The organism is Nocardioides sp. TF02-7 (assembly GCF_022437945.1).
In the GTDB taxonomy this organism is placed as follows: Bacteria; Actinomycetota; Actinomycetes; order Propionibacteriales; family Nocardioidaceae; genus Nocardioides.
In genome coordinates this window covers 1-56910 of the sequence record NZ_CP092535.1, presented here as the reverse complement: position 1 = coordinate 56910, position 56910 = coordinate 1, and the positions used below count along the sequence as shown (strand labels likewise).

The 56910-nt window shown below is 69.8% G+C and carries 55 protein-coding genes, 2 tRNA genes, 3 rRNA genes and 2 pseudogenes (1 of these 62 only partly in view); 40 read left to right on the top strand and 22 right to left on the bottom strand.

Annotated elements, in window-relative coordinates:
• Positions 1-2455, top strand: partial view of a hypothetical protein gene (locus tag MF408_RS00295; protein WP_240249807.1) — the 3' portion only. The gene continues 254 nt to the left of window position 1, outside the view; 2455 of the gene's 2709 nt are visible here — the last part of the coding sequence; its start codon lies beyond the left edge, outside the window; it ends in the stop codon at positions 2453-2455.
• A gap of 68 nt (positions 2456-2523) precedes the next feature.
• Here MF408_RS00295 and MF408_RS00290 read toward each other — a convergent pair whose 3' ends face one another.
• A complete protein-coding gene (locus tag MF408_RS00290; RefSeq protein ID WP_240251562.1) occupies positions 2524-3768 on the bottom strand; it encodes a deoxyguanosinetriphosphate triphosphohydrolase in 1245 nt (414 codons plus the stop codon).
• A gap of 384 nt (positions 3769-4152) precedes the next feature.
• Here MF408_RS00290 and MF408_RS00285 point away from each other — a divergent pair, with 384 nt between their 5' ends.
• The 8 genes and pseudogenes from MF408_RS00285 (at position 4153) to MF408_RS00255 (ending at position 9132) form a co-directional block, all read left to right on the top strand.
• Complete coding sequence (locus tag MF408_RS00285; protein ID WP_345893817.1) at positions 4153-4707, top strand: NAD(P)-dependent oxidoreductase; 555 nt, start codon at positions 4153-4155, stop codon at positions 4705-4707.
• A gap of 114 nt (positions 4708-4821) precedes the next feature.
• A pseudogene (locus tag MF408_RS26410) lies at positions 4822-5064 on the top strand (CHC2 zinc finger domain-containing protein); the annotation flags it as partial.
• Between the two features lie 124 nt (positions 5065-5188).
• Positions 5189-6700: a toprim domain-containing protein gene (locus MF408_RS00280; protein ID WP_345893816.1), complete on the top strand. Its 1512-nt coding sequence runs from the start codon at positions 5189-5191 to the stop codon at positions 6698-6700.
• Between the two features lie 4 nt (positions 6701-6704).
• Positions 6705-7211, top strand: coding sequence for a hypothetical protein (locus MF408_RS00275; protein ID WP_240249806.1), 507 nt, complete (start codon positions 6705-6707; stop codon positions 7209-7211).
• Positions 7212-7336: 125 nt separating this feature from the next.
• Positions 7337-7412, top strand: a tRNA-Asn gene (locus tag MF408_RS00270).
• A 256-nt stretch (positions 7413-7668) separates the two neighbouring features.
• Complete coding sequence (locus tag MF408_RS00265; protein WP_240249805.1) at positions 7669-8190, top strand: helix-turn-helix transcriptional regulator; 522 nt, start codon at positions 7669-7671, stop codon at positions 8188-8190.
• Positions 8190-8531, top strand: coding sequence for a nucleotidyl transferase AbiEii/AbiGii toxin family protein (locus MF408_RS00260; RefSeq protein WP_275693302.1), 342 nt, complete (start codon positions 8190-8192; stop codon positions 8529-8531). Before MF408_RS00265 ends, MF408_RS00260 begins: the two co-directional genes overlap by 1 nt.
• 424 nt (positions 8532-8955) lie before the next feature.
• Positions 8956-9132, top strand: coding sequence for a hypothetical protein (locus MF408_RS00255; RefSeq protein ID WP_240249803.1), 177 nt, complete (start codon positions 8956-8958; stop codon positions 9130-9132).
• A 76-nt stretch (positions 9133-9208) separates the two neighbouring features.
• On the opposite strand, the gene MF408_RS00250 is transcribed toward MF408_RS00255, so the two are convergent.
• The 4 genes from MF408_RS00250 to MF408_RS00235 form a co-directional block, all read right to left on the bottom strand.
• Positions 9209-9436, bottom strand: coding sequence for a hypothetical protein (locus MF408_RS00250; protein WP_240249802.1), 228 nt, complete (start codon positions 9434-9436; stop codon positions 9209-9211).
• Positions 9437-9904: 468 nt separating this feature from the next.
• The gene (locus tag MF408_RS00245; protein ID WP_240249801.1) at positions 9905-10342 is read right to left on the bottom strand and encodes a DUF6326 family protein; all 438 of its coding nucleotides are present in this window, start codon (positions 10340-10342) and stop codon (positions 9905-9907) included.
• A 473-nt stretch (positions 10343-10815) separates the two neighbouring features.
• Positions 10816-12111 (bottom strand): DUF222 domain-containing protein, encoded by a 1296-nt coding sequence (locus tag MF408_RS00240; protein WP_240249800.1) that lies wholly within the window; start codon positions 12109-12111, stop codon positions 10816-10818.
• Positions 12112-12884: 773 nt separating this feature from the next.
• Positions 12885-13427: an AAA family ATPase gene (locus MF408_RS00235; protein ID WP_240249799.1), complete on the bottom strand. Its 543-nt coding sequence runs from the start codon at positions 13425-13427 to the stop codon at positions 12885-12887.
• Positions 13428-13670: 243 nt separating this feature from the next.
• On the opposite strand from MF408_RS00235, the gene MF408_RS00230 reads away from it, so the two are divergent.
• Positions 13671-14126: a hypothetical protein gene (locus MF408_RS00230; RefSeq protein WP_240249798.1), complete on the top strand. Its 456-nt coding sequence runs from the start codon at positions 13671-13673 to the stop codon at positions 14124-14126.
• A gap of 140 nt (positions 14127-14266) precedes the next feature.
• Here the strand turns inward: MF408_RS00230 and MF408_RS00225 are convergent, their stop codons facing one another.
• A complete protein-coding gene (locus MF408_RS00225; RefSeq protein WP_240249797.1) occupies positions 14267-15076 on the bottom strand; it encodes a LysR family transcriptional regulator in 810 nt (269 codons plus the stop codon).
• Between the two features lie 90 nt (positions 15077-15166).
• On the opposite strand from MF408_RS00225, the gene MF408_RS00220 reads away from it, so the two are divergent.
• On the top strand, positions 15167-15883 hold the full coding sequence (locus MF408_RS00220; RefSeq protein WP_240249796.1) for an SDR family oxidoreductase: 717 nt from the start codon (positions 15167-15169) through the stop codon (positions 15881-15883).
• 7 nt (positions 15884-15890) lie between these two features.
• Here MF408_RS00220 and MF408_RS00215 read toward each other — a convergent pair whose 3' ends face one another.
• The 6 genes and pseudogenes from MF408_RS00215 to MF408_RS26405 all read right to left on the bottom strand — a co-directional run.
• Complete coding sequence (locus MF408_RS00215; protein WP_240249795.1) at positions 15891-16715, bottom strand: phytanoyl-CoA dioxygenase family protein; 825 nt, start codon at positions 16713-16715, stop codon at positions 15891-15893.
• 46 nt (positions 16716-16761) lie between these two features.
• On the bottom strand, positions 16762-18126 hold the full coding sequence (locus MF408_RS00210; protein ID WP_240249794.1) for a hypothetical protein: 1365 nt from the start codon (positions 18124-18126) through the stop codon (positions 16762-16764).
• Entirely contained in the window at positions 18123-18947 is an 825-nt protein-coding gene (locus MF408_RS00205) for a carbohydrate ABC transporter permease (protein ID WP_240249793.1), read from the bottom strand. Before MF408_RS00205 ends, MF408_RS00210 begins: the two co-directional genes overlap by 4 nt.
• The gene (locus MF408_RS00200) at positions 18944-19789 is read right to left on the bottom strand and encodes a sugar ABC transporter permease (protein WP_240249792.1); all 846 of its coding nucleotides are present in this window, start codon (positions 19787-19789) and stop codon (positions 18944-18946) included. The genes MF408_RS00205 and MF408_RS00200 overlap by 4 nt, the downstream gene beginning before the upstream one ends.
• Positions 19790-19851: 62 nt before the next feature.
• Positions 19852-21183 (bottom strand): ABC transporter substrate-binding protein, encoded by a 1332-nt coding sequence (locus MF408_RS00195; protein WP_240249791.1) that lies wholly within the window; start codon positions 21181-21183, stop codon positions 19852-19854.
• A gap of 133 nt (positions 21184-21316) precedes the next feature.
• Positions 21317-22081 (bottom strand): annotated as a pseudogene (locus tag MF408_RS26405) (alpha-L-arabinofuranosidase C-terminal domain-containing protein); the annotation flags it as partial.
• A gap of 724 nt (positions 22082-22805) precedes the next feature.
• Here MF408_RS26405 and MF408_RS00185 point away from each other — a divergent pair.
• Positions 22806-23897, top strand: a complete 1092-nt coding sequence (locus tag MF408_RS00185) for a LacI family DNA-binding transcriptional regulator (RefSeq protein ID WP_240249790.1) — start codon at positions 22806-22808, stop codon at positions 23895-23897.
• On the opposite strand, the gene MF408_RS00180 is transcribed toward MF408_RS00185, so the two are convergent.
• Positions 23851-24648: a DUF1349 domain-containing protein gene (locus MF408_RS00180; protein ID WP_240249789.1), complete on the bottom strand. Its 798-nt coding sequence runs from the start codon at positions 24646-24648 to the stop codon at positions 23851-23853. The two genes, MF408_RS00185 and MF408_RS00180, sit on opposite strands and share 47 nt — an antisense overlap.
• Positions 24590-25567, bottom strand: coding sequence for a family 43 glycosylhydrolase (locus tag MF408_RS00175; RefSeq protein ID WP_240249788.1), 978 nt, complete (start codon positions 25565-25567; stop codon positions 24590-24592). Before MF408_RS00175 ends, MF408_RS00180 begins: the two co-directional genes overlap by 59 nt.
• Positions 25568-25889: 322 nt before the next feature.
• Between MF408_RS00175 and MF408_RS00170 the strand changes: the two genes are divergently transcribed.
• A complete protein-coding gene (locus MF408_RS00170) occupies positions 25890-26978 on the top strand; it encodes a hypothetical protein (protein WP_240249787.1) in 1089 nt (362 codons plus the stop codon).
• A 454-nt stretch (positions 26979-27432) separates the two neighbouring features.
• On the opposite strand, the gene MF408_RS00165 is transcribed toward MF408_RS00170, so the two are convergent.
• Positions 27433-27744: a hypothetical protein gene (locus MF408_RS00165; protein ID WP_240249786.1), complete on the bottom strand. Its 312-nt coding sequence runs from the start codon at positions 27742-27744 to the stop codon at positions 27433-27435.
• 125 nt (positions 27745-27869) lie between these two features.
• Between MF408_RS00165 and MF408_RS00160 the strand changes: the two genes are divergently transcribed.
• Positions 27870-28586: an LCP family protein gene (locus tag MF408_RS00160; RefSeq protein WP_240249785.1), complete on the top strand. Its 717-nt coding sequence runs from the start codon at positions 27870-27872 to the stop codon at positions 28584-28586.
• A gap of 22 nt (positions 28587-28608) precedes the next feature.
• On the opposite strand, the gene MF408_RS00155 is transcribed toward MF408_RS00160, so the two are convergent.
• On the bottom strand, positions 28609-28962 hold the full coding sequence (locus MF408_RS00155; RefSeq protein ID WP_240249784.1) for a hypothetical protein: 354 nt from the start codon (positions 28960-28962) through the stop codon (positions 28609-28611).
• 628 nt (positions 28963-29590) lie between these two features.
• Here MF408_RS00155 and MF408_RS00150 point away from each other — a divergent pair.
• The 20 genes from MF408_RS00150 to MF408_RS00065 all read left to right on the top strand — a co-directional run bounded on the left by MF408_RS00150 (position 29591) and on the right by MF408_RS00065 (position 41326).
• Entirely contained in the window at positions 29591-29794 is a 204-nt protein-coding gene (locus tag MF408_RS00150) for a hypothetical protein (protein WP_240249783.1), read from the top strand.
• 273 nt (positions 29795-30067) lie between these two features.
• Entirely contained in the window at positions 30068-30346 is a 279-nt protein-coding gene (locus MF408_RS00145; RefSeq protein ID WP_240249782.1) for a hypothetical protein, read from the top strand.
• A 195-nt stretch (positions 30347-30541) separates the two neighbouring features.
• Positions 30542-30673: a hypothetical protein gene (locus MF408_RS24650; protein WP_275693301.1), complete on the top strand. Its 132-nt coding sequence runs from the start codon at positions 30542-30544 to the stop codon at positions 30671-30673.
• A gap of 110 nt (positions 30674-30783) precedes the next feature.
• The gene (locus tag MF408_RS00140; protein WP_240249781.1) at positions 30784-31005 is read left to right on the top strand and encodes a hypothetical protein; all 222 of its coding nucleotides are present in this window, start codon (positions 30784-30786) and stop codon (positions 31003-31005) included.
• Positions 31002-31475: a hypothetical protein gene (locus MF408_RS00135; RefSeq protein WP_240249780.1), complete on the top strand. Its 474-nt coding sequence runs from the start codon at positions 31002-31004 to the stop codon at positions 31473-31475. Before MF408_RS00140 ends, MF408_RS00135 begins: the two co-directional genes overlap by 4 nt.
• 208 nt (positions 31476-31683) lie before the next feature.
• Positions 31684-31971, top strand: coding sequence for a hypothetical protein (locus MF408_RS00130; protein WP_240249779.1), 288 nt, complete (start codon positions 31684-31686; stop codon positions 31969-31971).
• 360 nt (positions 31972-32331) lie between these two features.
• A complete protein-coding gene (locus tag MF408_RS00125) occupies positions 32332-32601 on the top strand; it encodes a hypothetical protein (protein WP_240249778.1) in 270 nt (89 codons plus the stop codon).
• Complete coding sequence (locus MF408_RS00120) at positions 32598-33863, top strand: AAA family ATPase (protein WP_240249777.1); 1266 nt, start codon at positions 32598-32600, stop codon at positions 33861-33863. Before MF408_RS00125 ends, MF408_RS00120 begins: the two co-directional genes overlap by 4 nt.
• Before the next feature lie 169 nt (positions 33864-34032).
• The gene (locus MF408_RS00115) at positions 34033-34674 is read left to right on the top strand and encodes a hypothetical protein (RefSeq protein ID WP_240249776.1); all 642 of its coding nucleotides are present in this window, start codon (positions 34033-34035) and stop codon (positions 34672-34674) included.
• A gap of 40 nt (positions 34675-34714) precedes the next feature.
• Positions 34715-34909 (top strand): hypothetical protein, encoded by a 195-nt coding sequence (locus tag MF408_RS00110; protein WP_240249775.1) that lies wholly within the window; start codon positions 34715-34717, stop codon positions 34907-34909.
• A gap of 206 nt (positions 34910-35115) precedes the next feature.
• A complete protein-coding gene (locus tag MF408_RS00105; protein WP_240249774.1) occupies positions 35116-35418 on the top strand; it encodes a hypothetical protein in 303 nt (100 codons plus the stop codon).
• 8 nt (positions 35419-35426) lie between these two features.
• Positions 35427-36068: a recombinase family protein gene (locus MF408_RS00100; protein ID WP_240249773.1), complete on the top strand. Its 642-nt coding sequence runs from the start codon at positions 35427-35429 to the stop codon at positions 36066-36068.
• Entirely contained in the window at positions 36065-36556 is a 492-nt protein-coding gene (locus tag MF408_RS00095; protein ID WP_240249772.1) for a hypothetical protein, read from the top strand. Before MF408_RS00100 ends, MF408_RS00095 begins: the two co-directional genes overlap by 4 nt.
• Positions 36553-37857 (top strand): tyrosine-type recombinase/integrase, encoded by a 1305-nt coding sequence (locus tag MF408_RS00090; protein WP_240249771.1) that lies wholly within the window; start codon positions 36553-36555, stop codon positions 37855-37857. Before MF408_RS00095 ends, MF408_RS00090 begins: the two co-directional genes overlap by 4 nt.
• 281 nt (positions 37858-38138) lie before the next feature.
• On the top strand, positions 38139-38324 hold the full coding sequence (locus tag MF408_RS24645) for a DUF1508 domain-containing protein (RefSeq protein ID WP_275693300.1): 186 nt from the start codon (positions 38139-38141) through the stop codon (positions 38322-38324).
• Between the two features lie 2 nt (positions 38325-38326).
• The gene (locus MF408_RS24640; protein WP_275693299.1) at positions 38327-38449 is read left to right on the top strand and encodes a hypothetical protein; all 123 of its coding nucleotides are present in this window, start codon (positions 38327-38329) and stop codon (positions 38447-38449) included.
• Between the two features lie 170 nt (positions 38450-38619).
• Positions 38620-38694 (top strand) — tRNA-Ile (locus MF408_RS00080).
• A gap of 40 nt (positions 38695-38734) precedes the next feature.
• On the top strand, positions 38735-39160 hold the full coding sequence (locus MF408_RS00075; protein ID WP_240249769.1) for a hypothetical protein: 426 nt from the start codon (positions 38735-38737) through the stop codon (positions 39158-39160).
• An 85-nt stretch (positions 39161-39245) separates the two neighbouring features.
• Positions 39246-39938, top strand: a complete 693-nt coding sequence (locus MF408_RS00070; protein WP_240249768.1) for a hypothetical protein — start codon at positions 39246-39248, stop codon at positions 39936-39938.
• 791 nt (positions 39939-40729) lie between these two features.
• Positions 40730-41326, top strand: a complete 597-nt coding sequence (locus MF408_RS00065) for a hypothetical protein (RefSeq protein ID WP_240249767.1) — start codon at positions 40730-40732, stop codon at positions 41324-41326.
• Here the strand turns inward: MF408_RS00065 and MF408_RS00060 are convergent.
• The 4 genes from MF408_RS00060 to MF408_RS00045 all read right to left on the bottom strand — a co-directional run bounded on the left by MF408_RS00060 (position 41316) and on the right by MF408_RS00045 (position 45416).
• Positions 41316-42605 (bottom strand): spore photoproduct lyase family protein, encoded by a 1290-nt coding sequence (locus tag MF408_RS00060; protein ID WP_240249766.1) that lies wholly within the window; start codon positions 42603-42605, stop codon positions 41316-41318. The two genes, MF408_RS00065 and MF408_RS00060, sit on opposite strands and share 11 nt — an antisense overlap.
• A gap of 392 nt (positions 42606-42997) precedes the next feature.
• Positions 42998-43564, bottom strand: a complete 567-nt coding sequence (locus tag MF408_RS00055; protein ID WP_240249765.1) for a PIG-L family deacetylase — start codon at positions 43562-43564, stop codon at positions 42998-43000.
• A 40-nt stretch (positions 43565-43604) separates the two neighbouring features.
• A complete protein-coding gene (locus tag MF408_RS00050) occupies positions 43605-45035 on the bottom strand; it encodes an FAD-linked oxidase C-terminal domain-containing protein (protein WP_240249764.1) in 1431 nt (476 codons plus the stop codon).
• A 39-nt stretch (positions 45036-45074) separates the two neighbouring features.
• Positions 45075-45416 carry a helix-turn-helix transcriptional regulator gene (locus MF408_RS00045; protein ID WP_240249763.1) on the bottom strand — a complete coding sequence of 114 codons (342 nt, stop codon included), beginning with the start codon at positions 45414-45416 and terminating at the stop codon, positions 45075-45077.
• A gap of 149 nt (positions 45417-45565) precedes the next feature.
• Here MF408_RS00045 and MF408_RS00040 point away from each other — a divergent pair, with 149 nt between their 5' ends.
• On the top strand, positions 45566-46540 hold the full coding sequence (locus MF408_RS00040; RefSeq protein ID WP_240249762.1) for an NAD-dependent epimerase/dehydratase family protein: 975 nt from the start codon (positions 45566-45568) through the stop codon (positions 46538-46540).
• A 31-nt stretch (positions 46541-46571) separates the two neighbouring features.
• Here MF408_RS00040 and MF408_RS00035 read toward each other — a convergent pair whose 3' ends face one another.
• Entirely contained in the window at positions 46572-47000 is a 429-nt protein-coding gene (locus MF408_RS00035) for a hypothetical protein (RefSeq protein WP_240249761.1), read from the bottom strand.
• 69 nt (positions 47001-47069) lie between these two features.
• Here MF408_RS00035 and MF408_RS00030 point away from each other — a divergent pair, with 69 nt between their 5' ends.
• Entirely contained in the window at positions 47070-48155 is a 1086-nt protein-coding gene (locus MF408_RS00030) for a DNA adenine methylase (protein ID WP_240249760.1), read from the top strand.
• Between the two features lie 38 nt (positions 48156-48193).
• Here the strand turns inward: MF408_RS00030 and MF408_RS00025 are convergent, their stop codons facing one another.
• Positions 48194-49630, bottom strand: coding sequence for a serine/threonine-protein kinase (locus MF408_RS00025; RefSeq protein ID WP_275693416.1), 1437 nt, complete (start codon positions 49628-49630; stop codon positions 48194-48196).
• Positions 49631-49808: 178 nt separating this feature from the next.
• Here MF408_RS00025 and tyrS point away from each other — a divergent pair, with 178 nt between their 5' ends.
• The 4 genes from tyrS (at position 49809) to rrf (ending at position 56910) form a co-directional block, all read left to right on the top strand.
• Entirely contained in the window at positions 49809-51080 is a 1272-nt protein-coding gene (gene tyrS, locus MF408_RS00020; RefSeq protein ID WP_240249758.1) for a tyrosine--tRNA ligase, read from the top strand.
• A gap of 484 nt (positions 51081-51564) precedes the next feature.
• A 16S ribosomal RNA gene (locus MF408_RS00015) occupies positions 51565-53088 on the top strand.
• A 383-nt stretch (positions 53089-53471) separates the two neighbouring features.
• Positions 53472-56628: ribosomal RNA gene (locus MF408_RS00010) — 23S ribosomal RNA — on the top strand.
• 165 nt (positions 56629-56793) lie between these two features.
• Positions 56794-56910: ribosomal RNA gene (gene rrf, locus MF408_RS00005) — 5S ribosomal RNA — on the top strand.
• Together the 16S, 23S and 5S rRNA genes form the textbook arrangement of a ribosomal RNA operon.

Here is a 56910-nt window from a genome sequence, read left to right as displayed (position 1 = left end):
GCGTTGGCTGGTCGACCGCGCCGAGCGCGGCCAACGGGGGTTGCCGCTGACGTTGCGCCTCGACGCCGACGGTGGCGACCTGCGCGACCGGGCGGCGGGCCTGCCGGGCGTGACGGTCCGGGACGTGCATCCGAACGCCGGCACGGTCGACGTCGAGGTCACCCCGCGCCGTGCGGCCGAGTTCTGGGCGGCCATCGCGTCCCGGCTGCGGGTCGGTGACGGCGCGGCCCACCTCTTCGACGGTCGGCGACCGCCGCTCGCGGGCGGCGTCCGGCAGGTCTGGCCCACCGGCCACCGGACACCGGTCCGACCCCTGGTCGACACCGAGGAGCCGACCAGAAGGGTGACCATGACGATCACCAAGGAGATCGGTGACCCGTTCTACTGCATCGGCGCGGGTGCTCGGATCTGGGTGCTCTGCACCGGAGGCCCGGACCTGGTCCGCCTCGACGGCCGGACCCCCGGCACCGTGCACACCGCCGTCGAGGGTCGCTGCCTCGAGGAGGAGACCTGCAGCGAGATGGAGTTCGTCTTCGAGGTGCCGGACGGCAAGTACGTCTCGTACGGGCTGGGGTTGTTCAAGCTCGACGGTCGCACCCAGTTCCTGGACCTGGTCGTTCCCGAGCTCGTTGTCGACGGCGACACCGCCGTTCGTCTCGACGGCGACCGGGCGACCCGCGCGACCCTGGGCGGCCCGGACCCGCTGGAGCAGTACGACGGCGTGTGGACGTCGTACCGCACGTACGCCGACGGCAGCGGCGGGAGCATGAACCTGCACACCGCCTGGGGCGAGTCGAACTACTGGGCCGTGCCGAGCTCGCGGGTGACGGTGGGAGCCTTCCACCTGGCCCAGGTCTGGATGGCCGGCAAGCCGATGGTGACGATGAGCGTGACCGAGCCGACGCGGTTGCGTCTGCACCCGATGTTGCCGGGGTACGAGGCCGGGGATCCCGAGAAGAAGATCGTCAGGTTCACCGGACGCCGCGAGGTCGAGCTCGTCGACGGCGGGCTGGGGCGCGCCCAGGACCTCGCGGACCTCGACGTCCGCGGAAAGCTGGTCCTGATGCAGATCGACGTGGGCGCCGGCGACGGCTCGGTGTGCCAGATGCGCGAAGCGCCGCTGCTCCGGGCGAAGGAGGCGGGTGCCGTCGGTGTGCTCGTCGACCCGTTCTCGACCCACGGCCCGTTCCCCGACCAGGTGTGCGAGCTGCCGATCCTGCCGGCGGCGTGGGGGCCCGTGCCGAGGGAGGTCGCCGATCTGCCCTACGCGGCGGTCTCCCGCCAGGAGGCGCTCCGGCTCCGCGACCTGCTCCGGGACGAGGAGGTCCGGATCGACCTGAGCGGCTACGCCGGGCCCAGTCCCTACGCCTACCTGCTGAGCAACTACCAGCAGGGGCGCGTTCCGACCTCCCTGCACACCCGGCTCCGGGCACGTGACCTCCAGGTGGAGCGGTCCCGCTACCACGGGGCGAGCCGCTCCGCGGCGGAGCTGATGTTCGCCGCCTGGAACCCGGTCGAGACCGTCGTCGGCGGCCTGATCTACGACGGACTCCACGAACCCTCTCGGTTCACGGTGAAGCGGGGGCCGGTCGCGCCCGACGTCGTCTGGCGGCAGTGGCACTCCAGCGGCTCGCACGCGTCGTCGACCCTCGACGTGGTCGACCGGGTCGGACCGATCGACCTGCGCTGGAACGCCGCGCCGGCCGCCCCCGGTGCGGTGCGCCTCCCGGGCCGGGTCTTCGCCGCGCAGCCCGGCAAGTGGGAGGACGGCTGGGCGGTCGAGCTGTGCACCTTCTGCCGCGAGGGCGACGTCCTCTACCCGACGTTCCTGATGGTGAGCGGCGCCGCACCCGGCACCTCGAGCCCGCTCTACTCGTTCGCGCCCACGAGGCTGCGTCTCCTCGCGGACGGGGAGGAGCTGCCGCAGGAGGAGCACTTCTTCTACGGCCCGACCTACCAGGTGCCCCGACGGGCGACGACCTACCGGCTCACCGGCGCCACCGAGACCACCCGCACCACCTGGACGTTCCGCTCCAAGCGGCGCAGCCAGGACCGGTCTCCCCGGGGTCGCCTCTGCCCCGGGTGGTTCGAGGACCGGGAGCGTCCTTGTCAGACCGAGCCGCTGCTCTTCCTCCGGCACCGGATCGGGACCGACCTCCGCGACGCGGTGCGCGCCGGCAGCCTCCGGACGCTGGTCGTGAGCGCGTACGGCCCGATGGGCCGGGCTCGGGAGGTGACCCGGATGCGGGTCGAGATGAGCGTGGACGGCGGCCGGTCGTGGAAGCGCCTGGCCACCCGCTCGCTGGGCCGCGGCGAGCGCGCGGCCCGGTTCAGGGTCCCCGCGGTGCGGCGTACCGACGGGGCGCTGGCGTTCCGCGTGGTGGCCCGCGCGCCCGACGGCAGCACGGTCCGGCAGGTGGTCCGGGAGGCGGTGCGGGTCAAGCGGGCCCGGTGAAGGCCGCGGACGTCATACGTCTCGTGGGCGATCGCCCTCGGGACGTATGACGTCCCGCATGGCGCTCCTCAGCAGAGCCGGCGGTGCCAGGCGACCGCGGAGGCGTCGGTGAGCGAGGCGACCTGGTCGACGACGACGCGCAGCCGGGCGGCGTCGTCGTCGGCGGCGTGCCAGTCGGCGACGTACGCCTCGTCGAGCTCGTCGGGCGCGCGGTCGAGGAGCACCTCGGCCAGCTCGACGAGCAGCTGGCGCTGGCGCTCCTGCAGCGCGACCCGCTCGTCGTCCTGCAGCACGTAGTGGGCGGCGACACCCTTGAGCACCGTGATCTCCGCCCAGGTGTCCGCGGGGACGACGAGGTCGGCGCGGTAGCGCACGAACGGCCCGTCGCCCGCGGCGAACGTCGCCTGCTGCACGGCCCCGCAGAACCGGCCGATCAGGTCGCTGGTGAGGTTCTTCAGCGCGGCCAGGCTGCGCCGAGAGCCGTCGTACGGCGACCGCGGCCAGCTCCCGACGCGGCGCAGCCGGGCGAGCACGTCGTCCAGCTCGTCGTCGGTCGCGTCCGGGGCGTACCAGTCGCGGACGGTGCCCCAGACAGCAGCGGTGTCGAGCCGGGTGAGGTCGAGCCGGCCGGCGACGATGGCGTCCTCGACGTCGTGCACGGAGTAGGCCACGTCGTCGGCGAGGTCCATCACCTGCGCCTCCACGCAGCGGCGGCGGCCGGGTGCGCCGGTGCGGAGCCAGTCGAACGCGGGGCGGTCGTCGTCGTAGACGCCGAACTTGGCGCCGGTGCGGCTGGTGCCGTCGGCGTGCACGCCCCCGGGCACCGGGGCGCCGGCCAGCGGCCACGGGTACTTGGTGCAGGCGTCCAGGGTCGCCCGGGTGAGGTTGAGGCCGGCCGACTCGGTCTTGGCCTCGAGGCGGGTCAGCAACCGCAGCGTCTGCGCGTTGCCCTCGAACCCGCCGCACGCCGCCGCCACCTCGTCGAGCGCGCGCTCGCCGTTGTGGCCGAACGGCGGGTGGCCCAGGTCGTGCGCGAGCGCCGCGGTCTCCGCGATGTCGGGGTGGGTGCCGAGCGCCCGGGAGAGGTCGCGGGCGATCTGCGCGACCTCCAGGCTGTGGGTCAGCCGGTTGCGGACGAAGTCGTCGCTCTGCGGACCGACCACCTGGGTCTTGGCGGCGAGGCGCCGGAAGGAGGCGGCGTGCACGACGCGCGCGCGGTCGCGCTCGAACGGCCTGCGCTCCGGGGCGTCGACCCGCTTCGGCGGCTCCGGCACGAGCCGCTCGCGGTCGGCGGCGCCGTAGAGCTCCTCCACCCGGTCCACCGGCCGGAGACTACCGCCCGGCCGTAGACTCACGGGTCATGGTCGCGCGGGCGGGGGAGCTGGTCTGGCTGCCGTTCGAGCCGGACCTGCTCGGCGACCCGCCCGACGCCCTGCGCTACGAGGTCGTCGACCCGACCCGCGACGTCCTCGGGTCCGTCGGCGACGTCGCCTTCTACGTGCCGCCCTACCAGGTGGGGCCGGCCGTCGCCGAGGTCATGGACCGGATGAGCAGCCTGCAGGTGGTGCAGACGCTCACCGCCGGCGTCGACAACATCCGCGACCGGGTGCCGGCCGGCGTGACGCTGTGCAACGGCCGCGGCATCCACGACACCTCCACCGCCGAGCTGGCGCTCACGCTGGTCCTGGCGTCGCTGCGTGGCATACCGGGTTTCGTCCGCGCGCAGGACCGGCGCGAGTGGGCGCCGGGGTGGCGCCCGGCGCTCGCGGACCGGCGGGTGCTGCTGGTCGGCCACGGTGCCGTCGGCGCGGCGATCGAGGCGCGGTTGGCCCCTGTTCGAGGTCGAGGTGGTGCGCGTCGCCCGCACCGCCCGCGACGGGGTGCACGGCATCGACGAGCTGCCCGACCTGCTGCCGCACGCCGACGTGGTGATCCTCGTGGTGCCCCTGACCTCCGAGACCCGCGGTCTGGTCGACGCCGCCTTCCTCGCCCGGATGAAGGACGGCGCGCTGCTCGCCAACCTCGCCCGCGGACCGGTCGTCGTCACCGACGACCTGGTCGCGGCGCTGGCCACCGGCCGGATCTCCGCCGCCCTCGACGTGGTCGACCCGGAGCCGCTCCCCGCCCGACAGTCCGCTCTGGGACGCGCCGAACCTGCTGGTGTCGCCGCACGTCGGCGGCGCCAGCAGCGCGATGTGGCCGCGCGCCCACCGGCTCGTGCGCGACCAGCTGCACCGGTTCGCGACCGGTGAGCCGCTCGCGAACGTGATGGCGGGGGAGTACTGAACCGTCCGGCCCGGCCGGCATCGCTGCGGGGATGTGGAGCGGCCGCCCCGCCCGTCGGCCGCTGCTCGTAGGATCGCCGCATGGCCGGCCGGATCCGCGAGGACGACATCGCCGCGGTCCGCGAGAAGGCGCGGATCGACGAGGTCGTGTCGGCCTACGTCACGCTCAAGAACGCCGGCGGCGGCTCCCTCAAGGGCCTCTGTCCGTTCCACGACGAGAAGACCCCGTCGTTCCACGTCACCCCGAGCCGCAACTTCTTCCACTGCTTCGGCTGCCAGGAGGGCGGCGACGTCATCGCCTTCCTCATGAAGATCGACGGCCTCGCCTTCGTCGAGGCCGTCGAGCGACTCGCCGACAAGTACGGCGTGCAGCTGCGGCGCGAGGACGGCGGCGAGGACGACCGCCCCCAAGGGGCCCCAGCGCCGGCGACTGGTCGAGGCGCACGCCGTGGCGCAGGAGTTCTACGCCGAGCAGCTCACGACGCCCGACGCGCTCAAGGCCCGGCAGTTCCTCGCCGACCGCGGGTTCGACCAGGCAGCCGCGGCCCACTTCGGTGTCGGGTTAGCGCCGCGCGAGGGCGAGGCCCTCGCGCGGCACCTGCGTGGGCGCGGGTTCTCCGTCGACGAGGTGGTCGCGGCGGGTCTCGTGGCGGTCGGCCGGTCGCCGTACGACCGCTTCCGCGGGCGGCTGCTCTGGCCGATCCGCGAGACCAACGGCGACACGATCGGCTTCGGAGCGCGCCGGATCTTCGACGACGACAAGATCGAGGCCAAGTACCTCAACACCCCCGAGACGCCGATCTACAAGAAGAGCCACGTGCTCTACGGCGTCGACCTCGCCCGTCGCGACATGGCCCGCACCTCGCAGGCGGTCGTGGTCGAGGGCTACACCGACGTGATGGCCTGCCACCTGGCCGGGGTGACGACCGCGGTCGCCACCTGCGGCACGGCGTTCGGCGACGACCACGCGAGGGTACTGCGGCGGCTGCTGGCCGACCACGAGGAGTTCCGCGGCGAGGTGATCTTCACCTTCGACGGCGACACGGCGGGTCAGCAGGCCGCCCTCAAGGTGTTCCGCAGCGACCAGCAGTACGTCGCCCAGACCTACGTCGCCGTCGCCCCCGGCGGGATGGACCCGTGCGACCTGCGGGTCAAGGAGGGGGACGCGGCGGTCCGCGAGCTGGTCGCCACCCGGCAGCCGCTCTACCGGTTCGTGCTGACCAACGTGGTGGCGCGCTACGACCTCGACCGGGCCGACAGCCGGGTCGACGCCCTGCGCGACGCCGCGCGGCTGGTCGCCTCGGTGCGCGACCGCTCGAAGGTCGACGCGTTCGCCCGTGAGCTCGCCGGCCTGGTCGGCGTCGAGGTGGAGGAGGCGCGGGCCGAGGTGCGCCGCGCGGCCGCCCGCGGCGCCCGTCCCGACGGGCGGTCGCCGGCGCGCGACGAACCGGTCGAGCAGCGGCCGCCCCGGCCCGCGGTGCCCGACCTGCGCGACCCGCGGTTCGGCATCGAGCGCGAGACGCTCAAGCTGGTGCTGCAGCACCCGGTCGCGATCGGTCGCACCACCGCCGACATCGGCACCAACGACTTCACCCACCCCACCTACCGCGGCGTGTGGGAGCTGGTCGAGAAGGCCGGCGGGCCGGCCGCCGGCGACGGCGACCCCGGCTGGGTGAGCCGGATCCGGGAGGCGGCCACCGATCCCGAGGTCGCGTCGGCGGTGAGCGCGCTCGCGGTCGAGCCGATCCCCGCGGCGAAGGAGCCGGACGCGTCGTACGTCGCCCACCACGTTTTCCGCCTGCTGGAGCTGACGACGCTGCGCCGGATCGCGGAGGTCAAGTCGCGCCTGCAGCGCACCAACCCGGTCGAGCAGGCCGCCGACTACAACCGGATGTTCGGTGAGCTGGCCGCCCTCGAGCAGCACCGGCGCACGCTGCGTGACCGGATCGTGGGACCGTGAGGCGATGAGGTTCGGCCCGATCCCCTCCCGTTCCCGCCGCCCCGACCTGCCGGTGGCGCGGGGCGAGCGGCTGCTCGCGTGGGCGACCGCGCCCGACGGCTCGACGGTCGGCGCCACCCGGGAGGCGCTCTACGTCCCCGACCGGCAGCCGCCACGGCTGCCGTGGGAGGAGGTCGCCACCGCGGAGTGGGACTCCGACGAGGAGCTGCTGAAGGTCGTCGAGGTCGGCCGGTTCGGCGAGCCGCAGCCCGAGCACCGGCTCGCCCTCACCCAGCCCGACCGGCTGCTCGCCACGGTCCGCGAGCGGGTCACGGCCAGCATCGTCCTCCAGCGCCACGTCGCCGTCCGCGGCCGCCACGGCGTGCGCGTGATCGGGCGCCGCGCCCCCGGCACCCACGGCCCGATCGGGTGGTTCGTCGAGTACGACGTCGGCCTCGACCCCGACGACCCCGCCGTGCGGGCCGTCGTCGACGACGCACTGGCCACCGCCCGCGCCGACGTGGGGGAGTAGCGCGCTGACAGCGCCGCGCGTCGCATCGGCGTCTCTCGGTGGGCTCGTGACGGCGTTCCCTCCCGATTTCTGGTCGCTCGGCGGCGCTTGCTAGTCTGTGCGCTGCTCGGCCACGGCCGGGCCGATCCCCTGTAGCTCAACTGGCAGAGCATTCGGCTGTTAACCGGAGGGTTGTTGGTTCGAGTCCAACCGGGGGAGCCAACGAAGGGCCTCTGACCTGCGGGAACGTAGGTCAGAGGCCCTTCGAGATTTGAAGGCTGGTGGCCTGCAGTTGTCGCCTTCGAATCAGAAACCCGACCGCCAAGGGCGCTGCTGACCTGCGCAAACAGCGCAGTTGTTGCGTCGAAGCGCTCAGAAGACACTGCCGCGAGGTGTCCAGAAACAGGCCGTAAACGCATCCTGCGTCGGCTGCGGAGACCGACTTTCCGGCACGTATCCGTTCGGATACTATAGATCCGTGAGTGCCGGCAGTCTCCTCGAGCAGGCCCGTCGTGCCGCGGGCCTGTCGCAGGCTGCCTTGGCCGAGCGTGCCGGCACCTCGCGGCCGACGTTGTCGGCGTATGAGCACGAGCGGAAGTCGCCGACTCTCGAGACCGCTGGGCGGATCGTGGGGGAGGCAGGCTTCGAGCTGGTCATCAGTCCGCGGATCGAGTTCCGCGAGGTTGCCGTGGAGCGTGGACGACCGATCCAGGTCCCGAACGCCTTGCCTAGGCTTCCCCTTGACCGTGCGTTCGCGACCGTTCGACTTCCCCTCCACCTGAACTGGTCCGATCGCGGCCGGCTCTTCGACCTGCGCGACCGCCGCCAACGTGCTCGGGTCTACGAGCTGGTCCTGCGGGAGGGAGGACCCCAAGACGTGGTCGCCTACCTGGACGGCGCGCTGCTTGTGGACTTGTGGGAGACCCTCGTCCTCCCGGCCAGGATCCGGGCCGCCTGGGCGCCCGTGGTCACCGGGCAGCATGACGAGGACGCTAGGTAGTGCTCCAGCCCCACTCCCTGACCCCGCTCCAGGTCGAAGTCGCCCGGACCTTCTTCGACCTCGACGCGTCCCACGGGTTCGTGGTCGCCGGCGGTGCGGGGCTTCTTGCCAGCGAGCTGATCCACCGCCCGACCGAGGACCTCGATCTGTTCGCCTCACGCCCGACAACCACGGTGACCGAGGCGAAGGAGGCGCTCGTCGAAGCGCTGCAGCAACGCGATCACGCGATGTCGCTGATCCAGGACAGCCCGACGTTCTGCCGCATGGTCGTCGGGAAGGAGGGGGAGGAGGTCCTCGTCGATCTCGCCATCGGTTCTCGGTCCGACCCTGGCGCCGATTGAGCTAGCGGGCCGCAAGCTCCTCGCGCTGTTCGGCAGAGCCGAGGCCCGTGACTTCGCCGATGTCTACCTGCTCGCCCAACGCTTCGGCAAGGACGCCGTCCTGCGCGAGGCCGAGTCACTGGACGCGGGCTTCGACCGCACCGTCCTCGCACAGATGATCGGCACCCTCGAGCGTTTCGCGGACGAGGAGATCCCACTACCGGTCGACGAACTCTCCGCCGCCAAACGCTTCTTCCGCCAATGGATTGTCGAACTCGTGTGATCACTCGGGTCCGCACCACACGTGCGCCGATCCACGGCCTACCGGCGCGGCGGTCCGCGCGATCATGCCGATGAGCGGACGGTCCGGTGGCAAGATGACCGCGTGCCGTCCGACCGAGCAGACCTGGCGAGAGTGCTCCTAGTGCACTGGGACGTGCTCGCAGTGGCCGAGCAGGACGTGGCTCCCCAGACCGAGTATCTGCACGAGGCGGGCGGGGTTCTCGACCTGCTCCTCGCGGGGCGAGGCGCGGAAGAGATTGCGGCCTATCTCGGGGACGCGGCTACCGGACTCGGTGCGACACCGGACGAGCGGCGGGACCGGCTTGCTGCTGGGCAGTGATGGCCGCGCACGGAGGCTACCGCTAGCGCACGCTTATGCCGCACTGAGTGCGGGGGTACCTATGAGCGTTCCGCTCCTACAGGAGGTCTCGGTCCGCGTCGAACCCATCGAGTCCCAGGTCTTCGAGACGCACGTCGAACGCCTGTGCCTGCTGTTGCAACAAACTGACCGCCTCGTACAGACCCATGGCTCGACCCTGAGCGAAAGGGTCCGCGCTAGCCGCATCGGCTTTCGCCCGCGCAGCCAGGTCTACGAGAAGAGGTCCTAGGTCGCGCAGGAAGTTGACGCTGGCGCTGTTGCTCACCGGGTCACCGTAAGTGACTGGGTGCCCGCTCATGCCGCGCTGAGGGCATAGCGTGCAAGCCCGCTCATGCCGCTGTCGGGGCGAAGCGCCCGACCTTGCGCGATCCTCGGGGTCGTGCCGAGGAGCGGTCGGGTCAGCGCTCCCCCTCGTAATCGACGAACCGGCGGTAAACGGAGATCACGTTGATGCGGAGTTGTGCCCAGGAGCCTTCCCATTCAGGGCGTCGCTTGAGTGGATCTGCTTCACACTCGGCTGTGAACGCCCCCGAACTGGACCGGGCCTCCGTCCGGCTCCCGGGGGGTCAATGCCCTCGACGCACCACGCAGTCATGGGCTCGACGATGCCGTCCGGAGGCGTGTCGTTTGCGGTGGTCAGGCGGAGATCATGCCGCACGCTGCGATGTCGCAACGCCCGCTGATGCCGCTGGCCGCGCCGCTCTTCGATCGAGGAGGGGTGGTTCGAGGTCGGTCATCGACGTGAGGTCGTGCGGGGCCACGTCCACGCGGAGCGCAGGATGAAGGCCAGCAGCAGCACCTCGAGCCCGATGGAAAGGCCGTAGAAGTAAGCCCAGGACTCGCCGGCCGCGTTGAACACTGAGACCGGGATATACACCGATGCCACGACGAGATTGATGGTGCGGGTCGGACGGGCCGGCAGCGCCATCGAGAGCACGATCATCAGGGCTGGGATCGACACGAGCACGAGGAACACAGTCAGCAACGTCTGGTCTATCCCGAACTCCCAGACGACGCCAGCTTGGATGTCGTCGACGACGCCGGGCTTGTACAGGGCGAAGTAGTCGACGTAGATGTAGAGGAACATGAAGCTGGTCCAGGCGGCCGCGAGCTTCGCCCTGACCGGCACCGGCGGATCGTGGAAGACTGCCGTGGTCTCGCTCGTGGTCACGGTCTCTCCGCTCTCATCGGATTGTCGACGTGAGTCTCAGGCTCGTCGGAGTGGCACCGCTACGCCATCCGGGAAGTCCCCGATCCGTCCCCCGGAACCGCCCGCTCATGCCGCGTTCCGCGCGGTCGTGGGCTCCGAGGAGGGATCGGGCGTTGGGATGCGCTGGGCCGGCACCTGGTGCCGGTGGAGCGCACGCTAAGCACCTGGTCAGCTGGGGTCGCTGTCGTCGGGGGGCGTCGGGTCGTCGTGGGTCGCGGCGGGGACGAACGGCCAGGCGTGGGCGCTCGCCGCGGTGGTCGAGGCACCTGGTTGCGGCCCGCGGGTCGCTGCCGGGTGGCTTCGGGTCGACCCTTGTGGTCGCGGTCCAGGAGAAGAAGGTGATTCCTAGTCTCCGGCGCCCCGGCGCCCCGCGGGCTGGGGGTCAGGTTCGTCGTTTGGTGATGAAGAGGTCGCCGTCGGGCAGGCGTCGGTGCTCATAAGCGGGGTTCTCGATGAGGCGGTGGTGGTAGGCGCACAGGCAGATGCCGTTGTCGGGGGTCGTCTGGCCGCCGCTGCGCCAGGGGTGGAGGTGGTGGATCTCGCACCACTGCGGTTTCACTCGACAGCCTTTGGCGCGACATCGTTTGTCGCGGACTCGGATGAGCTTCCGCTGGGCTGGGGTGAAGAGGCGGCGGGTGCGGCCGAGGTCGAGGACCTCGCTGTCGGTGCCGAGGACGGCGGGGATGATGGCGGCGTTGCAGGCCAGGCGGCGGGCTTCGGCGGCGGTCAGGTTGGGTCCGTGCTCGAGGTCGGGTTCGACGAGGCCGGCGACGCCGAGCTCGGAGCGCAGGTCCTCGAGGGTCACGGTGACGAGGACGGTGGTGGCGTCCCCCGCCGTGCTCGGGGAGCCGGTGGGGGTCGAGCCGCTCCAGGAGGGTGCCGAACGCCATCGCGAGCTTGCGGGGGTAGGGGATCCGGTCGCCTTCGTCGTGGCAGCCGATGATCTCGGTCCCGTCGGGCAGCTCGGTGGTGGTCGGCTCCAACGGTTCCTCGGGGTCCGGCGCGTCCTGCTCGTCTGCGGGGTCGCGGTGGCGCGGGCTGGTGAGGGCGTCGAGGTAGGTGTCCAACCGCTTCGCCGCGGGGGTGGGGATGATGCCGGAGATCCGCGAGGTCCCGTCGCCGAGGTCGCGGATCGAGAGCCGGGACCGTTCTTCGGCGGTGGCTTCTTCCTCGGCCAGCTTTTTCGCGTCCTCTTCGTCGGCGATCTCGGGTGCGACCACGTGCAGGATGTGTCGGCCGAGGATGCGGAGCTGGGTGGGGGCGAACTGGGCGGCGCAGTCGACGAGGGTTTCCTCGGCGTCGGCTTTGACCTGGGTTCCGACGCGTTTGGGGAGGGCGTCGACGGCGCGGACGATCACCCACGCCTGCTCCTCACTCACCCGGCCGTCGGCGAACGCCGCCGCCACGACGGGGAACCGGTCGTCCAACGCCTTCGCCAGGCGTTGGTCGGCGCGGGCGTCACGCAGGTCAGCCCGGACTTCGTGCGCCAACCAGGTGCCGACATCCGGTGCCGCGTTCTCGGCCGCCACATCACTGGAGGCGGCCATGACCTTCAGCCGCAGCGCCTTGAGCCGCTGCTCGGCCCGGTGAAGCTCGCCGATCGCCGCCGCCTTCGCGGCCGTGGGCATGAACGTCGCCTCCACTCCGGCCACCTCGTCCAGCGCCGCAGCCACCCGCCTCGCGCAGGCCAGCACCGGGTGGGTGCCGGTGCTGGTGGGGGAGTGCGACATCGGGGACCTTCTCCAAGGCAGGGCAGACGAGTGTGTTTCCACAGTCATCCTGCCGGAGGCACTCACAGGCGCAATGACACATCCACCCGCCGTGGGAAGCAGGTGGCGACAGTTGGTCCGATTCGCAGAACTCGGTCGCTTTCCTCCTCCCCCCAGAAGGGGCTCCGGTCCGCGACCTGCACCCATTCTAGATCGAACAAACATTCGAATACAAGAGAGGGAAGGTAAAGGTTCCGCCCGTTCCGCCCGTCCCCGGCGCAGCGTGCCTGGTCGTATCTGGAGGACTCGACTCGGCAGGCCTCATCGAGGACGTCGCCGGGCACATACCCGACGTAGAGTGGACGGTCGTGCGACTGCGCATCGGCTCCGCTGAGCGGCGACAGCGGGTACTTCGCCGCGGGCTCCTGCTCGGCTACTCCGAGCAGGAGATGGCGGCCGCCATGGCTGCGGGTGACGCCGACGAGGCCCGCCTGGCACGCGAGCTCCCTGCCCGGCATCGTCATCGAGACCGACGGGCTGAGTCCACAGCAGGTCGTGAACCGCGTCCTCACGACGACGAAATGGCCCAACTGCATTTCTCCGGGGTGACCGCTCAAACCGCGCTCAGGACGCCTCTGCCCGCCCGCTCACCCTTTGGGGACGACCTCCACGACAACACTCCGCGCCGACGCGAATGTCTCGGTCGGAGGGTCGGCGAGCACCTCGCTCGTGCCCACGGCGTGCGGACGCCGCGTCAACCGACTCTGTCGTCTCGATCGTGCGTACGCACTGTGCTATTCGATCGCTGCCAGCAATCGGTTGTAGCTCTGTTCTGGGGTGGTTCCGTGCGTTGGCACGCGGCGGGGGTGTGGCCGTGAGGCGAGGTACTCCAGGAGGTGGCGGTGTATTCGATGCAGGACTTCCTCTCCTCCTCTGGCGGCGATGCGTCGGCCGATGTGGTCTTCGTGTTCTGTTCCGCCGGGCCGGGAGAAGAAGCGCCTCGTTTGTTCTTGGGGATCGACCAGGAGCGCGATCTCGACGAACGCGGCGCCTGCCCGAGCCGCCGCGTCCTCGAACAGCACAACCTGATCGTGACGCGTGATCAGCTGCGGCATGACGACATCGCCGCCGTTGTGGAGGTGGGTCTCAGCCATGGCCACCGCGAGCCTTCGCGTCGGGGTCAATGCGGCTGCGAAGTCATGCTGCCAGCCTCCGATCATCGTGGCCACGCGGTCGACGTCGAGGTTCAACGTGCCGGGATGATCCTCTGAGAAGCGCTTGGCGAGCGTGGACTTGCCGACCCCCGACGGCCCGTTCAGATGGATCAGCATCGCCATGCACGAGACGCTACGTCGTGCAACCGGCACAGCGCGCTCCCGGGGTCGTGGTCCACGCCCCATCGACTTGGTGTAGACAACCTACATGTACTCAGCCTACGGTCCGATGCGTAGGACTCCTACACCTCGGCTCAACCACCCATCAGCGACGGAGGGCACCACGATGACGCTGACCGACCGCGAGCGAGCACATCCCGTCGGCACGGGGGATGACCCGGCTCGCGGGGCCGCGGAGTGATGGACGTGGGACGCATCGCGAGGTCTCTGTCCTGGCCGCTGGTCATCTCGCTTGGCACGTTCGCCCTGTCGCGTCCGCTGCTCAGCATCACCGGACTGGCCGACGACTGGGGGCGCCCCGCCACGCCGCTCGTCGCGACGGCGGTGATCACGCTGGTGTGGGTGCTGGCGGTGGTGGTGACCCGGCAGACGCAGCCCGTGCCGACTCTCGTGGCAGCGGGCCTCGTCTATGCAGCGCTCTCCGTCGCCCTCAGCGCGATCCTGTCGCCCATCCTCGAAGGAGAGCTGCAAGGGCCGCTCACCAACCCGTTCGCCCTCGTATCAGTCGCGGTGGTGAACGCGACCTGGGGGTGCCGTCGCCGGCGTCATCGCCCTGCCCTTCAGCCGACGCTCACGGAACGAGGGGAGCGGCGCATGAGCAAACATGATCATGTGCTGCCTCGCGCGTCGCTGGGCTGCTAGCGGCGACGGCCAGGAAGTCACCCGGCCGCGGCCGGCCGCAGCGGCCGGACCACCTCGCCCGCCCGTCCCTCCGCGTCGAGTCCCGCCGAGGCCAGCTCCTCCGCCACCCGCGCCGCCGTCCGGACGACGGCGGCGACCTCCTACGACCGGCTGTGGGACGGCCAGGCGATGACGGTGGTGACCTCCGGGGCGTCGGTGACGGGGACGGCGACGTGCTCGGGCCACTGCCAGGCTCGGCTGGACGCCGGGATCACGAGGAGGGTCTTGCCGAGGGCGACGAGCTGGGCGAGCTGGGACTGGGTGCGGACCTCGGGGCCCGGTCCGTCGGGGTAGGTGCCGTCGAGGCGCGGCCACCGGGCGATCGGCAGGTCCGGCACGTCCTGGACGTCGGCGAGCTCGAGCCGGTCGCGCGCAGCCAGCGGGTGGCCGGCGGGGACGATGGCGACCTGACCCTCGGCGTAGAGATCCTCGGTGTCGAAGCCGGCGAGGTCGTCGTAGGGGCGGTGCATCAGGGCCAGGTCGGCCCGTCCGTCGCGGAGCAGCCCGGCCTGCTCACCGACCTCGCACAGCAGCACCTCGACCGGCGGGCAGTCGGGGTCGTCCCCGAACGCGGCGAGCAGGCGTCGCAGCAGGTCGTGCGACGCGCCGGCCTTCGTGGCGAGCACCAGCGGCCGGTCCGGGTCTGCGGCCCGCCGCGTGCGGCGTACGGCGGCCGCCACCGCGTCGAGCGCGGCGTGCGCCTCCTGCAGGAGGACGCGCCCCGCGTCGGTGAGGGCGACGCCGCGCCGGTCGCGTTCGAGGAGCTGGACGCCGAGCCGGCGCTCGAGCTGCCGGATCGCGCGCGACAGCGGCGGCTGCGCGATGCCGAGCCGGTCGGCGGCGCGGGCGAAGTGCAGCTCCTCGGCGACGGCGACGAAGTACCGGAGCTCCCGGGTCTCGACGGTCTCCACGCACCCGAGCGTAGCGAGTGATACCTGGGGGTATCACAGCCCGCCGAACCGGTCTTGGACGCCGTGGCACGGCGGCCGGACGATGGACGGGTGACTGAGAAGAGGACGGCGCTGGTGACCGGCGCCAACAAGGGGATCGGACTGGCCATCGCCGAGGGACTGGGAGCCGAGGGCTTCACCGTCGCCGTCGGGGCGCGCGACGCGATGCGCCGCGAGCAGGCGGTCGAGCACCTGCGGCGGGCGGGGGTGGACGCGTTCGGGGTCGGTCTCGACGTGACCTCCGACGAGAGCGTCGCCGCGGCAGCTGCAGCGGTCGAGCAGGAGGCGGGAGGGCTCGACGTCCTCGTCAACAACGCGGGCATCGGCGGCCGCACCGACGGCGGCGCGCAGGACCCGACCACGCTCGACCTCGACGTGGTCCGCACCGTCCTGGAGACCAACGTCCTCGGCGTCGTCCGGGTGACCAACGCGATGCTCCCGCTGCTGCAGCGGTCGAGCGCCCCGCGCATCGTCAACGTGTCGAGCAACATGGGGTCGCTGACCCTGCAGACCGGGCCCGTGCTGGCGGCGTACGCACCGTCGAAGACGATGCTCAACGCCATGACGACCCAGTACGCGCGTCGGCTCGCCGACACGTCCGTGATCGTCAACGCCTGCTGCCCGGGCTACGTCGCGACCGACTTCACCGGCTTCGCCGGGTCGCGCACGCCGCAGCAGGGGGCCGCGATCGCGGTCCGGCTCGCGACGCTTCCCGACGACGGTCCGCGCGGCGGGTTCTTCGACGACGAGGGCGTCGTCCCCTGGTGACGTCCGGTCAGCCCATGACGAGTCCCTCGATGTCGTGCTTCTGCACGATCGGCGAGAGCTCGTCGACGATCGGGCAGGCCAGGTGGTCGCGGACCCGCTGGGGGAGCCGCTCCCAGTAGTCGTGGGTGACGGCGAGGTCGTGGTGGGCGTCGTTGCCGGCGCCCGGCGCGTCCACGCCGAGCACCAGCACCGGGCGGGGCACGTCCGAGGTGTTCGGGGTGCCGCGGTGGATGGTGAGCGCGGAGCGGGCGGAGATGTCGCCCACCTGCGGGTACTTGCGCTCCGCGAGCGACTCGTACCGGGCGTACTCGGACTCCGGCGGGAACTGCTCGTGGTCGAAGTCGTCGCCCGGCTCCCACTGGGTCCCCGGCGCGATCTCGAACGGGCCCATCGCATCGGTGGTGTCCACCGTGGTCAGGTTGAACGCGAGCGAGGTCAGCCGGCCCTCGTCCCTGGTCTCCGGCGGGCTGGGGAAGTCGCGGTGCCACGGCTGCAGCTTCGCCCCGGGGAACGGGGTGTCGAAGCCGACCTCGACGATCCGGTAGTCCGGTCCGAGGATCGTCTCGCACACCGTGCGCACCCAGGGGTGGTCGACCAGGTCGACGAACCCGCGGAGCGCCTCGGGATGGATCTCGACGTACCACCGGTTCGGCCCGCGCCCGACCGCACCGCCTTCCCGTCCGCGTGCCTCCGCGAACGCCGCGTCCACGTCCTCGCGGACCCGGTGGACCCACTCCCGGGAGAACGCGCCCTTGCGGGCCACGAAGCCGTCGGTCCGCAGCCGGTGCCGGATGTCGTCGACGTCGATCTCCTCGTCGATGGTGTCGGTCATCGTCCACCCCTCTCGGGTCGCGCTGCGCGGCGGCGGTCCCGCCGCGTCAGACGGAGTGCATGACGACCACGTCGCCGTGACCGCCGTAGCCCATCACCCGCTCGGCGTGCTGGGTGCCCTCGAAGGTCACGACCAGCCAGCCGCCGGCCGGGTCGGGCACGAGCTGCGGGTGCGGGATGTTGGTGGGGTACGGCGCGTCGAGGCTCCCGACCCGGTGGCCGTCGAGGTCGAGGATCGGGTAGTCGCGGGCGTCGCCGTCGCTGGCCAGCAGCCAGGTCTCGTCGTCGACCGTGGCGAGGATCGGCCCCTCGCACTGGTGCAACGCGTCGGCCGCCGCCACCTTCTCGAGCCCGCGCCACCAGTTGGCGTCGGTGGTGCGGGCCAGCGCGGGGTGGAAGTCGAACGGGTCCTGCGACGGGCTCTCGACGAAGCCGACGTGCCAGGCGCCGTCGCGCCGCAGCAGGGCGGGGTCCCACGACCCGACGTCGGTCGGCAGCGGCGTCGGCTCGGTGTCGAGCAGGTGGGTGCCGGCGAGCAGGTCGGCGGTGGTCTCGGTGTGGCGGACGTGGATCCGGCCGGGAGCGAAGTCGCCCCACGACGACACGGCCACGAGCCACCGGTCGCCGTCGCGCACCAGCTGGCCGGCGTGGTCGCCGAGCAGGAGCCCGTCGCGGCGGAAGAACAGCTGGCTCTCCAACCGCATCTGCTCGGGTCGCGCCGGGTCCATCGACCAGACCGACCAGTGCGCCTGCTGGAAGAACCCCAGGCCCGCGCAGGTCCAGGTGAGGAAGACCCGGCCGTCGCGCTCGTACGGCGTCCCGTCGGCGTGCTGGACCAGGTGCGGGTCGCGCAGCCCGGTCATCCCGAACAGGCCGGCGGTCGGCCGCTCGACGTCACCCGCGCAGGCGTAGCGGTGCCGGCCGAGCTCGTCCTCGTCGCGGAGGTCCACCCGGGCGGCGACCTTCGCGCGCTCGGTGAGCAGCGGTCGCCAACCCTCGCCGGTGTCGACGAGGGCGGTCACCTGCCGCTCGCAGAGGGCGAAGGCCAGGCCGTCACCGGGCCGGAGGGCCACGGTCCGGCGCCGCAGGACGCGGGTCCGCCCGTCCCGCCGGACCTCGAGGGTCACCCTCCGGGTGCGGGGCGACCAGCGCACCAGCACGTGGTCACCGTCGGGGACCGCGAGCCCGACGGCGGCGCGGCCGCGGCCGACCCGGGCGGTCACCGCGGCGAACGGCGCCACCGGTCCGGTGCCGCTCAGGGACAGCGGCGGGTCCGCGTCGCCACCGCCTCCGGCACCTTCGGCCGGCTCCTCGAGCGGCACCTCGAAGCCCGGAGCCACGAGGGCGAACGGCCGGAACCGGTGGGTCTCCTCGAAGGTCAGGTCGAGGACGGCGGCCGTGCGCCCGCTCATCCCTTGAGCCCCGATCGTGACACCCCCTCGATGACGAAGCGCTGGGCCAGCAGGTAGAGCAGCAGCACCGGGACGCTGGCGACGACCGCCCCTGCCATCAGCAGGTCGTAGCGCACGCTGTTGGCCGACTGCAGTGTGGACAGGCCGGCTTGCAGGGTCTGGTTCTCGGGGCTGAAGAGCACGTACACCGGCCACAGGAAGTCGTTCCAGTTCGTGAGGAACGACAGTAGTGCCAGTGTCGCGAGCGCGGGCCTCGAGAGCGGCAGGACGATCAGGAGGAAGATCTGCCACCGGTTGGCGCCGTCGAGCCGCGCCGACTCCTCCAGCTCCCGGGGGAGCTGGGCGAAGAACTGCCGCAGGAAGAACACCCCGAACGCGCTGGCCGCCGTCGGGACGATGATGGCGAGCAGGGTGTCGAGCCAGTACAGCCGGCCGACGATCTCGTAGTTGGGGATCACGAGGATCACCGGTGGGACGAAGAGCGTCGACACGACGAGCGCGAACACCACGTTCTTGCCGCGGAAGTCCAGGCGGGCCAGGGCGTAGGCGGCGAGCGACGCGGTCACCACCACGATCGCGGCGTTGGCGGTGGCCGCGATCATCGAGTTGGCGAACCAGCGCAGCACCGGGGTGTCCGTGGCCTGGAAGATGCGCTCGTAGGCCTGGGTGGTGAACGGGTCGGGCCACCAGGTCGGCGGGGTCTGCACAGCCTCGCCCGGCGTCTTGAACGACGTCACGAGCATGAACACAAGCGGGCTGACGAACAGCAGGGTCAGCGGCACGAGCACCACGTAGCGCAGGACCTTCGCGGTGGTGCTCATGACACGTCCATCGCGCCGCGGGCACGGAAGACGCCGAACACCACCAGGGAGAGCAGCATCAGCGCCGCGGTCAGGATCCAGCTGGCGGCCGCCGCCTGGCCCATCTGGAAGTTCTGCAGCCCGGTCTCGGCGATGTAGAAGATCGCGGTCCGCGTCTGCTGCGCCGGCGCGCCGTCGGTCATGATGAACGACTGTCCGAACATGTTGGCCGACGCGATCAGCGTGACGATGGTGACGAACATCGTCACCGGCCTGAGGCCGGGGAGCGTGACGTTCCAGATGATCGACCACCGTCCGGCGCCGTCGATCCGGGCGGCGTCGTAGAGCTCGGTGGGGATGTCCTGGAGGCCGGCCAGGTAGATGACGGCGTTGAAGCCGAGGGTCCACCACACGGTGACGCCCACGAGGGCGACCCAGGCCGCGGGCAGCGAGCTCAGCCAGGCGACGGCGTCCGGCAGCCCGAGCGCGCCGAGGTAGGAGTTCACCGCCCCGATGTTGCGGTCGAGCAGGAACCGCCACATCACGCCGACCACGGCGACGCCCAGCACGTACGGGGCGAAGTAGACCGCGCGGAAGAAGTTGCGGCCCGGGAACTTCTCGTTCATCACCATCGCGACGACGAGCGGGACCACGATCAGCAGCGGGACGCTGAAGAGCGTGAAGATCCCGGTCGCCTCCATCGCGTTCCAGAACGGCTCGAAGGCCACCGAGCCCGGTTCGAGCAGGTTGCGGTAATTGTCCAGGCCGACGAACGGCCGCCGCGGCAGCGTGTAGTCCCAGTGGTGCAGGCTGATCCAGAGGCCGAGCACGATCGGCAGCAGGACGAACCCGCCGAACAGCACCAGGTACGGCGCGAGGAACAGCCAGGCGACGAGCCCGTCCCCCCCGCCGAGCCCGGGGCACGTCAGCCACCGAACCTCTCGAGGTTCTGCTCCATCAGCTCCGTCGCGTCCGAGGCCTGGTTCGACAGGGCTTCCTCCGGCGACCGGCGGCCCAGGACGCCCTCGCTGACGCCGACCTCGAGCGTCTGCACCTGGACGTCGCCGAGCCCCGGCACCGGCGGCAGGAAGTGGAGGGCGTCGATCTGGTCGCCGAGCGACGCCTGGGGCGAGTCGGTGAACTGCGCCTTCTCGCGCTCGGAGTTGCGGGCCGGGATCATCCCGGCGTCGGCCCAGGCAGCGGACTGGTCGGACATCCAGCCGATGAACGTCTTCGCGGCGTTGGCCCGGTCCTCGTCCTCGGCGGCCTGGGAGGTCATGAAGAAGTTGTGGGAGTTGGCCCAGGCGGCCTGCTCGTCGCCGATCACCGGGATCGGTGCGATGCCGTACCGGGCGCCGGAGTCCTCGAGGTCGAGGATCTGCCAGATGCCGTCCCAGGTGATGGAGTTCTGGCCGTTCTTGAACGCGACGTACTGGGCGTCGATGTCGACGTTCTCGGGGCTGTAGCCCTTGTCGACCTGCTCACGCATCCAGGTCAGCGCCTGGACGCCGGCCTCGTCGTCGTACGTCGCCGACGAGCCGTCCTCGGCGTACGGCTCGCCGCCGAACTGCCACAGCAGCGACAGGAACATCAGGTGGGCGGGCCAGAGGTTCGGCATCCACATCGGCGTATCGAAGCCCGCGGCCTGCAGCGCCCGGCACGCCTCGTCGAGGCTGGCGGCGTCGGTCGGCGGCTCGCTGATGCCAGCCCGCTCGAAGTGGTCGGGGTTGTAGTACATCGCCAGCGTGTGCACGTCGAGCGGGATGCCGTAGCGCTCGTCCTGGTAGATGCCCGGCCCCCAGACGCTCTCGGCGAAGTCGTCCTCCGACAGCTCCAGCGCCTCCGCCAGGTCGTCGAGCGGCACGATCACGCTCCGTGCCGCGTTGGTCGCCAGCTGGTCGAGGTGCATCACGCCGACGTCGGGCCCCTTGCCGGCCTGCGCCGCGGCCGGCAGCCGCTGGTAGAAGTCCAGCCACTCGACGGTGTTGTTCTCGACGTCGATGTTGTCGTGCTCGGAGACGAAGCTCTTGACCAGCGCCTGCATCGACGGGCCGTCGCCGCCGGTGAAGCCGTTCCAGTAGGCGAGGGTGAGCGCGGGGCCGTCGTAGGCCTCGCCGGTGAAGCCGCCCACCCCTTCCTCGCTGCCGCCTCCGGGGCCCTGGCCGCCGCCGCAGCCCGCGACCAGCAGACCGCCCGCCGTGACGGTGATGAAGCCTCGGCGGCTCAGGGCCGCGCTGGTGAGGGTGCGGTGGCGCATGACGTTCTCCTCGGGTGATCAGCGACGCTCGGGCGGTTCGGGGGAGTGGGGGGACGAGCCGGACGACGTTCCACGAGACCGCCGGCAGGGCGGCGCGCAGCCGTCCGTCGACGAGCTCGACCGACCCGAGGGGGCGGGGCGCCACCGCGTCGGGGTCGTCGGCGGTGACCGTGGTGCGGACGTCGTCGTGGGCGAGGGTGGTCGCGCCGTGGACGCGGTGGGCAGGGAAGGCACGGAGGTCGACGTCGAGCTCCAGCGGGCCGTCGGTGCGGCGGTTGATGGCCAGCACCGTGAGGGTGCCGCTCTGCTGGTCGTGGACGGCGGTCGCGTCGAGCAAGGGGACCTCGCCGACGGCCTCCGCGTCGTACGTCGCGACCTCGGGCTCGACCCGCAGCACGACGCCGCCGGCGACGGCCGCCGCCTGGGCGAACGGGTGGAAGATCGTCTGCCGCCAGGCCCGGCCGCCCGGCTCGGTCAGGATCGGCGCGATCACGTTCACGAGCTGGGCCTGGCAGGCGATGCTCACCCGGTCGCAGTGCCGCAGGAGGGTGATCAGCAGGCTGCCGACGACCGCCGCGTCGGCGACGTCGTAGACGTCCTCGATGAGGTGCCGGCGCTCGGTCCAGTCGAGCGAGTGCTCACCGCCGAACCGGGACTGGTACCAGACGTTCCACTCGTCGACGGCGACGCCGAGCCGCTTGCGCGACTTCAGCCGCGCGCCGACGTGGTCGGCCGTCGCCACGATGTCGTCGATCGCGCGGTCGAGGACCGCGCCGCTCGCCAGGAAGTCGCCGAGGCAGCGACCGGTGGGGTCGAAGTAGTGGTGGAGCGACACGTGGTCGACGGCGTCGTAGCACTCCTCGAGGACCGTGGCCTCCCACGCGGCGAAGGTGGGCATCGTGGTGTTGGAGCTCCCGCAGGCCACGAGCTCGACGCGGGGGTCGACCCGCCGCATGGCGTGCGCGGTCTCGGCGGCGATCCGGCCGTACTCGTGGGCGGTCTTGTGGCCGATCTGCCAGGGCCCGTCGAGCTCGTTGCCGAGGCACCACAGCCGCACGTCGTGGGGCTCGTCCACGCCGTGGGAGCGGCGCAGGTCGGAGAGCCGGGTGCCGCCGGGGTGGTTGCAGTACTCCAGCAGCTCGGCCGCCTCGGCCACCCCGCGGGTGCCGAGGTTGACCGCCATCATCGGCTCGACGCCGGCCTGGGCGCACCAGGCCATGAACTCGTCGACGCCGAACTCGTTGGGCTCGATCGCCCGCCATGCCAGGTCGAGCCGCCGGGGGCGGTCCTCCAGCGGCCCGACGCCGTCCTCCCAGCGGTAGCCGGACACGAAGTTCCCGCCCGGGTAGCGCACCACGGTCGGTCCGAGCTCCCGCACCAGCTCGAGCACGTCGGTGCGGTAGCCGCGGTCGTCGGCGGCGGGGTGGTCGGGCTCGTAGAGACCCGTGTAGATGCACCGGCCCATGTGCTCGGCGAACGACCCGAACACGCGCCGGTCCACCGTGCCGACCCGGAAGGCCGGATCGACCGTGAGCGTGGCCCGAGATGTAGCGCTCGTCACACCTTCCGTTTGTACCGGTCGTTTCCATCGTTGTAAACCCTGGCCGTGCCACGATGGGCCCGTGGTGCGGGTGAGGCTGCAGGACGTCGCGGCGCGGGCGGGCGTCTCGGTGAAGACCGTGAGCAACGTGGTCAACGGCTACCGGCACGTGGCGCCGGACACCCGCGCCCGGGTGCAGCTCGTCCTCGACGAGATGGGCTACCGGCCCAACCTGGCCGCGCGCAACCTCCGGGCCGGGCGGACGGGGGTCATCGCCCTGGCGCTCCCCGACCTGGACAACCCCTACTTCGCGGAGCTGACGGGCAGCGTGGTGCGCGCCGCGGAGAAGCACGGCCTGACCGTGCTGGTCGACCAGACGGAGGGGCTCCGCGACCGCGAGCTGGAGGTGGTGGAGGGCTTCCGCAACCACCTGATCGACGGGCTGGTCATGAGCCCGATGGCGCTGCGGGCCAAGGACCTCACCGGCCGGGCCGCCGTCGACATCCCCGTGGTGCTGCTGGGCGAGAAGTTCGGCGCCGGAGCCGTCGACCACGTGGCCATCGACAACGTCGCCGCGGCCGAGGCGGCGACCGCGCACCTGGTGGCGCTCGGGCGCACCAGGATCGCGGTCGTCGGCGACCAGCCGGGCAGCCGCCGCCGGTCCGGGGTCGCCCACCTGCGGCGGCAGGGGTGGGAACGCGCCCTGACCGCGGCCGGGCTCGACGTCGACGAGCGCCTCGTCGCGCCGGTGCCGGCCTTCGACCGGCAGCACGGGGCGGCGGCGGTCGCCGCGCTGCTCGACGACGGCGCCCGCCCGGACGCGTTGTTCTGCTTCAACGACACCCTGGCGATCGGAGCCCTGCGGCTCCTGGCCGACCGTGGGATCGACGTGCCCGGCGACGTCGCCGTGATCGGCATCGACGACGTTGCGGAGGGCAGGTTCGCGGTGCCGACGCTCAGCACCGTCGCCCCGGACAAGGCAGGCATCGCCCGCACCGCGGTGGCGATGCTGGCGGAGCGGCTCGACCCGGCGTCGGAGCAACGGCCGCCCAGGGACGTCCGCGCCGGCTTCGAGCTGGTGGCACGCGAGTCGACCCTCGGCCGCTCGGCCAGTGCGGTGAGCGCGGTCAGGGCCGCAGCCGCCGTACCTCCACCTCGCGGAACCGCGCGGTGAACCCGTCGCCGCCCATCGACACCAACCCGATCCGCGCGTCCCGGCTCAACCGGTGGGTCCACGTGCCACCGCGCACCCAACGGCGGCCGTCGTCGCTCGTGAACGCGGTGTAGCGGTCGGGGCCGGGCCGCCGGTCGACGGCGACCCGCAACCAGGTCGTCGGTCCCGGCGCACCGACCACGCCGTTGCCGTAGCGGGGGTAGCCCTCGCGGACCGGCAGCACCTCCTTGGCCCATTCGGTCTGCCGGGTCTCCCAGATCGAGACGTGCACGAGCTTGAGGTAGCGGTCGTCGTCGTCGATGACCACCAGCCCGGCCTGGACGTAGTTGTGGCAGCAGCCCTCGGCCGGCAGGTCGAGCCGGACCCGGGTCTCCACCAGGTAGTCGCCGCGGGGCGCCGGCCGGCTGAGCACCGGCGCGGTGTTGGTCTCCCGGGCCAGGTCCCCGGGGTGGGTCTCGACGCGCAGGGCGCCGTTCTCGACGGCCACGTCACCGGCGGGCGGTTCGCGGAGCCAGCTCCAGGCGGGGTCGAGGCCGTCGGCGAAGTCGTCGGAGTACGCCGGCAGCAGGCGCCCCGGTCGCAGCGGCGGCACGCGCTCGGGGCGGTAGTCGCTCGGCCGGCCGGGGCGGACCGCCGGCGCGGGCATCCGCCGGTCGGAGGCCCACCGGCCGCCGCGGACCTCGGGCCACCCGTCACGCCACGTCAGCGGGTCCAGCAGCACCGGCCGCTTGGTGATGTCCGGTCGCAGCACGAAGTACGGGTCGCGACGGTCGACGGCGTGGTAGGCGGTCCACCACCGTCCTGCGGCGTCCCTGAACACCGAGTTGTGCCCGACCCCCCACCCAGCGGTTGCCGTTGGGCAGGAGCACCGGCGTGCCGCCGACGCGGCCCTCGAGCAGCGTGTGGCCGCTGCGGTCGCGGAACGGCCCCAGCGGGCTGCGCGACCGCGCGGCGAAGACGCCGTAGGAGGTCAGCGGCCCGTTGCAGCAGTTCGTCGCGGAGCCGAAGTACCAGTACCAGCCCTTGCGCCTCACCACGTTGGTGCCCTCGTACCGGTTGCCGATCGCGATCCGGCGAGCCGCACCGGTGAGCCGGGCTCCGTCCTCGTCGAGGACGATCCGCTGGGCGTGCACCCCGCCGTAGTAGCTGCCGTAGTAGAGCGTGCTCGCCCGGCCGACGGCGTCGCCGAGGACGTCGGGGTCGTAGGTCCAGAAGAACGCGCACGCGGCCTCGGGGTCGGGCCGGGGCGGGACGAGGGGCTCGTCGGCGACGGTCCACGGGCCGGTGGGTGAGGAGGCGACCGCCACCCCGATCGCGTTGTCGGTCGTGGACGCGCAGGCGCCCGGGCCGCGCAGCCCGTCGTCGGTGTCGGTGACCCCGAACGTGAGGTAGTAGCGCCCGGTCGCCTCTGAGTACACGACGTCCGGCGCCCACAGCCCGGCGCCCGGAGCCGCCCACGAGGGTGGCGCGGGCAGGGCGTCGCCGACGTACGTCCAGTGCGTGAGGTCGCGCGACCGCAGCATCGGCACCGGGCGGAAGCGCAGCTCGCCGGCCTCGTCCACGTCGTCGTCGCTCAACGGGTCGGTGGTGCAGTACATGAACCACGAGCCGTGGTGCCTGCCGCGCCCTCGGAGCACCGCGGGGTCGGCGCAGCTGTCGACCTCGGTCACCGGCCCCTCCCCCGCGGACCACGGGGTCGAGCGGGTTGCGGTAGGTCCGGTGGTCCGGCGCCGGGGTCGCGGCGGCGCTCGCCGGGGTGGCGGGGGGAGCCGCGGTGCCCGCCGGGACGGCGAGCGGCGCGGCCAGCGGGGCGGTCACCACGGCTGCCGCGGCGAGGACGAGAAGGAGGAGCCGGCGTCGCCGGCGGGGGAGCCCGAGCGTCATCGTTGCAACGATGGAACCTCGGCTCCCGGATGGCAAGGGCGCTCGGTGCCGGATCGGCGACGACAATCCGGTGGCGCCGGTGAGGGCGCCGGGTTCACGCTTGCGCTCGTGCAGACCTGGTCGGGAGACGTGGGGCGGAGCGGGGCGGTCGCCGCCGAGCTCCGCCGCTTCGTCGTCGCCGCCGTCGGGGAGCCGACCCGCCTCGAGCCGCTGCGCGTCCGGCCGTGGGCGGCGGTGTGGCGGGTCGAGGTCGGCACCGATCGGTTCCTCGCCAAGCAGAGCCGCCCGGGCCGCGGTCACGAGGCGCGCCTCACGGTCGAGCTGGCGCGGCGGGTGCCGTCGTACGTCGTCCCGGTCACGGCCGCCGACCCCGAGCGCGACCTGCTGCTGACCCCCGACCTCGGGCCGACCCTCGCAGCCGGTGTCCCCGAGCGTGGCGTCGACGTGTGGTGCCGGGTGCTCCGCGACGCCGCGCGGCTGCAGCGGGCGGTGGCTCGGGACGCCGAGACGCTCGACCTCACCCGGCTCGCGCCGGAGGAGGCGGTGACCTACGCGGGCGACGCCGTCGGCCGGTTGTGCGCGCTGCCGGCGGGCGACCCGCGCCGTCTCGACCCGGCGGTGGCCGGCCGGCTCCAGGCGTTGCTGCCCGCGGTCGAGCGCTGGGCCGAGGTCGTGGCCGACCTCGACCTCCCGCTGACGCTCCACCACAACGCCCCGGGGCTCGACGCCGTCGTCCTGCCGACCGACCCGGACGCTCCGGTGCGGTTCCGTGACTTCGGCGACGCGCTCCTCACCGAGCCGCTCGGCGGGCTGCTCGTGCCGCTGGGCGAGTGTGCCGTCGCACTCGCCGCCGGTCCCGACGACCTGCGGCTGCGCCGGGTCGCCGACGCGGCCCTGGAGGTGTGGAGCGACCTGGCGCCGGCGCGGTCGCTGCGGGCCGCGCTGCCGGCTGCTCTGCAGCTCGCCCGGCTGGCCCGGGTCGAGTCGTGGCGCCGCCGCGTGGCCACGATGACCTCGGAGGAGCGCCGCGAGTTCGGCAGCGCTCCCGCCCGTTGGCTCGGTAGCCTCGTCGCCGACCCACCGGTGGGGGCGACTCCTGCCGATGTGACGCGACGCCGCCGGCGTGGCGATACTTGCTGGGCGCGCGGGGTGTGGGTCCCCGCGCCTTGTCCTGTGGGAGAGAGCGGATGGCGGTGACGTCGAGCGCCGGTCGGCCCGGCGGCGTGCGCCGCGCGCAGCGGTCGGTCCGGCTGTCCCGTCGGGAGCGCCGGGCGCTGCGCAGGAGCCAGCAGCAAGGTGGCCGCCGGGCGCTGCGCACCGGAGACGCCGCGGCCGAGCCGGCGCCGGCCGGCGCCCGCGCGCGAGGCGGCAGGCGCGCGGCCGAACGGCGTACCAACGGTCTCGCCGGCACCCTCGGGCTCACGTTCCTCGGTGCGGTCGTGCCCGGCAGCGGCTACCTCTACGCCCGCCGCAGGCTCGCCGGCTGGGTCGTCCTCGCCGGCTGGGCCGCCGTGTTCGCGGCCGTGCTGTGGTACCTGGGCCGCGACTGGACGCGCGCCGTCGACATCGCCTTCGACCCGTTCCTGCTGCGCGTCGTCGCGGCGGCGGCCGGCGTGCTGCTGCTCGTCTGGCTGTTCGTCGTGTGGACCTCCTACCGGCTGGTCCGGCCCCGCGAGCGCCCCCGGTGGCACACCGTCGTCGGCAACGTCGCCGTGGTGGTGATCTGCATGGTGGTCGCAGCGCCGGTCGTGCGGGCGGCGCAGTACGCCGTCGCGACCGCGGACGTCGTCACCGACGTGTTCGACGACAACGCGGTCGCCACGACGCCCGACGACACCACCGAGGAGAACCCGTTCGGCGGCCGCGAGCGGGTCAACGTGCTGCTGCTCGGCGGTGACGGCGGCGAGGGCCGCGACGGTGTCCGCACCGACAGCATGATCCTGCTCAGCATGGACACCCGCACCGGCAAGACCGTGACGTTCAGCCTGCCGCGCAACATGGCGAACGCGCAGTTCCCCGAGGGCAGCCCGCTGCACGAGCTCTACCCCCTACGGCTTCTCGAACGGCGACTACGCCGACGGCGACTACATGCTCAACGCCGTCTACCGCAACATCCCGCTGATGCACCCCGAGGTCCTCGGCCACTCCACCAACGAGGGGGCCGACGCGATCAAGCTCGCCGTCGAGGGCAGCCTCGGCCTCCCTGTCGAGTACTACGTGCTCGTCAACCTCGAGGGCTTCAAGCAGATCGTCGACGCCCTCGGCGGGGTGACGGTCAACATCAACGAGCCGGTCGCGATCGGCGGCAACACCGACGCCGGGGTGCCTCCCGACGACTACCTCGACCCCGGTCCCGACCAGCACCTCAACGGCTTCCAGGCGCTCTGGTTCGCGCGCGGCCGCTGGGGGTCCGACGACTACGAGCGGATGGAGCGGCAGCGCTGCATGGTCGACGCCATCATCGACGCGGCCAACCCGGCCAACCTGCTCGTGCGTTACCTCGACCTCATCAAGGCGGGGGAGGAGATCGTCTACACCGACATCCCGCGCGAGCTGGCGCCGGCCTTCGTCGACCTCGCGCTGAAGGTCAAGGACGCCAAGGTGAAGTCGGTGGTGTTCCGCTCGTCGGAGGAGTTCTCCTCCGCCGACCCGGACTTCGCGTGGATGCAGGAGACCGTGCAGAAGGCGATCGACCCGCCGCCGCGCAAGTCCGTCCCGCGGGGAGAGAAGCGCAACCCCGCCGACGACCCGGAGGACGCCTGCGCCTACCAGCCGACCGAGGACACCATCGACGCCCTCCAGTGACGGACGGCCCGTCGGTCCCTGGTCAGTCCCGGGGCTGCGCGGGGTTGGTCGGGTCGCCGTGGGACGGCGGGTTCATCGCCGGCCCCTCGGTCTGCGGCGACGCCTTCGACCCGCCGGCCGGACCGGCCGACACCTCGGGCGTCTCCGCCGTGGGGTCCCCACCCGTGGGCGCGGCTCCGGAGCGCAGCTCCTCGGCGCGCTGCTCGAGCACCTGGACCACCGGCACCCGGTCGGCGTGCGCCCGCTCGTAGGCGAGCACCTGCTCGAGCTGGCCGAGGTCGAGGCTGCGCACCCGCGTCTGCACCGCCCCCAGCGGGAGCTGGTCGTAGTCGGGCAGCGGCAGCTGGTCGTGGTGCGGCACCGGCTGGTCGGTCACGTCGTCCTCGCCTCCTCGTCCGATTCGTCTCGCGCGGTACCCAACCCGGTGCCCGGCATCCGGAACGGCGACCGGACCACTACGCTGATCGCGCGCCGGAGCGCGGGGCGGTAGCTCAGTCGGTCAGAGCAGAGGACTCATAATCGCCCCGGAATGGGCGGTTTGCAGGCGTAGAACAGCCTGATTCTCGGGATCGGCGCTGCTCCCGCGCTGCTCGGCTCGGTCCAGAGGGCATCGGAGTAGCACGGAGAACACTCTGCTCCGGGTCGCGTTGACGGCTGCGCGAACTTGCTCCGGCGCGGTACAGTTCGTGGTGAAGGCAGGGCCGGGACTGACCCGGACGAGCGAGCAAGACACTCTGTGCGCTGACGCAGAGTGGCGTCGATGACACCGGGTGAGGCGAGAGGAAGCCCGGTCGAGTCGCAGGAGGTTGGCAGTACAGATAGACCGGCGAGTGACGGGCCGGACGCCTACTGCCTCGGTTGGCCGCCAGTAGCCGCTGGCGAATCTCAGGTCACCGATTCCGACAGAAACACAGTCGGGTTGGTGGCCTTCTTGCATTTCTGGCGCCTCCCGACGCTCGACCCGGAGGCCAGAAATGCCTAGGAAGCAACCCACCATCCCCACGGTGCCGAACGGAATCCCCGAACAGGTCATGTACGACCTGCCCACCGCAGCCAAGTTGTGGGGCGTCCCGCTTCGCCAACTCCAGCGTTGGGTCTGGGACGGCGACGTCACCGTCACGCGGAAGGGCGGCAAGGGCAAGCGCTCGACGCCGTACATCACCCACGACGAGATCATCCGCCGCACTCGTGAGTGGACCGAGCAGTGAACGCGCCGACTGTGGCCGATGTCTTCGCATCGGTCGATCAGGTCAAGTCCAACCTCGCCGCTGCCGCTGATGCGGTCGTGTGGCAGGTCGAGAACAAGGTTTGGACCGTCCTCGAAGGTTATGACTCCTGGGACGCGATGCTCGAAGGCGAGTACGGCGGTCCGGCCTGCATGGTGCCACCCAAGGAACGACCCGCACTCACCGAGCGGCTGCGCGCTGCGGGGGCTGACCCAACGCCAGATCGCCGCCACCCTCGCAGTGTCGGTGCGCACGGTGAAGAACGACGACGCCAAGGCAAGGTTCAAGCGCAGGGGCAAAGCTGCCCCTTCTGCGGAGCGCGAGCCGCTGCCTGAGTTGTTCCACCGCCGTTCCCGCGACCTCGGCAGGAAGGCCGAGGCACTGCGCATGCTCGTCGGCGACAAGCGGTTCGCACGCAATCGCAAGAAGGTCGCTCAGTACCGCGCCGACCTGGTGCGCATTCGCGACGACATCGATCACATCCTCCAGCACCTGCCGGACGACGCCGACGCCGACGCCGAGAGCGCTGCTTGACCCGTCGTGTGGGCGGGTGGGGTTCGTGCCATTCCGCCCACAGCAGCGCCGGTGGTTGGCCGCACAGGCCGTGTCAATCGCTGGAGGAGCGTATTGGACGGACGGGGTTGGCGAGCGACCCCCGGAAACCCAAGGGAGAACGGAACGGTGGCCAAGCAAGGTAGGCCCAGGATCGGGACAACTCGCAAGGTCGTGGTGCCTGATGACCTGTACGCGGACCTGAAGCAGATCGCGCGGATGCAGTCGATCCCGATTGCCGCGGTCATGCGTGACGCGTACGCGCACTACGTCAATCACGTCATGAAGCGAAAGCGCGGCGCGGCATGAGTTGGAACGCCGGTGCCTGGGGTCGCGACTCGATCAGCGAGCGCGCGGCCTCCCTCCGAGAGCGCCACGAGGAAGAAGCAGCACGAGCAGCGGAACTGAGGAGAGTGAGCATGAGCAAGGAGAAGTCACCTACCAACATCGCCCGGGCAGAACTGCCGATCGACCGAGCCAAGGAGCGGTTCGGCGACGTCCACCGCAAGCTGGGTGAGGCGTGGGATCTGCTGCGGGTGGGCAGGCAACGTGCAGAGGAGGCGCAGCGAGCAGCCGCGTCACGTCGCTCCAGCGACGCCACCCGTGCCCCGGCACTGGACAACCCGAGGGCGGTGCGGTGATGGGTGTTCAGGCCTTCTTCAACGACGACGCCCATGAGTACCTCGACACCGCACGAGGGCTGAGCGAGGCGGACAAGCGGTACGTAGCCGAGCAGATCGCTAAGGACGACACGAGGCTCGCGAACATCATGGCTCAGCACTATGGCGACACGGTCGCACAGATCACCGCGCGACTCGACAGCGTCCTCCGCACGTGCGATGCCGGTGAGGAAAACATCGACGCCGACATTGAGGCGTACCAGAACGGCGAACTGAGTGAGGAGGAGTTCGGCAACCGGCTCGCCGAGTACAGCCGGGATCTGAACAACCTGCGACCGGTGGTTGAGAGCGCCAAGTCCAGCGAGGAACGCGCGTGGTCGGAAGTCAGCGTTACCCCCGGCCAATACCAACGCCAGGTCGCCAAGCGGTTCCCGGCTCTGTTCGCGAACGGTCGCAACCTCGTGCGTCTGCCGACGCTCGACGACGACTGACAGAGAAGTGTTGAGGGGCCGCCTGGCTGCACCTTGGCGGCCCCTCGTCTCCCCTTGAAAGAGGAGAAGTGACGAGATGAGAGTACGACGTACGCCCCGGCTGCCGCTGCCGCGCGGCAAGGATCACGAAGCCTGGGTGGTTGATGCCCGGTTGCCTCGGGATCGGCGCGATGGAGCCAACCCCACGCCCGCCAGGTCGTGGGTCCACATGGCGATGCCCGATTCAGGAGTGGTCCGCGCGAAGGTTCTCCTGAAGCGTCTGGAGGACTTCGTCGTGCGGATGCAGGGCGACCTGCACGACCAGTTCAACGCGGATCGAGCCATCAGCCCGGATTACCTGGCGGAACTCATCCTCGCCAAGGCGCTGGTGGAGGATGACACGCCGTTCTGTGTGTACAACCTCGAGCCGAGCGGACGTGTGTGGTTCTTCTACCGGCTGCGTCGCTTCGCCTCGTGGCATCCGGACGCACCCCGACCGAATGCCGGTGAGCACTGATGGCCGGCCGCAAGGTGCGCCAGTACGTCTACACCGATCACAAGAGCAGACCGGTCCTGCGCAAACTCCGTACCGATCCCAAGGGGTTCTTCATGGACTCGTGGTGCGTCGAGCGCGGTCGCTGGGTCCCGAAGATCATCGACGCACAGGAGCACGACGCCGACCGCGCCATGTATCACCTGCCTGAACTTCTGTGGGCACTCCAAGCCGGTGAGCCCGTCTGGTGGTGCGAGGGCGAGAAGGATGCCGATGCCCTTCGTGGAGTGGGGGGCGGTCGCGACCTCGCACTGGCAGGGAGCGGGTCACGCCACACGAGGTCAGGCGCGATGGTTCATCAGGGGCACTGGGCCGATCCGGTTGGTGGTCGACGTGGACCGCTCGGGAGCGGGTGCGGCATGTGTGATCGCTCGGAAGCGCCTGCTGCTCGCTGCTGGGGTCGCTCGCTCGCGCATCCAGTTCCGCAAGCCACCCCGCCCCCACAAGGACGCCGCTGAGGCGATCGAGGCGGGCTGTTCGCTCGCCGACTTCCGTAGGCCGAACGAGACCGCCATGACCCGGCTCGCCAACGAGTACGGGACGACCCGCAAGCACCGGCGCGAGTCGAGCGACTGGATGGGGCGGGTGTTGTGAGCAAGTCAAGGAAGCGAACCAGCGAGCAGAAGCCCTCCGTCCAGCAGGCGCGCAAGGCCGAGGAGCCGTCAACCACGCTGGACGGCATCAAGGGCACGCTCATGGAGCGAGCGCGCGATCTGGTGCCGGACGAGCTCGTAGCGCGGGTGAGTCCTGAGCGGCTGTCACGTGACCTCGCGAGCGAAGCGACACGCATGGTCGTGCGGGAGATGATGGAGGCCGAGCACTTCGATCCTCCACCTTCCTCCGAGTTCCTGAGTGATGACCTGGACGAGGAGACCGCGCCACCGGCGTACCGGATCGAATCTCTGCTGAGGGAGGGTCAGAACCTCCTCATTGTCGCGCAGTACAAGGTCGGCAAGACCACGCTGGCGATGCAACTGCTCAAGTCGTACTGCGATGGTGTGGAGTTCCTCGACTACTTCACGGTCAAGCAGCCGACAGGCCGAGTCGCTGTCTGGAACTACGAACTGACCGCGCAGCAGTGGCGGTCCTGGGCGCGCCAGACGGACATCACGAATCTAGACCGCGCTGCCGTGCTTCATCTGCGCGGCTATCACGTCGACCTCATGACGAAGATCGGGCAGGACTTCGCTGTGGAGTGGCTGGAGACGCGAGATGCCGAGGTCTGGATCATCGACACCTACGGTGCGGCGTACTGCGGCGAGGAGAACAGCAACAGCGACGCGCGGGACTTTCTCCGGGCCGTCGAGAACGTTGCCCGTCGTGCTGGGGTGGGCGAGGTCGTGTTCACGATCCACCGCGGTGCCGAGCGGCAGCGCGAGGGCGAGGAACGTGCGAGGGGCGCGACGCGCGTCCATGACTGGGCGGACGTCGCGTGGAACTACACGAAGAACGGCAGCGGCGCGCGGTTCCTGAGCGCGACGGGCCGGGACGTTCAGCACCCCGAGTTCTCACTGACGTTCGACGGTGAGCGCAAGTCCCTGTCGTTCGGTGACCTGAAGTCACGGAAGTCTGCCCGCGCGGAATCGATTGCTCATGACGTCGTGCTCCATGTCCGCGGCCTGGGGAAGGTGAAGGACCCGCGCCAGCACACTGCGGAGGACAGAAAGTCTCACGCCACGCGCGCAATCGAGACAGCGATGAAAGTCGGCAAGGACGGGTCATTGGTCGAGGCTCTTCGGGCTGCTGAGCGGTCGCGCCTGCTGTACCACTTCCACGCCGGTCGCGGGACGTACTGGTACATCGGCAAGCGCCCGAAGGGCCTGCCCGCCTGCGAGTGCGAGTGGGTCCGGTCATGAGCGACTTGAGGTGCTGCAACAGCCCGGTCGCCCGCGATCCGGCGTATGGCCCTATCGCCCCTAAAGGGGCGGGCGATAGGGCGATAGACGCCTCGGGGATCGCTACCGCCCCGCGGGCCATGGCAGGGCGATTGAGGGCCATAGGGCGATACCGACGAAAGGAGCTGTGATGCCGAAGAAGAGCAAGGACCAGGTGCAGCCGCGGAGGACTGCAGCTGAGGAGTCTGTCCGGAACCAGAAGGGTCGGAAGCCACGGACCAACAAACCCAAGGACTCGGTGAAGTCGAAGGCAGGCAAGGCATCCGCCGCTGCACGGAAGGCGAAGCGGGAGAACGGCGACCCGATCACACGGCAGTGTTCAGCGCGCCGCACGAACGGCGAACCATGCCGGAACTCCGCGATCCGGGGCGGGACGGTCTGCGCGCGCCACGGCGGTTCCGCGCCGCAGGTCCGCGCGAAAGCCAACCAGCGGCTGGTCGAGATGGTGCTGCCGGCCATGCGGGAACTCCACCGCATCCTCGACAGCAAGACCGCCACCGACGGCGACAAGCTCCGAGCGATCCACATGGTGCTCCAGCGCACCGGCTACAACGAGCGCCACCAGATCGACATTGGTCTGCGCGAGCCCAGCCCTTGGGACCTGCTCAGCAACCCGGGCCCTGGCTCTGCCTTCCAGATCGCGCGCGGACGCGACAACGTGATCGACCCGGCCGACGAACCGGCTGCCCTTGGTGGGGGGTGGGGAGAGCGAGAACAGCCCGGAGATCCTCAACCGCCGCGCGCGGCTCCACGCGAACCGTGGCGCTGCTGACGCGCAGACGTACCTGTCTGGTCTCGATGACGCAGACATCGTGACGGGGCAGGTCGTGAGCAGCCGCGACGAACGCCAGCGACCGGCCGAGGACCCCTTCCGCATCGAGGAGAAGGAGCGCGCGGAGTTCGCCCGCCGCGTCTCCGAGTTCGACCCCGAGCGGGTCGGACCCGAGCCGGGGAGCCCGTTCGAGCGGTACGAGGCCGAGGCGCTACGCCGGATCGAGGAGCGCTAGCGTCATGCATCCGCCCTGCAAACCGGCCTCTCGCTTGCCCGGAGAACCGCGCCGACCCCGAGGAGCCGCCCGGCCCTCTCGCAGCCTCTACGGGCCGTGTTCGAACGTACGTGCGAACTGGCGTAGAAATGAGGCGTAAGGCGCTAACGGTCGGTTTGGCCCTGACAGAGACGGGTCGCCGGGAGCGCCGGGCGAGGAGAAGGACGATGAACGAGAACTATCCGCTGGGCCGGTCGCTGACCTTCACGCACGATCACGGCGAGGTCGCGTTCCGGCCCGCCGCGATCAGCGCCGCCGACGCCCGCGTGATCGGGCTGAGGTACTGCGAGGCGAGCGAGGACGAGCGCGACGAGATGCTGGCTGTGCTCGGTGGGCCGATGGTGAAGCGGTCGCTGCGCGTGTTCGGCAACACCGCCGCACGGCTCGGTGACCCGGACGCTGCTGCGTACGCCCGTGGGTTGCGCGAGGAGATCACCCCCGCCCCCACCACCAAGAAGGGTGCGGCGTGATGCGACCGGTGACCCGCGCTCTCGGCTACCTCCGAGTCAGTACCGAGGAGCAAGCCGCCAACGGCCACGGGCTCGACGCCCAGCGCGACACCATCACCAGCGAAGCCGACCGGCGCGGCTGGCCGCTGACGATCGTGGCAGATGAGGGCATGTCCGGCTCACAGGTCAACCCGGCCCTGCGTGATGCCCTCGACCAACTCCGGCACGGCAGAGCTGATGCGCTGATCGTGGCGAAACTCGACCGCATGGCGCGCTCGGTGCTTCACGCCTCCGAGATCATCGACGCCGCCAAGACCCAGGGCTGGGACCTGGTGATCTGCGACCTGGGGATGAACCTCTCCACCCCACAGGGCAAGGCGATGGCTTCGATGCTGGCGACGTTCGCGGAGTTCGAGCGCGACATGATCAGCCTCCGCACCAGAGAGGGCCTGGCCGCGGCACGAGCCAAGGGCAAGCGGATCGGCCGCCCACGACTCGCCACGGCCGATGTGGTTGACGCGATCGTGACCGCGCGAGATGGCGGCGAGTCCTTCGCATCCATCGCCCGCACCCTGACTGGTGGTGGGGTGCTGAGCCCGCAAGGCCGCTCGACCTGGCAGCCCTCAACGGTCCGGCGCATCTACAACGCCGCGACCCAGGAGGCATCGTGACCCCGACCAGCCAGGCCACGAGCCGCAAGGTCCAGGTCGCCAACGGCGACAGCCCGAGCGACGACCGCTTCATCGTCCTCACGAGCCACCGACTCCTGGCTACTCCGGTGTGGGTGGTGGGGGTCGTCGACGGCACCGGTCGCCTCACCGATCCACCGAGCCTTCTCGTCACCCCTGACCACGAGCGTGCTCGCCGCCACGCGAACCGCCTCTTCAACGACCTCGGCGGCGAGGAGGTCGAGCCGACTCACTACGCCAGCCACATCGCGCGGGACGTCCGCGCGCCTCGTGCGTACGGCATCCACCCCGCCCAGCGTCCGGCCACGAGCACTGTCGTCACGCCTCCTCGCTACCGCGAGAAGCGCGGGAAGTGGCACGTGTGCTGGCAGGTCGAGGGCGAACGGAAGCGCAAAGGCAAGTGGTTCCCCACCGAGCAACAAGCCCACGACTTCTACAACCGACTCACCAAGGAGATGAGCGACCGATGAGAGAGGCGAAGGCATGGGTGAGGAAGTCCCACAGGACCAAGCACCTTCACCCGAGCAAGCAGAAGTGGGAAGTGATCTGGGAGGACCCGGAGCACGATCGGAAGCCCTACACCGAGCGCACCAAGGGAGGGTTCACCAGCAAGGCAGCCGCTGAGGAGTGGGCCAAGGACCACCGCGAGCGGACGCGGAGCGGCGCTTACACCGACCCGACACGGGCCGAGGTCACGTTCCGCACTCTCGCGGAGGAGTGGCTAGCGGCCCAACACTTCGACAGACGGCACACGGCCAACGGGTACCGCCGGATCATCGAGGGCAACAACGATCTGATGGACACGTTTGGGGACACGCCCATCGGTGAGATCACGTATGCGGCAGTCCTCCGTTACATCAAGGACGCCAGCAGCCGACTCGCCGCGCAGACCGTGCGGCACCGGTTCTATGTGCTACGGACGGTGCTCGACTATGCCGTCCACAACCGCCACCTGCCGACGAACGTTGCTCGCTCGGTGCCGCCGAGGACGCTGCCCAGCGTGAAGCGCATGAAGGCCCACGAGGAGAAGCGCTACCCGCTGACGCTCACGGAGACCGAGCGGATCATCGCCGCGATGCCGTACCCGCACGACGTGTTCACCCGGCTCGTCGCCGATTCTTGGATGCGACCGGAGGAGGCAACCGGTCTGCGGCTTCGGGACGTGGACCTGGACGACGGCTTCGTCCGCGTCCGCACGGTCATCGTTGAGGTCCAGGGCGAGCTGTTCCGCGAGGAGGCCACCAAGACCGCGCATAGCAGCCGTGACATCGATCTCAGCACTCCCACGCTCGACGCGCTGGAGGCGTACATCCGGGACCACAAGCGCCGCGCGGCTCGCTTCTTCACCGAGCACCCCGAGCACGAGCACCCCGGAGAAGACTTGCCGTTGTTCGTCGGCTCGTCGGTGGGTGGGGCGCATGGTCGTCCGCTGATTGATCGGCTCGACTACTCCAAGCCGCTCCGGTACTCATCGCTGGACCGGTACTGGAAGCGAGCCTTGAAGGAGGCCGATGTGCCGCACATGCGGTTCTACGAACTGCGCCACGCCGGCATCAGCCGTCACGTTGCGCGGATCGGCCAGGACGGCGCTCTCACCCTCAAGGAGATTCAGGAGCGAGCCGGTCACGGCAGCGCGACGATGACGCTGGACCGCTACGCGAGGAGTTCCCGCCGCGACGGAGACAAGCGTCGGGCTGCGCTCGATGCTGCGGCTGTTGTGGAAACGGCTACCAATGTCACGCCACTCGCCCGGAGGAGGCGCGCTCAATGACCAACTCGATCCGGCCCCGATCACCGCTCGTGGCGGATGAGGCACACCCACGCCCTGGGCGAGCCTGTGGACAACTCGGCGGACCGCGCTTGCACTCGTCGGAGTCGTCGCTCACAATGAGAATGACCGAGCATAGTTACACGCTTGTAGTTCGTTTGTCGAGTACCCAGCCGAGACTTCGGCGTGGTGTTCGACAACAGGTGGCGTTGCTGGGCCCGGTCGATGGGGGTCGAACGGCCCAGCGTGTCCCGCTGCGCTTCCAGCGGTGGAGGTAACTAGCGATGCAGTTCGAACTAAGACGGGCGTCCGGCGCTCAGCCGTGGTATTGGCTGATCCGGGCATCCAACGGCAAGGTGCTCGCGACGAGCGAGACCTACTTCAACCGCCAGGACGCGATCAACGCCGTGGCGGTCGTCCAGAAGAACGCGGCAAGTGCCCCGTTCTACGACATGACGAAGGCGGCCTGACCATGCCGGGGAAGCGCGGTCGAAGCGCGAGCACTGGTCGGTTCGTCAAGCAGTCCACGGTCAAGCGTCACCCGAAGACGACCGTGAACGAGTCCACCAAGAGCAAGTCCAAGAAGAAGAAGTAGCACGTCGCTGACGGCGGGGAAGCCGCCCAGCGTCTGAGAAGCCCCACCCGTACCGATGTGATAGCGACACCTCGGTTCCGAGTGGGGCTTCTCCCTGTATCCAAGGGGATGAAGGGGCGGCGGGTGATGCCCGTCCTGCCACGTGGACGGCCGCCACTACTGTTCTCTCTGCCCCAGTAGCTCAGCTGGTTAGAGCACCGGACTCATAATCCGGCGTGTCGTGGGTTCAAGTCCCACCTGGGGCACAAACCAGCGCGCCTGTCGCAGGTGCCATAACCTCCCGTCATGGACGCAGCGTTGGCCGCTCTGATCGGTGCAGGTGTAGGCGCCGTCGTGCCTTCGGCGACGTCTCTTATCGCGAGCATCCAGGCGCGCCGGGACGCACGTGAGGCACGGCTGTTCGACCATCGCCGCGAGGGATACGCGGCATTCCTCTCCCAGGCGCGCCAGATTGGCGATGCGGCTACAGAGTGGTGGGACGCCGAGGGTTACGCGCCGCCAGAGTACGTGCTGGATCGGCTGGTCAACGCGCGCGCTGAGGTCAGCCTGTACGGGACGCCGGAGGCTGATCGCCTCGCTGGTGAGGTGATCAAGGCCATGGTTACCTACACCCTCAAGAACGGGTCGGCTGAGACTCACAGATCAGCTGATCTCGCCATCGGCGCCTTCGTGGCGCGGGCTCGAGTCGACCTGGGGGTGACGTCGAAGTAGTAATCGAACCAACGAACCGGCCGCGCGTGTCGGTGGACCCACCTACCTTGTTGCTGTGTCTCAGCACACGAGAGGACCATGGGCGATGTGGCATGACGACGACCCCGACCGTCAGGAGTCGCTGGAGTACGTACTCGGCGCGACCGCGCACCTTCTCGCACAGATGGGCGACCAGCAGGCGGCTTTGCTCTTGGAGGACGTCGCGCAACTCAGCATCGAGTCCGAGAACCGCGGGCTGATGCAGGAGGACATCTGGACCAATGACGGCTCGCTCAGCCCCAAGTTCTCCACCGTGTACTACGTCGATGTGGAGCCGTACCTCCAGCCACGATTCACGCAGGGGGTCTTGGATCGCATCCTCCCCGTGTTGCGCAGCCTCGCTCAGCGGACGTACCTGCCTGACCCCGAGTTCCTTGATACTCGGCTCGCGATGCCTGACATCGACACCAGCAATTGGCGCGAGACGCTGCGCCAGCAGTACGCGACCGAGGACGTTACCAACTCCGCTCGCAAGGAGCGCCTGGACCCGCAGTCGCCTGTGGTCGACGGACTCACCTTCACCAACGCCGAGGAACTGGCCGTGTACGAGGCACTGGTTCGGCTGCAGGCGGTCACGGCAGAGGACCGCACGTTTGCTATCTCGCCGCTTCCCCGGCACCCGCATCAGGGCAGGCAATGTGTGGGTGCCCGACCTCCTGCTGATCGGGAACGGTCACGCGATGCTGATCGAGGTCGATGGACCCCACCACGCCAAGGCGCACCGACGAGCCGACGATGACATGCGCGATGCGCAGTGGCGCCGCTGTGGCGTTCAGGTCCGCCGTGTGCCCGTTGAGTACACCCGGCCCGAGCGAGCAGATGAGTTGGATTCGTGGCTCAAGGTGGAGGTCCGAGACGGGCTGGGCTTCGGTCGCTGACCCTTGGGGTGGGGCGCGACCGCGCCGACCCCTTCCCGGACCCCGGAGACGCTGCAAGCGATCTGCAAGCCGTTGAAGGCCCCGGACGGTCCTCCGGCCCGGATCGACCTCTCTGGGGCTACAAGACCCCTTCAGGCAATGCAGGCGGCCCAGGAGCCCGGTCCGACCCCTCCCGGAGCGCGCGCGGGACGGCGCGGGAGCCCTCCGGGACCGCTCCCGCGCCGTCCCGCGCTGTCGCGGCGCTGTCCCGCTCGGATCAGGCTCGGATCGGCACGTTTCCGCTGGTCGGAGCATTGAGGCCGATATTCCCGCTCAACGGCGCGGTTTCTCCCATTCGCGGAGATACTCCGGGAACCGCCGATGTGCTCTGCCCGCCACCGCAACGAGCCTCTCATAATCCTTGGGTCGTGGGTTCGAGCCCCACCCGCCCCACCCATCGACCACGCGGCTCGACGACGAGTGGCGCGACACCGTCCTGCTCGAACGCCGGCGCCCCGACGCCGGCACGACCGGCTGACGGCGACGGCGCCCGCCAATTATCGGTCGGGGTACCGGTCGCTCCGTCGCTTGACGCTCGATCGCCGAAGCGGGCCTAGCGTGAGCGCGTGGGGCAGACGGTCCCGCCGGCCCCTCGTCCCGAGGAGGGATTTCCATGCGCACTACCCAGCGGATCCGTCGCCACCTCGCCGGCAACGTCGTTGCCTACGCGGCGCTCTTCATCGCCCTGACCATCGCCCCGGCCTACGCGATCACCGTCCGGAGCGGTGACATCGTGGACGGACAGGTGAAGCGCCAGGACATCGCGCGCGACGCGGTCAACAGCACCAAGATCGACGACGGCAGCATCGTGCCGCGCGACCTGTCCCTCGGCGCCCGCAGCCGCGCGTACTTCGACCAGGACAAGGGCTTCGCGTCGGTGGGCACGACCTACGCACCGTATGCCTCGGTGACGGTGCCGAAGGGCAGCTACGTCGTGTACGGCCACGGACTGCTCAACTCCAACGACACCGACACCCAGGTGTGGGATTGCGAGCTGGTGGCGGGTGGCACGGTCGTCGACTTCCTGGAGATCGTCCCCCTCGCCGCCAACTTCGCTGCGGGGGAGCGCGAGTCGATCACCCTGATGGCCGCGGTCACGCTCGGGTCCTCGGGCGCCGTCGTGCTCCGGTGCAAGCACAACGGCGGCTCCGCGAACATCGGGTGGCCCTCGGTCACCGCCGTGCGGGTCGCGAGCGTCGTCAACCAGTGACCGGCGACGGGCTACGACGCCCGGGCGCAGAGCACCCAGGCGTACGCCGTGAGCCGCTCGGAGTAGCCGTCCGGATCTGAACCGAGGACGTCATGCGGACCGTGGGCGATCGCCCTCGCTCCGTATGACGTCCCCGAGAGCACGCCGTACGCCGTCCGGGCGCGGCGGTCAGAACGCGTAGCGAACCCGGCAGGTCGGCAGCTTCTCGGCGACCAGGTCGGTGAGCTGCTCGACCCAGCGGCGCTTCCACGGGCTCTTGTAGCGGACGTTCCACTGCCCGCTCTGGCTCCGCTTCCGCTCCTGCAGGTCGGGGGCGCCACAGCAGGTCCTCGCCCTTGGGGTGCCAGCCGAGGTTCACCTCGTGCAGGTCCTCGTTGTGGGTGAGGAAGATGACCTCGGCGGCGAGCTGGGCCCGGGTGCGCTCGCTGGTGCCGTCGGCGACCTGTTCGAGCAGCTGCGCCCAGTCGTCGAGCCAGCCCTCCTGGACGATGACGGGGCTGAGGTTGAGGTGCACCTCGTAGCCGGCCTCGACGAAGTCGTCGAGCGCGGCGATCCGGTCGGCGACTTTCGACGTGCGGATGTCGACCAGCTTGGACGTCTCGGCGGGCATCAGGCTGAACCGCACGCGGGTGCCGCCCCGCGGGTCGTAGTCGAGGAGCTGCCGGTTGACGAGCTTGGTCGCAAAGCTGGCCTTGGCGTTCGGCAGCCGGGCGAAGAGCTGGACGAGGTCGCGCACGTTGTCCGACACCATCGCGTCGGCCGAGCAGTCGCTGTTCTCGCCGATGTCGTAGACCCAGTCGACCGGGTCGCACTGGTTGGGCTGCGGCTTGCTGCCCTGCCGGGCGGCGTGCCGCTCGAGGTAGCCGGTGATCTTCTCGATGTTGGCGAAGACGGTGATCGGGTTGGCGTAGCCCTTGCGACGCGGCACGTAGCAGTAGGAGCACGCCATGGCGCAGCCGTTGGCGGTCGACGGGGCGATCCAGTCGCTCGAGCGCTCGTTGCGGCGCGCGCTCAGCGACTTCTTCTCGCCCAGGACGAGCACCTCGCGCTTGTTGCGCACCCAGTCCTCGACGTTGCCGGCGTTGCCGTAGAGACCCGGGATGGCCTGGTGCGACAGCACCTCGACCCGCTCGGCGTCGGGGAACCGCTCGAGCACCTCGACCGCGCGAGGGAACCGCTCGATGTCCCGCTCGTGGTAGATGCGCTTGACGTCGAGCAGCCGGCCGGCCAGGTCCGTCGGGGCGGCCGTGCGCCGCGGGGGCTGGTGGGTCGAGGTCATCACAGGGAGAACGCCGGCCCCGGACGGCGGATTCCGCCCGACGCGGCGGCCCACGTCACAGCAGGATCAGCAGGAGGACGGCCGTGACGACGAGCGACACGGCCAGCGAGCCGAGGCAGCCGAGCCGGTTGCTGAAGAACAGGAACACAGGGGTCGTACCTCTCGTCGGGGGTCGACCGTCCAGTACCCGTCGTCAGTCGCCCCAGCCCATCGGGAACACCTCGAACGGCGCCGCGAACGCGACCCCCAGCCGGGACCCGCTGGCCCGCGCCATGCCCTCGAGGAACTCGCGGGGGTCGAAGTGCTCCCAGCCGAGTCCGTCGATGTAGGCGCGGTGCGCCTCGAGGGAGGCGACACCGACGTCGAAGGTGGCGGTCGTGTCGACCGCGTGCTCAGGCCTGCGGCGAGCCGAACGCCCACACCTCGCGGACGCCGCCCCACGGCTCCAGCGCGTCGCCGAGCTGCTCGGGGAAGACCCAGCGGTTGCCGGCGTCGCGGACGGCGTCGACGACAGCACGACCCACGGCGATGTGATCGGCCTGGTTGAGGTTGCGCCCGCCCCATGTCTCCCGGAAGTTGCCGGTGACGACGACCTCGGGACGGTGCCGCCGCACCACCTCGGTGAGCAGGCGGCGCAGCGGCACGCCGTACTCGACCACGCCGTCCGGCTGGCCGAGGAACTCGACCGCCTCGACGCCCACGATGCGGGCCGACTCGACCTGCTCCGCCTCGCGCACCTCGCGGCACCGGTCGGGTGGCATCGCGTCGATGCCCGCCTCTCCGCTGGTCACCATGCAGTAGGCGACCGACTTGCCCTGGCCGGTCCAGCGGGCGACCGCGGCAGCGGCGCCGAACTCCATGTCGTCGGGGTGCGCGACGATGCAGAGCGCGCGGTCCCAGTCCTCGGCGAGAGGGAGCAGCGGCGCGGGCGGCACGGTCGGGTTCGTCGGAGCGGTCACGCGGCGAGCATGCCACGGCCGGCCGACACCCGGCGACGGGTCAGAAGACCGCTCCCGGGTTGAGGATGCCGTGGGGGTCGAGGGCGTCCTTGACCCGCTGGTTGAGGCGCATCGCGTCCTCGCCGAGGTACGACGGCAGCCACGGCTTCTTGAGCCGGCCGACGCCGTGCTCGCCGGTAATGGTGCCGCCGAGCCCGATCGCCAGCTCCATCACCTCGCCGTACGCCGTCTGCGCCCGGGCGAGGTGCGCCGGGTCGGTGGGGTCGCACACGATCAGCGGGTGGGTGTTGCCGTCGCCGGCGTGCGCGACGACCGCGATGTCGACGTCGTTGCGCTCCGCGACGTCGGCGATGCCCTGCACGAGCGCCCCGAGTGCCGGCAGCGGCACGCCGACGTCCTCGAGCAGCAGCGGCCCCCTCCGCTCGACCGCGGGGATCGCCATCCGGCGGGCCGCGACGAAGGCCTCGCCGTCGGCGGGGTCGTCGGTCGCGACGACCTCGGTCGCGCCGGCGTCCCTGCAGACCTCGGCGACCCGCGCCAGCTCTTGGGCCGCGACCGCGGGCGACTCGTCGGACTGCACGACCAGCAGGGCGGCCGCCGACCGGTCGAGGCCCATCCGGGTGTGGTCCTCGACGGCATTGACGGTGTGGCGGTCCATCAGCTCCAGCATCGAGGGCCGCAGCGACCGGGTGATGCCGACCACGGCGTCCGTCGCGCCGCCCAGGGTAGGGAACGTCGCCACCAGCGTCGCCGGCGCGTGCGTGGCGGGCAGCAGCCGCAGCACGATCCGGGTCACGATCCCGAGGGTCCCCTCGCTGCCGACGAAGAGCTTGGTGAGGGACAGCCCCGCGGCGTCCTTGAGGCGGGGACCGCCGAGCTCGACGGCGGTGCCGTCCGCGAGCACCACGGTGAGACCCAGCACGTAGTCGGTGGTGACGCCGTACTTCACGCAGCAGAGCCCGCCGGCGTTGGTCGCGATGTTTCCGCCGATCGAGCAGATCTCGAACGAGGAGGGGTCCGGCGGGTACCAGAGCCCGTGCTCGGCCACCGCCGCCTTCACCTCGACGTTGAGCAGGCCGGGCTCGACCGTGCAGGTCCGGGTCGCCGGGTCGACCTCGATCCGCCGCATCCGCTCGGTCGACACCACGATGCAGCCGTCGACGGCCGAGGACCCGCCCGACAGCCCGGTCCCGGCGCCGCGGGCCACCACGGGGACCCGGTGCCGGTCGGCGAAGCGCAGCGTCGCCTGGACGTCCTCGGTGGAGGAGGCGCGGACGACCGCGAGCGGGACCCCGGCGCCCGGGTCGTTGGCGCGGTCCCACCGGTAGCCCGCCATCCGGTCGGGGTCGGTGAGGACCGCGTCGTCGGGAGCGGCGGACAGCGCTGCCCGGAGCTCCCCGAGGTCGGGCGCTCCGGAGACCCGGGCGCCCTCGGCTTCACCGGACGCTTCACTGGACGTGGCGGCGGTCACCCCACCAAGCGTGGCACAGCCGGGGCCGGCGGTGCAGGGTCAGTTCTCGACGTGGGCCGAGACCGGGACGAAGCCGCTGCGGTACGCCGCCACGACCAGCTGGACGCGGTCGCGGGCGTGCACCTTCGTGAGCAGCCGTGCGACGTGGCTCTTGACCGTGGGCACCGAGATGAACAGGTCGGCCGCGATCTCGGCGTTCGACCGGCCCTGGGCGATGCACCAGAGGACCTCCGACTCGCGCCGGGAGAGCCGGTCGAACCACGCGGGGCGAGCAGCGCGCGCCGCCCCGCGGGGCACGGCCGGCCGGGACGGCTCGGCGACCAGGCGCAGCGTGCGGGGAGCGGGGACGGGGCGGCGGGCGGCGTACGGGGTGGCGGTCATCGGTTCTCCTCCTCGGTCGATGTCCCCACGCTCGCGGGCCCGGTGACCCGGCCGACAGGGACGGGTGTCCCCAGCTGCTGTGCGCGCGTCCTTTCCGCTGACAGCGGAACGGGTTGCCCGGTGCGAGCCCCGTCCGCTGGGCTGGGGTCATGAGACTCCTGGTCCTCGGCGGCACCGTGTTCCTGTCCCGCGAGGTCGCGGCGGAGGCGCTCCGGCGCGGCCACGACGTCGTCTGCGCGTGCCGCGGCACGTCCGGTCCGGTGCCCGACGGAGCGCGGCTGGTGCGGTGGGACCGTGAGGAGGACCCGCCCGCCGAGCTGACCGGCGGCTACGACGCCGTCGTCGACGTCGCCCGCCAGCCGTCGCACGTACGGCGGGCCGTCGCGGCCGTTCCGGACGCCCACTGGGTCTTCGTGTCGACGCTCAACGTCTACGCGGACGAGGCGACCCCCGGCGGTCGTCCCGGCGCGCTTCCCCTGCGCGACCCGATCGAGACCGACGTCGACCTGGGCGTCGACCCGGAGGCCTACGGCGGGATGAAGGTCGCCTGCGAGCGGGCCGTCCGTGAGGGCACCGCCTCGTGGACCGTCGTACGACCCGGCCTCATCGCCGGTCCCGGCGACCCCAGCGGACGGTTCGCCTACTGGCCGCGGCGCCTCGCGAGCGGCGGGGAGGTGCTCGCCCCGGGCGACCCCGGCGACGTGGTGCAGCTGATCGACGTGCGCGACCTCGCCGCGTGGATCGTCACCCTCGCCGAGCGTCGCACCGGGGGCGACTTCGACGGCGTCGGCCGTCCGGCCCCGATCGCCGACCTGCTGCACGCGTGCGCTCCGGATGCCGACCTGACCTGGGTTCCCCAGGAGTTCCTCGCCGAGCGGGGCGTCGAGCCCTGGGCGGGTCCCGGGTCGGTGCCGCTCTGGCTGCCCCGACCGGACTACGACGGGATGATGAGCCACGAGGTGCAGCCGTCGCTCGACGCGGGTCTCGAGCTGCGCCCGGCCGCCGGGACCGCGCGGGACACGCTCGCGTGGCTGGAGGCGGACCCCGACGCACCCGTCACCGGCATCGACCGTGCCCGCGAGGCGGAGCTGCTCGCGGCGTGGCGCTCACGCCGGCCGGCGTAGGGCCGGGGGCGTCCGCCGCGTCCGCGTGCTGCTAGTCGAGGACGTCGAGCGCGACGAGCAGCGTGCCCAGGATCAGCGCCGCCGCTCCCAGGCCGTGCACGGCGAGGGACGCCGCGGGGATCTGCTTCTCCGCGACCCGCACGTCGGCGGGGTCCGCCGCCGGCCGGTCGACGACCGGGCTCCGGAAGAACGTGCGGTGGAACATGAACCCGCCGACGGCCGCCGCGAGGACCACCGTCGCCAGCGTCATCCAGGCGAACGCCCGCTCGTCGAACATCACCCAGCCCAGCCACAGCGCGAACGCCAGACCGCCCAGCATCACGTGACCGACCACGGCGGCGTCCGGGAGCCGCGTCGCGCGGGCGCTGCTCAGCTTCTGCCCGGCGCCCAGGACGAACGTGAGCTGGTGGAGGCCGCCCAGGAGCTGGACGGCCAGCAAGCCGATCAGGAAGTTCGTCATGGCAGGGGGCGGTACCCAGCACCGGCGCGCCGAGACCGGCCCGCCCGGCGGCCCACCTACGCTGCGGCTGTGATCAAGTACCTCGGCTCCAAGCGCACGCTCGTGCCGGTGCTCGGGGAGCTGGCGACCGCCGCCGGGGCGGGCACGGCGGTCGACCTGTTCACGGGCACGACCCGCGTCGCGCAGGAGCTCAAGCGGCGCGGGACGACCGTCACGGCCGTCGACGTGGCGACGTACAGCGCCGTGCTGAGCGACTGCTTCGTGGCGACCGACGCCGAGCAGGTCGACGAGACGGCGCTCGCCGAGGCTCTCGACCGCCTCGACGCCCTTCCCGGCCGGCCCGGCTACTTCACCGAGACGTTCTGCGAGCGCGCCCGGTTCTTCCAGCCGCGCAACGGCGCGCGCGTCGACGCGATCCGCGACGCGATCGAGCGCGACCACCCGCCGGGCGACCCGCTCCGCCCGCTGCTGCTCACCAGCCTGATGCTCGCCGCGGACCGGGTGGACTCGACGACCGGCGTGCAGATGGCCTACCTCAAGGAGTGGGCGCCCCGGGCGCACCGCGACCTGCGGCTGCTCCGGCCGACGCTGCTCCCGGGCGCCGGTCGCACCGTCCACGGCGACGCGACGACCGTGGTCAGCGAGCTGCCGCCGGTCGACCTCGCCTACGTCGACCCGCCGTACAACCAGCACCGGTACTTCGCCAACTACCACATCTGGGAGACCCTCGTCCGCTGGGACGCCCCCGAGCACTACGGGGTGGCCTGCAAGCGCGTCGACACCCGCGAGGCCGCCAACCGCAGCGTCTTCAACAGCCGGCGCACCATGCCCGCCGCCACCGCCGAGCTGCTGCGACGCCTGCGCGCGGAGGTGGTGGTGGTGTCGTACAACGACGAGGCGTGGATCACCGCCGACGAGATGACCGCGATGCTGCGCGACGCCGGTCACGAGAGCGTGCGGATGCTGGCGTTCGACAGCAAGCGCTACGTGGGTGCGCTGATCGGGATCCACGACCCGGCCGGGCGCCGGGTGGGCGAGGTGCGGCGCCGACGCAACGTGGAGCTGCTCTTCGTCGCGGGCCCGGCGGACCGGGTGGCCGCCGCGGTCGCCGCCGTCGACGGGGCCCGGTCGCTGCTGCCCGCCGCGTCGTCGTGACGCTGCGTCAGCCGTTCGCCGCGTCGGCGATCCGCAGCTCATCGCCGTCGCGGACCAGGAACAGGGTCACCCGCTCGGTCACGTTGCCGCGGCCCGGGAACTGGTAGCGATAGGTGTAGGTCACGGTCATCGCGTCCGGGTCCCCGGAGACGTCGATGATCCGCGGGTTGGTCATCGGCCCCCAGAACTCCTCGTACGCGGTGCTCTCCGCCTGGTAGTCGGAGGTCAGCATCGCGAACCCCGCCTCGGGGTCGCTGTCGGCCGTCGCCACGTAGTCCGCCGCGAACTGCTCCAGCTCCTCCGCCGTCGGCGCGGCGTCCTCGCTCTCGGACTCGCTGGGGCTCGGGTCGGTGGGGTCGGCCCCGGTGCTGCCCGGACCGGCGTCGGAGCGGCTCCGCCCGGGGTCGCCCGGCCGGTCGGCGGCGACCTGGGGGGTGTCGTCGCCGCCGAACAGCATGAAGCCGCCCAGCAGCGCGAGAGCCACCACGACCGCGGCCCCGAGGAGGGCGGCGCGGACGGTGCGGGAGCGCGACCCGGTCGGCTCCTCCGCCCGTGGCGGCGGATAGGTCGCGCCCGGGCCGTCCGGAGGACGCGGCGGCGGGGGGCGTCGGCGGGAGGAAGGCGGTGGCCTGGCCGGCCGGCTCCGGCCCGACCGGCTCCGGCCCGACCGGCGGGAGCACGGCGGTCGCCTCCGGCAGCGGCGCGGAGCCGTGGTCGATCCGCGCCCGGAGGTAGGAGGCGACGTCCTCCATCGAGGGTCGCTGGGCCGGGTCGTGCGTCATCGTCATCTCGAGCAGCGGCCCGAGCCACCCGGCCGTGCGCAGGCGAGGCGGCGGCTCGTGCGCGATCCGGTAGAGGACGCCGAGGACGGCGCTGCCACCGCCGTCGACCTGGTACGGCGGCCGGCCCGCCAGCGCGTGGAACATCGTCGCCCCGAACGACCAGACGTCGCTCGCCGGCGTGCCGCCGGAGCCGGTCGCCACCTCGGGGGAGAGGTAGGCGGGCGACCCGGTGACGAGCCCGGTCTGGGTGAGCGAGACGTCGGCGACCGCGCGGGCGATCCCGAAGTCGGACAGCTTCACGTCGCCGTCGGCGCCGACGAGGATGTTGGACGGCTTCACGTCGCGGTGGACGATGCCGAGCTCGTGGGCGGCGGCGAGCGCCTCGGCCGTCTGGGCCAGGACGGTGGCGACCTCGTCCGGCGAGAGCGCGCCGCGGTCCGCGATCATCCGCGCCAAGGTGGTGCCGTCGACGTGCTCCATGACGAGCCAGTGCTCGTCCTCGTCGGCGAAGAAGTCGTAGACCGCGATGACGTTCGGGTGGTTGACGCGGGCCGCCAGCCTGGCCTCGCGCTCGGCCCGGGCCAGGTCGAACGACGACGTCCCGACCGGCAGACCCACCCGCTTCATGGCCACGACCCGGCCCAGCACCTCGTCACGAGCGAGCCAGACGGCGCCGGAGCCGCCCCGACCGATCTCCCCGGTCGAGCACGTACCTGTCGGCCACCTTGGTCATGGTCATCCCACCGGAGAGACTACCCAGCGGCGCGGTCGCGATCCGGGACCGGAACGGCAGGCGGAACCCGCTGGGCGCGCGCACCGGGGATCGGGCAGGCTTGGGGCAACCCCCCACCGAGCTCCGGAAAGGCCCATCGTGTCCGTCGACCAGAACCTCCTCGACGACCTGGAGTGGCGCGGCCTGGTCGCGCACTCCACCGACCGTGACGCGCTGCGTGAGGCGCTCACCTCGGGGAGCGTCCGGTACTACGTCGGCTTCGACCCCACCGCGCCCAGCCTGCACATGGGCAACCTCGTGCAGATCGTCACCGCGATGCGGTTGCAGCGGGCCGGGCACACACCGTTCCTGCTCGTGGGCGGGGCGACCGGGATGATCGGCGACCCCAAGGAGAGCGGCGAGCGGACCCTGAACTCGCTCGACACCGTGAAGGACTGGACCGAGCGGGTCCGCGGCCAGATCGAGCCGTTCCTCTCCTTCGAGGGGCCCAACGCCGCGACCATGGTCAACAACTACGACTGGACGTCGGCGTTGTCGACGATCGACTTCCTCCGCGACATCGGCAAGCACTTCCCGGTCAACCGGATGCTGGCCCGCGACGTGGTGCGGACCCGCCTCGACGCCGGCATCAGCTACACCGAGTTCAGCTACGTGCTGCTCCAGTCGATGGACTTCCTCGAGCTCCACCGCCGGTACGGCGTCACGCTGCAGTTCGGCGGCTCCGACCAGTGGGGCAACCTCACCGGAGGGGTCGAGCTGATCCGGCGGGCCGACGGCGGCCACGCGCACGCGTTCGCGACACCGCTGGTCACGAAGGCCGACGGGACGAAGTACGGCAAGACCGAGGGCGGTGCCCTGTGGCTCGACGCGGCGATGATGTCGCCGTACGCCTTCCACCAGTTCTGGCTCAACGTCGAGGACGAGAAGGTCGGAGAGCTGCTGCGGGTCTTCACGTTCCTGGAGCGCGAGGAGATCGCCGCCCTCGAGGCCCGGCACGCGGAGCAGCCGTTCCGCCGCGAGGCCCAGCAGGTGCTGGCCGACGAGGTCACCACGCTCGTGCACGGACCTGGAGAGACCGAGCAGGCCAAGGCGGCGGCGCGGGCGCTCTTCGGCTCCGGCGACGTCACAGCCCTCTCCGGCGCCACCCTGGCCGCCGCCCTGACGGAGGCCGGCGCGGTGGAGCTCGACGCCGCGGCCGGGCTGCCCGACGTGGTGGAGCTCCTGACCCTCAGCGGCCTGGCCAAGAGCAAGGGGGAGGCCCGCCGCACCGTGGCCGAGGGCGGTGCCTACGTCAACAACGTGCGCATCGACGACCCCGCCCACGTGCCTGCGCCCGGCGACCTGATCGACGGCTCCTGGCTGGTCCTGCGGCGCGGGAAGAAGCGGTTCGCGGGCGTCCGGCTCGCCTGACGAGAGGCCCCGACGAGGCGGGGGAGACGGCTGTGGCGCGGCACACCCCACCCCGATTTGTGTTGTCCCGGAGGGGTCTGTAATGTTCTCCAGGTCGCCAGGGAGCGGCGGGGGAGCAAGACCCAGAAGGGTCGGGCTTCCGGCCCCGGAGCGGCCACTTCTCTCGCACCACACCCGGTGCGGTCGGCAACGTCGATGACGCGGCCGGCAGGACCGGGAACAGTCAGTGGGGGGAGCGCAAGCCCAGGTAGGACCTGCGAGGGTCCGCCCGGCGCGTGTGATGTTTGAGAACTCAACAGTGTGTCATGCAATTTATGTCGTGCTTGTTTGTAGCGGCATTTGCATCTGGATTCTCTGAGGGCCTTTTGGTCTTTGGGGGGTTCGCGGGGGCGTAGCCCCCTGTGTGGTGTGGGTGTCGTGGGTTTTCGGCAAGTGAATGATTCTGGCGATTGTCAGGTTGTTTGTTTTGCTGGGATTGGTTTTCTTTATGGAGAGTTTGATCCTGGCTCAGGACGAACGCTGGCGGCGTGCTTAACACATGCAAGTCGAGCGGTAAGGCTCCTTCGGGGGTACACGAGCGGCGAACGGGTGAGTAACACGTGAGTAATCTGCCCATGGCTCTGGGATAGCCACCGGAAACGGTGATTAATACCGGATATGACGCGTCTCCGCATGGGGGTGTGTGGAAAGTTTTTTCGGCTATGGATGTGCTCGCGGCCTATCAGCTTGTTGGTGGGGTAATGGCCTACCAAGGCTTTGACGGGTAGCCGGCCTGAGAGGGTGACCGGTCACACTGGGACTGAGACACGGCCCAGACTCCTACGGGAGGCAGCAGTGGGGAATATTGGACAATGGGCGGAAGCCTGATCCAGCAACGCCGCGTGAGGGATGACGGCCTTCGGGTTGTAAACCTCTTTCAGTACCGACGAAGCGGAAGTGACGGTAGGTACAGAAGAAGCACCGGCCAACTACGTGCCAGCAGCCGCGGTAATACGTAGGGTGCGAGCGTTGTCCGGAATTATTGGGCGTAAAGGGCTCGTAGGCGGTTTGTCGCGTCGGGAGTGAAAACATCCAGCTTAACTGGGTGCTTGCTTTCGATACGGGCAGACTTGAGGCATGCAGGGGAGAATGGAATTCCTGGTGTAGCGGTGAAATGCGCAGATATCAGGAGGAACACCGGTGGCGAAGGCGGTTCTCTGGGCATGTCCTGACGCTGAGGAGCGAAAGTGTGGGGAGCGAACAGGATTAGATACCCTGGTAGTCCACACCGTAAACGTTGGGCGCTAGGTGTGGGATCCATTCCACGGGTTCCGTGCCGTAGCTAACGCATTAAGCGCCCCGCCTGGGGGAGTACGGCCGCAAGGCTAAAACTCAAAGGAATTGACGGGGGCCCGCACAAGCGGCGGAGCATGCGGATTAATTCGATGCAACGCGAAGAACCTTACCTGGGTTTGACATACGCGGGAAGCTTCCAGAGATGGGAGTCTCTTTGATACTCGTGTACAGGTGGTGCATGGCTGTCGTCAGCTCGTGTCGTGAGATGTTGGGTTAAGTCCCGCAACGAGCGCAACCCTCGTTCCATGTTGCCAGCACATTGTGGTGGGGACTCATGGGAGACTGCCGGGGTCAACTCGGAGGAAGGTGGGGATGACGTCAAGTCATCATGCCCCTTATGTCCAGGGCTTCACGCATGCTACAATGGCCGGTACAAAGGGCTGCGATCCCGTGAGGGGGAGCGAATCCCAAAAAGCCGGTCTCAGTTCGGATTGGGGTCTGCAACTCGACCCCATGAAGTCGGAGTCGCTAGTAATCGCAGATCAGCAACGCTGCGGTGAATACGTTCCCGGGCCTTGTACACACCGCCCGTCACGTCACGAAAGTCGGCAACACCCGAAGCCCACGGCCTAACCCCCTTGTGGGGAGGGAGTGGTCGAAGGTGGGGCTGGCGATTGGGACGAAGTCGTAACAAGGTAGCCGTACCGGAAGGTGCGGCTGGATCACCTCCTTTCTAAGGAGCATGCCTGTGGTGGTTCGCGAGTGTCGGACCACGAGATTGGGCTGTTCGGATAGTGGAACGCGACATGCTTTGGTTGTGTGGCACGCTGTTGGGTGTCTGAGGCATCAGACCCCCATCACTTGGTGGCGCCCTCTTGTGGGGGGTGTGGGTGGTGGGTTGGCTGGTTGGGCTTCTTGGTTCTTGATTCTTGGATAGTGGACGCGAGCATCGCACCCGCACGCACGTTGATGTGTGGGTGTGTGTTTGTAGTGTTGATCGTTGATTGTTTGTGTCTAGATCAAATCTTGTATCTCGCATCGAACCATCGATGAACGTCTGCGAGCGGGCGCACTGTTTGGGTGTGTTTGTTTGTTGGTGTGTGTTGGTGGTTTGTGTGGCAAGTTGGTAAGGGCGCATGGTGGATGCCTTGGCATCGAGAGCCGATGAAGGACGTGGGAGCCTGCGATATGCCCTGGGGAGTTGGCAACCGAGCGTTGATCCGGGGATTTCCGAATGGGGTAACCCAGCTGGAGTTGTGTCCAGTTACCTGCACCTGAATGAAATAGGGTGTGTGGAGGGAACGTGGGGAAGTGAAACATCTCAGTACCCACAGGAAGAGAAAACAATAGTGATTCCGAGAGTAGTGGCGAGCGAAATCGGAGTAGGCTAAACCAGTTCTGTGTGATACCTGGCAGGGGTTGCAGGGCTGGGGTTGTGGGAGTGTTTCGTACATCTGCTGCCATGGGTGTGCGGAGTTAGAAATCGTGTGTGAAGCCGAAGTCAGTTGGAAAGCTGTGCCGGAGCGGGTGATAGCCCCGTAGGTGTAAGTGCGCGACTCCGTGGAGCACCTCCCAAGTAACATGCCACTCCTGGAATGGTGTGTGAATCTGGCGGGACCACCCGTTAAGCCTAAATACTTCTCGATGACCGATAGCGGACCAGTACCGTGAGGGAAAGGTGAAAAGTACCCCTGGCGGGGAGTGAAATAGTACCTGAAACCATGCGCCTACAATCCGTCAGAGCTCTCCTTTGTGGGGGTGATGGCGTGCCTTTGAAGAATGAGCCTGCGAGTTAGCGGTGTGTGGCGAGGTTAACCCGTGTGGGGTAGCCGTAGCGAAAGCGAGTCCGAATAGGGCGGTTGAGTCGCATGCTCTAGACCCGAAGCGGAGTGATCTATCCATGGGCAGGTTGAAGCGCCGGTAAGACGGCGTGGAGGACCGAACCCACTTCAGTTGAAAATGGAGGGGATGACCTGTGGATAGGGGTGAAAGGCCAATCAAACTCCGTGATAGCTGGTTCTCCCCGAAATGCATTTAGGTGCAGCGTTGCGTGTTTCTTGCCGGAGGTAGAGCACTGGATAGCCGATGGGCCCTACCAGGTTACTGACGTTAGCCAAACTCCGAATGCCGGTAAGTGAGAGCGTGGCAGTGAGACTGCGGGGGATAAGCTTCGTAGTCGAGAGGGAAACAGCCCAGACCATCGGCTAAGGCCCCTAAGGGGCGGCTAAGTGGAAAAGGATGTGGAGTCGCAGTGACAACCAGGAGGTTGGCTTGGAAGCAGCCACCCTTGAAAGAGTGCGTAATAGCTCACTGGTCAAGTGATTCCGCGCCGACAATGTAGCGGGGCTCAAGCCGTCCGCCGAAGCCATGGCATCCACATTCTGTTGAGTCAGAGACCCAAGCCGGCATCCTTTGTGGTGCTTGGTTCAGGGGTGTGGGTGGGTAGGGGAGCGTCGTGCCACGGGTGAAGTCCCGGAGTGATCCAGGGGTGGATGTGGCACGAGTGAGAATGCAGGCATGAGTAGCGAATCACGGGTGAGAAACCCGTGCGCCGAATGATCAAGGGTTCCAGGGTCAAGCTAATCTGCCCTGGGTAAGTCGGGACCTAAGGCGAGGCCGACAGGCGTAGTCGATGGACAACGGGTTGATATTCCCGTACCGGCGAAGTGGCGCCCCTGACGAGGCCGGTGATGCTAACCGCCCGAAGCACCTGATGATCTTCCTTCCTTCGGGGAGGGAGGCGTGGGTGTGGAGCGCGGGACCCGATCCGGTAGTAGTCAAGCGATGGGGTGACGCAGGAAGGTAGCCCAACCGCCGCGATGGTCGACGGCGGGTAAGCAGGTAGGACGTGGCCTAGGCAAATCCGGGTCACTGGCTCTTCGAGGGCCGAGTCTGAGATGTGATGCCGACCCCGTATGGGGGAAGTGGGTGATCCTATGCTGCCGAGAAAAACCTCTAGCGAGCCACGAGCCGCCCGTACCCCAAACCGACTCAGGTGATCAGGTAGAGAATACCAAGGCGATCGAGACAACCATGGTTAAGGAACTCGGCAAAATGCCCCCCGTAACTTCGGGAGAAGGGGGACCTGATCCGTGAACCCACTTGCTGGGGGAAGCGGTGATGGTCGCAGAGACCAGGCCCAAGCGACTGTTTACTAAAACACAGGTCCGTGCGAAGTTGTAAGACGATGTATACGGACTGACTCCTGCCCGGTGCTGGAAGGTTAAGAGGACGGGTTAGAGCGCAAGCTCGAAGCTCTGAATTTAAGCCCCAGTAAACGGCGGTGGTAACTATAACCATCCTAAGGTAGCGAAATTCCTTGTCGGGTAAGTTCCGACCTGCACGAATGGAGTAACGACTTGGGCGCTGTCTCAACCATGGACTCGGCGAAATTGCACTACGAGTAAAGATGCTCGTTACGCGCGGCAGGACGGAAAGACCCCGGGACCTTTACTATAGTTTGGCATTGGTGTTTGGTTCGGCTTGTGTAGGATAGGTGGGAGACTGTGAAGCTGGCACGCCAGTGTCGGTGGAGTCATCGTTGAAATACCACTCTGGTCGTACTAGATGTCTAACCTAGGGCCATGATCTGGTTCAGGGACAGTGCCTGATGGGTAGTTTAACTGGGGCGGTTGCCTCCTAAAATGTAACGGAGGCGCTCAAAGGTTCCCTCAGCCTGGTTGGCAATCAGGTTTCGAGTGTAAGTGCACAAGGGAGCTTGACTGTGAGACAGACATGTCGAGCAGGGACGAAAGTCGGAACTAGTGATCCGGCCACTGCGAGTGGAAGCGTGGTCGCTCAACGGATAAAAGGTACCCCGGGGATAACAGGCTGATCTTCCCCAAGAGTCCATATCGACGGGATGGTTTGGCACCTCGATGTCGGCTCGTCGCATCCTGGGGCTGGAGTAGGTCCCAAGGGTTGGGCTGTTCGCCCATTAAAGCGGCACGCGAGCTGGGTTTAGAACGTCGTGAGACAGTTCGGTCCCTATCCGCCGCGCGCGTAGGAAACTTGAGAAAGGCTGTCCCTAGTACGAGAGGACCGGGATGGACGAACCTCTGGTGTGCCAGTTGTCCCGCCAGGGGCAGGGCTGGTTAGCTACGTTCGGAAGTGATAACCGCTGAACGCATCTAAGCGGGAAGCACGTTTCAAGATGAGGTTTCCCCACCCCGTGAGGGTGTAAGGCCCCCAACAGACTATTGGGTTGATAGGCCGGAGGTGTACAGCAGCAATGCCCAGCCGACCGGTACTAATAGGCCGAACACTTGCCACACAAACCCCCAACACAACCAACAAACACACGCGTGTTTGTCTCGCGTCCACACAACAAGAACTAGGCCCCCGTAACCAATCTGGTGCGGACTGATCCGAAAACGTTGATCAGTCCCCGGAGATGGTTTTGGGGGGTCCACGGGGGCTTGCCCCCCGTGTGTAGAGTTACGGCGGCCATAGCGGCAGGGAAACACCCGGTCCCATCCCGAACCCGGAAGTTAAGCCTGCCAGCGCCGATGGTACTGCAACCGAGAGGCTGTGGGAGAGTAGGACGCCGCCGGAC

Coding starts and splice junctions, on each gene's coding strand:
- MF408_RS00105 (WP_240249774.1), top strand. CDS start 35,116: ATGAACGAGAACTATCCGCTGGGCCGGTCGCTGACCTTCACGCACGAT.
- MF408_RS00115 (WP_240249776.1), top strand. CDS start 34,033: ATGCCGAAGAAGAGCAAGGACCAGGTGCAGCCGCGGAGGACTGCAGCT.
- MF408_RS00205 (WP_240249793.1), bottom strand. CDS start 18,947: ATGAGCACCACCGCGAAGGTCCTGCGCTACGTGGTGCTCGTGCCGCTG.
- MF408_RS00160 (WP_240249785.1), top strand. CDS start 27,870: ATGCTCAACGCCGTCTACCGCAACATCCCGCTGATGCACCCCGAGGTC.
- MF408_RS00195 (WP_240249791.1), bottom strand. CDS start 21,183: ATGCGCCACCGCACCCTCACCAGCGCGGCCCTGAGCCGCCGAGGCTTC.
- MF408_RS00130 (WP_240249779.1), top strand. CDS start 31,684: ATGGCGATGCCCGATTCAGGAGTGGTCCGCGCGAAGGTTCTCCTGAAG.
- MF408_RS00045 (WP_240249763.1), bottom strand. CDS start 45,416: ATGACCGCCACCCCGTACGCCGCCCGCCGCCCCGTCCCCGCTCCCCGC.
- MF408_RS24640 (WP_275693299.1), top strand. CDS start 38,327: ATGCCGGGGAAGCGCGGTCGAAGCGCGAGCACTGGTCGGTTCGTCAAG.
- MF408_RS00075 (WP_240249769.1), top strand. CDS start 38,735: ATGGACGCAGCGTTGGCCGCTCTGATCGGTGCAGGTGTAGGCGCCGTC.
- MF408_RS00035 (WP_240249761.1), bottom strand. CDS start 47,000: ATGACGAACTTCCTGATCGGCTTGCTGGCCGTCCAGCTCCTGGGCGGC.
- MF408_RS00210 (WP_240249794.1), bottom strand. CDS start 18,126: ATGAGCGGGCGCACGGCCGCCGTCCTCGACCTGACCTTCGAGGAGACC.
- MF408_RS00040 (WP_240249762.1), top strand. CDS start 45,566: ATGAGACTCCTGGTCCTCGGCGGCACCGTGTTCCTGTCCCGCGAGGTC.
- MF408_RS00215 (WP_240249795.1), bottom strand. CDS start 16,715: ATGACCGACACCATCGACGAGGAGATCGACGTCGACGACATCCGGCAC.
- MF408_RS00060 (WP_240249766.1), bottom strand. CDS start 42,605: ATGACCTCGACCCACCAGCCCCCGCGGCGCACGGCCGCCCCGACGGAC.
- MF408_RS00070 (WP_240249768.1), top strand. CDS start 39,246: ATGTGGCATGACGACGACCCCGACCGTCAGGAGTCGCTGGAGTACGTA.
- MF408_RS00090 (WP_240249771.1), top strand. CDS start 36,553: ATGAGAGAGGCGAAGGCATGGGTGAGGAAGTCCCACAGGACCAAGCAC.
- MF408_RS00140 (WP_240249781.1), top strand. CDS start 30,784: ATGAGCAAGGAGAAGTCACCTACCAACATCGCCCGGGCAGAACTGCCG.
- MF408_RS00240 (WP_240249800.1), bottom strand. CDS start 12,111: ATGTCGCACTCCCCCACCAGCACCGGCACCCACCCGGTGCTGGCCTGC.
- MF408_RS00065 (WP_240249767.1), top strand. CDS start 40,730: ATGCGCACTACCCAGCGGATCCGTCGCCACCTCGCCGGCAACGTCGTT.
- MF408_RS24645 (WP_275693300.1), top strand. CDS start 38,139: ATGCAGTTCGAACTAAGACGGGCGTCCGGCGCTCAGCCGTGGTATTGG.
- MF408_RS00275 (WP_240249806.1), top strand. CDS start 6,705: ATGAGGTTCGGCCCGATCCCCTCCCGTTCCCGCCGCCCCGACCTGCCG.
- MF408_RS00235 (WP_240249799.1), bottom strand. CDS start 13,427: ATGGCGATGCTGATCCATCTGAACGGGCCGTCGGGGGTCGGCAAGTCC.